This is a genomic window from Streptomyces sp. MB09-02B (assembly GCF_033794485.1).
Lineage (GTDB): Bacteria > Actinomycetota > Actinomycetes > Streptomycetales > Streptomycetaceae > Streptomyces.
Genome location: NZ_JARGEE010000019.1, coordinates 1 through 45,045 on the forward strand (window position 1 = coordinate 1; position 45,045 = coordinate 45,045).

33 protein-coding genes and 2 pseudogenes are annotated in these 45,045 nt (G+C 70.5%); 14 read left to right on the plus strand and 21 right to left on the minus strand.

The window, feature by feature from the left end; translation table 11 throughout:
* A partial coding sequence (locus tag P1P70_RS05065; RefSeq protein ID WP_319234967.1) for a hypothetical protein occupies nucleotides 1-235 on the minus strand: 235 nt, incomplete at its 3' end.
* On the opposite strand from P1P70_RS05065, the gene P1P70_RS05070 reads away from it, so the two are divergent.
* Complete coding sequence (locus tag P1P70_RS05070) at nucleotides 122-784, plus strand: hypothetical protein (RefSeq protein WP_319234963.1); 663 nt, start codon at nucleotides 122-124, stop codon at nucleotides 782-784. The two genes, P1P70_RS05065 and P1P70_RS05070, sit on opposite strands and share 114 nt — an antisense overlap.
* A gap of 283 nt (nucleotides 785-1,067) precedes the next feature.
* Here P1P70_RS05070 and P1P70_RS05075 read toward each other — a convergent pair whose 3' ends face one another.
* The 4 genes from P1P70_RS05075 to aspS form a co-directional block, all read right to left on the minus strand.
* Complete coding sequence (locus P1P70_RS05075) at nucleotides 1,068-1,766, minus strand: GOLPH3/VPS74 family protein (protein WP_319234935.1); 699 nt, start codon at nucleotides 1,764-1,766, stop codon at nucleotides 1,068-1,070.
* Nucleotides 1,669-2,292 carry a hypothetical protein gene (locus tag P1P70_RS05080; RefSeq protein ID WP_319234936.1) on the minus strand — a complete coding sequence of 208 codons (624 nt, stop codon included), beginning with the start codon at nucleotides 2,290-2,292 and terminating at the stop codon, nucleotides 1,669-1,671. Before P1P70_RS05080 ends, P1P70_RS05075 begins: the two co-directional genes overlap by 98 nt.
* Before the next feature lie 267 nt (nucleotides 2,293-2,559).
* A complete protein-coding gene (locus P1P70_RS05085; protein ID WP_319234937.1) occupies nucleotides 2,560-3,609 on the minus strand; it encodes an intradiol ring-cleavage dioxygenase in 1,050 nt (349 codons plus the stop codon).
* A 358-nt stretch (nucleotides 3,610-3,967) separates the two neighbouring features.
* A complete protein-coding gene (gene aspS, locus P1P70_RS05090; protein WP_319234938.1) occupies nucleotides 3,968-5,731 on the minus strand; it encodes an aspartate--tRNA ligase in 1,764 nt (587 codons plus the stop codon).
* 457 nt (nucleotides 5,732-6,188) lie between these two features.
* Here aspS and P1P70_RS05095 point away from each other — a divergent pair, with 457 nt between their 5' ends.
* Nucleotides 6,189-8,552: a SpoIIE family protein phosphatase gene (locus P1P70_RS05095; RefSeq protein WP_319234939.1), complete on the plus strand. Its 2,364-nt coding sequence runs from the start codon at nucleotides 6,189-6,191 to the stop codon at nucleotides 8,550-8,552.
* 292 nt (nucleotides 8,553-8,844) lie between these two features.
* Here the strand turns inward: P1P70_RS05095 and P1P70_RS05100 are convergent, their stop codons facing one another.
* The 3 genes from P1P70_RS05100 to P1P70_RS05110 form a co-directional block, all read right to left on the minus strand.
* Nucleotides 8,845-10,278 (minus strand): hypothetical protein, encoded by a 1,434-nt coding sequence (locus P1P70_RS05100; protein WP_319234964.1) that lies wholly within the window; start codon nucleotides 10,276-10,278, stop codon nucleotides 8,845-8,847.
* A 410-nt stretch (nucleotides 10,279-10,688) separates the two neighbouring features.
* On the minus strand, nucleotides 10,689-11,660 hold the full coding sequence (locus P1P70_RS05105) for a pirin family protein (protein WP_319234940.1): 972 nt from the start codon (nucleotides 11,658-11,660) through the stop codon (nucleotides 10,689-10,691).
* Between the two features lie 351 nt (nucleotides 11,661-12,011).
* Nucleotides 12,012-12,506 carry an SseB family protein gene (locus tag P1P70_RS05110; protein WP_184906245.1) on the minus strand — a complete coding sequence of 165 codons (495 nt, stop codon included), beginning with the start codon at nucleotides 12,504-12,506 and terminating at the stop codon, nucleotides 12,012-12,014.
* A gap of 149 nt (nucleotides 12,507-12,655) precedes the next feature.
* Here P1P70_RS05110 and P1P70_RS05115 point away from each other — a divergent pair, with 149 nt between their 5' ends.
* The 3 genes from P1P70_RS05115 (at nucleotide 12,656) to P1P70_RS05125 (ending at nucleotide 16,294) form a co-directional block, all read left to right on the plus strand.
* On the plus strand, nucleotides 12,656-14,482 hold the full coding sequence (locus P1P70_RS05115; RefSeq protein ID WP_319234941.1) for an acyl-CoA dehydrogenase: 1,827 nt from the start codon (nucleotides 12,656-12,658) through the stop codon (nucleotides 14,480-14,482).
* Between the two features lie 144 nt (nucleotides 14,483-14,626).
* Nucleotides 14,627-15,925, plus strand: a complete 1,299-nt coding sequence (locus P1P70_RS05120) for a M18 family aminopeptidase (RefSeq protein WP_319234942.1) — start codon at nucleotides 14,627-14,629, stop codon at nucleotides 15,923-15,925.
* 132 nt (nucleotides 15,926-16,057) lie between these two features.
* Entirely contained in the window at nucleotides 16,058-16,294 is a 237-nt protein-coding gene (locus tag P1P70_RS05125; protein ID WP_319234943.1) for a DUF6458 family protein, read from the plus strand.
* A gap of 27 nt (nucleotides 16,295-16,321) precedes the next feature.
* On the opposite strand, the gene P1P70_RS05130 is transcribed toward P1P70_RS05125, so the two are convergent.
* Nucleotides 16,322-18,166: a thioredoxin-like domain-containing protein gene (locus tag P1P70_RS05130; protein ID WP_319234944.1), complete on the minus strand. Its 1,845-nt coding sequence runs from the start codon at nucleotides 18,164-18,166 to the stop codon at nucleotides 16,322-16,324.
* Nucleotides 18,167-18,307: 141 nt separating this feature from the next.
* Here P1P70_RS05130 and P1P70_RS05135 point away from each other — a divergent pair, with 141 nt between their 5' ends.
* On the plus strand, nucleotides 18,308-18,802 hold the full coding sequence (locus tag P1P70_RS05135; RefSeq protein ID WP_319234945.1) for an LURP-one-related/scramblase family protein: 495 nt from the start codon (nucleotides 18,308-18,310) through the stop codon (nucleotides 18,800-18,802).
* A 63-nt stretch (nucleotides 18,803-18,865) separates the two neighbouring features.
* Here the strand turns inward: P1P70_RS05135 and P1P70_RS05140 are convergent, their stop codons facing one another.
* Nucleotides 18,866-19,660, minus strand: coding sequence for a carbon-nitrogen family hydrolase (locus P1P70_RS05140; RefSeq protein ID WP_319234946.1), 795 nt, complete (start codon nucleotides 19,658-19,660; stop codon nucleotides 18,866-18,868).
* A gap of 233 nt (nucleotides 19,661-19,893) precedes the next feature.
* On the opposite strand from P1P70_RS05140, the gene P1P70_RS05145 reads away from it, so the two are divergent.
* Complete coding sequence (locus P1P70_RS05145) at nucleotides 19,894-20,718, plus strand: maleylpyruvate isomerase family mycothiol-dependent enzyme (protein WP_319234947.1); 825 nt, start codon at nucleotides 19,894-19,896, stop codon at nucleotides 20,716-20,718.
* Nucleotides 20,719-20,834: 116 nt separating this feature from the next.
* On the opposite strand, the gene P1P70_RS05150 is transcribed toward P1P70_RS05145, so the two are convergent.
* Together P1P70_RS05150 and P1P70_RS05155 are read right to left on the minus strand one after the other, a co-directional pair.
* Complete coding sequence (locus P1P70_RS05150) at nucleotides 20,835-22,151, minus strand: MFS transporter (protein ID WP_319234948.1); 1,317 nt, start codon at nucleotides 22,149-22,151, stop codon at nucleotides 20,835-20,837.
* A complete protein-coding gene (locus P1P70_RS05155; protein ID WP_319234949.1) occupies nucleotides 22,148-22,822 on the minus strand; it encodes a GntR family transcriptional regulator in 675 nt (224 codons plus the stop codon). The genes P1P70_RS05150 and P1P70_RS05155 overlap by 4 nt, the downstream gene beginning before the upstream one ends.
* 320 nt (nucleotides 22,823-23,142) lie before the next feature.
* On the opposite strand from P1P70_RS05155, the gene P1P70_RS05160 reads away from it, so the two are divergent.
* The gene (locus tag P1P70_RS05160; protein WP_319234965.1) at nucleotides 23,143-23,988 is read left to right on the plus strand and encodes a D-alanyl-D-alanine carboxypeptidase family protein; all 846 of its coding nucleotides are present in this window, start codon (nucleotides 23,143-23,145) and stop codon (nucleotides 23,986-23,988) included.
* Nucleotides 23,989-24,160: 172 nt separating this feature from the next.
* Nucleotides 24,161-25,147 (plus strand): Bro-N domain-containing protein, encoded by a 987-nt coding sequence (locus P1P70_RS05165; RefSeq protein WP_319234950.1) that lies wholly within the window; start codon nucleotides 24,161-24,163, stop codon nucleotides 25,145-25,147.
* Between the two features lie 91 nt (nucleotides 25,148-25,238).
* Here P1P70_RS05165 and P1P70_RS05170 read toward each other — a convergent pair whose 3' ends face one another.
* The 3 genes from P1P70_RS05170 to pdhA are packed head-to-tail and all read right to left on the minus strand — an operon-like array spanning nucleotide 25,239 to nucleotide 28,974.
* Entirely contained in the window at nucleotides 25,239-26,714 is a 1,476-nt protein-coding gene (locus P1P70_RS05170; RefSeq protein WP_319234951.1) for a dihydrolipoamide acetyltransferase family protein, read from the minus strand.
* Between the two features lie 11 nt (nucleotides 26,715-26,725).
* Entirely contained in the window at nucleotides 26,726-27,754 is a 1,029-nt protein-coding gene (locus P1P70_RS05175) for an alpha-ketoacid dehydrogenase subunit beta (RefSeq protein WP_413471418.1), read from the minus strand.
* A gap of 2 nt (nucleotides 27,755-27,756) precedes the next feature.
* On the minus strand, nucleotides 27,757-28,974 hold the full coding sequence (gene pdhA, locus P1P70_RS05180; RefSeq protein ID WP_319234952.1) for a pyruvate dehydrogenase (acetyl-transferring) E1 component subunit alpha: 1,218 nt from the start codon (nucleotides 28,972-28,974) through the stop codon (nucleotides 27,757-27,759).
* A gap of 586 nt (nucleotides 28,975-29,560) precedes the next feature.
* Here pdhA and P1P70_RS05185 point away from each other — a divergent pair.
* Nucleotides 29,561-30,440, plus strand: a pseudogene (locus P1P70_RS05185) (phosphotransferase).
* A 75-nt stretch (nucleotides 30,441-30,515) separates the two neighbouring features.
* On the opposite strand, the gene P1P70_RS05190 reads toward P1P70_RS05185, so the two are convergent.
* Nucleotides 30,516-32,099, minus strand: a complete 1,584-nt coding sequence (locus tag P1P70_RS05190) for a protein kinase domain-containing protein (RefSeq protein WP_319234954.1) — start codon at nucleotides 32,097-32,099, stop codon at nucleotides 30,516-30,518.
* 390 nt (nucleotides 32,100-32,489) lie between these two features.
* Here P1P70_RS05190 and P1P70_RS05195 point away from each other — a divergent pair, with 390 nt between their 5' ends.
* Complete coding sequence (locus P1P70_RS05195; RefSeq protein WP_319234955.1) at nucleotides 32,490-34,139, plus strand: protein kinase domain-containing protein; 1,650 nt, start codon at nucleotides 32,490-32,492, stop codon at nucleotides 34,137-34,139.
* 108 nt (nucleotides 34,140-34,247) lie between these two features.
* On the opposite strand, the gene P1P70_RS05200 is transcribed toward P1P70_RS05195, so the two are convergent.
* Nucleotides 34,248-34,793 (minus strand): bacterial proteasome activator family protein, encoded by a 546-nt coding sequence (locus P1P70_RS05200; protein WP_319234956.1) that lies wholly within the window; start codon nucleotides 34,791-34,793, stop codon nucleotides 34,248-34,250.
* A 393-nt stretch (nucleotides 34,794-35,186) separates the two neighbouring features.
* Between P1P70_RS05200 and P1P70_RS05205 the strand changes: the two genes are divergently transcribed.
* Nucleotides 35,187-35,618: a hypothetical protein gene (locus P1P70_RS05205; RefSeq protein WP_319234957.1), complete on the plus strand. Its 432-nt coding sequence runs from the start codon at nucleotides 35,187-35,189 to the stop codon at nucleotides 35,616-35,618.
* A 129-nt stretch (nucleotides 35,619-35,747) separates the two neighbouring features.
* Here the strand turns inward: P1P70_RS05205 and P1P70_RS05210 are convergent, their stop codons facing one another.
* From P1P70_RS05210 to P1P70_RS05225, 4 genes and pseudogenes are all read right to left on the minus strand, one after another.
* Nucleotides 35,748-36,728 (minus strand): NAD(P)H-quinone oxidoreductase, encoded by a 981-nt coding sequence (locus P1P70_RS05210; protein WP_319234958.1) that lies wholly within the window; start codon nucleotides 36,726-36,728, stop codon nucleotides 35,748-35,750.
* Nucleotides 36,729-37,099: 371 nt separating this feature from the next.
* Nucleotides 37,100-37,606, minus strand: a pseudogene (locus tag P1P70_RS05215) (DinB family protein); the annotation flags it as partial.
* A gap of 162 nt (nucleotides 37,607-37,768) precedes the next feature.
* Nucleotides 37,769-40,045 (minus strand): MMPL family transporter, encoded by a 2,277-nt coding sequence (locus tag P1P70_RS05220; protein ID WP_319234959.1) that lies wholly within the window; start codon nucleotides 40,043-40,045, stop codon nucleotides 37,769-37,771.
* A gap of 170 nt (nucleotides 40,046-40,215) precedes the next feature.
* Nucleotides 40,216-40,821 carry a TetR/AcrR family transcriptional regulator gene (locus P1P70_RS05225; RefSeq protein WP_319234960.1) on the minus strand — a complete coding sequence of 202 codons (606 nt, stop codon included), beginning with the start codon at nucleotides 40,819-40,821 and terminating at the stop codon, nucleotides 40,216-40,218.
* A 221-nt stretch (nucleotides 40,822-41,042) separates the two neighbouring features.
* Here P1P70_RS05225 and P1P70_RS05230 point away from each other — a divergent pair, with 221 nt between their 5' ends.
* Together P1P70_RS05230 and P1P70_RS05235 are read left to right on the plus strand one after the other, a co-directional pair.
* A complete protein-coding gene (locus P1P70_RS05230; protein WP_319234961.1) occupies nucleotides 41,043-44,390 on the plus strand; it encodes a S41 family peptidase in 3,348 nt (1,115 codons plus the stop codon).
* A 139-nt stretch (nucleotides 44,391-44,529) separates the two neighbouring features.
* Nucleotides 44,530-45,000, plus strand: coding sequence for a hypothetical protein (locus tag P1P70_RS05235; protein ID WP_319234962.1), 471 nt, complete (start codon nucleotides 44,530-44,532; stop codon nucleotides 44,998-45,000).
* Nucleotides 45,001-45,045: the final 45 nt, after the last annotated feature.

Consider the following 45,045-nt stretch of genomic DNA (forward strand, 5'->3'; position numbering starts at 1 on the left):
CCGCCGCCCCCGAGGCCCACGCGTGAACGACCATTCCCCGGGGCCGCACCCGGACACCGACCCCTCGGAACCGGGCGAGGGCGACCTCCCCGACCAGCTCCGGCATCTCCTTGACGACGTGCTGGCCGTCGGCGCCCCGTACGGGCTCGCTCTCACCGGCGACCACGCGGCGCAGGCGCACGGTCTGGTAGAGCCGCGGCCGCCCGGTCGGGACCTGGAGGCTGCGACGGAACACTCGGCGGCGATGGAGGAGATCGCGGCCACGGTCCACGGGGGCCTGGCGGAACGCGGCTGGCTGGTGCGCACGGTGGCGACGGCCCCGCTCTCCGCCCGTCTCCTCGTCACCGACCCCACCACGGACGAGGAACGCACCCTGGACCTCCTGAAGGAGACCCTCTGGCACCCGGCGGTGCGGACACCGCTCGGCCTCACGCTCTCCCTGGAGGACGTGGTCGGCACGAAGGTCCGGGCCGTGGCCGACCGGGGCACGGCCCGCGACCTGATCGCCGTGCACGCGGCCACCGCCCACTGGACCGTCGTCGAGCTGGAGGAACTGGCCCGCCGCCACACCTCCGCCACATCCACCGCGTTCGACCTCGCCGACCTCCAGTCCCGACTGGAGGGCACCGAGTGGCTCGACGACCGGGAATTCGTTCGCCACGGCCTCGACGCGGACGCCATCCGGGGACTCCGCCGCTGGGCCCAGAGCTGGGCCGACGACATCGCCGAACGCCTCCTGGAAGAGGAGGCCCTGACGTCCCCACCGGAGGAGGAAACCGAGTGAGCAGGAGACGGTACGTCGCCGGGGGCGTCCCCGGCGGCTACCGCGAAGCACCAACGAAGATGAAGCGCTGGCGCAGGGCGCGCGGGGACTGCGTGAGCAGCCACGACGGCCTTCCAGGGGCGCGGGGAACCGCGCGAAGAGCCACGACGGACGCGTGGCCGCCCACTCACCAGCACCCCCCGAGCCACGAGGCGCCCCGGGGGGCAAGGGGCACAGCCCCTCCCAGCTGGGGGGGCGAAGGGGCGCGGCGAAGCCGACCGCGTCGCACGCGTGCACGTCGCCGTCAGGTCACCGCCGCGATCACCACCACCGTCGTCACCATCGCCGCCGCCGTGATGGCCGCCGCCGTGGCCGCCGCGGTCTCGGCCATCCTGCGGAGTGTGGGGTCGGCCCAGTGCCGCTCGGCGATCTCGGTCATGCGCCGCCGGGCCGGGGAGTCGTCGGAGTCGGCGTCCGGGAAGGCGAGGGTGTGCAGGTCGCCGTGGTGCAGGAGGCTGATCAGGGCGGCGGTGCGGGGGTCGGGCTCGGCGCCCTTCAGCACCACCTCCGCCAGACGCCCGCGCAGGGCGGACTCCACCGTGCCGTCCGCCTCCGGATAACGGGTGGTGCGGAAGACGAGCAGGACCCGGCGCTTCTCCTTCCGGATCAGGCCCTTGTCGAGGACACCCCGCAGAGCGGTCTCGTACTCCTCCGTGCTGTGCTCGTGGATCCACTTCCCGACGTCGTCCGGCTCGGTCACCTCGCCCGAACCACCGACCCCGTCGGACCCATCAACCCCGTTGGCCCCGCCGACCCCGTTGGCCCCCTCGGCCGCGCCGGACAGCACCCGTTCCAGCAGGGCCGCCGCTGCGATCGCGTAGGGCGTCCGCAGGGGAAGCCTGGCCTCACCCGTGGTGTCGTCGAGCGAGAGGAGGAGAATCTCCTCCCCGAGGGTCGTGGGGGCCGGCGCCGGTGCGGGAGTGGAGTCGATCGACATGGTCATGATCGGTACGACGCGGACGGGCGACCGGAAGTTCCGAACAATCGAGTCGAGGTCCGCCCCGTCGCCCGTGAGCAGTTACCGGAGCCCGGTTGGCCGACCCCTGACCACCGCCACCCGACCCCCCGCCCGGCTCCGACCCCGACCCTGACGCCGACCCCGCGATCGAACCCGCGTCCATCCCCAGCGCGGCACGGGCCTCGCGCACATGGCGCAGCCCCTCGACCGCCGTCCGCGTGACCCGCGCGTACTCGTCGGGCGTGCGGGCGGTGGTCAGCTGGGCGCGGGCGGTGCGGAGGCGTTCGGTGGCGTCGGTCAGGGACTCGGCCGCGCCGCCACCCGCCCGGGCCTGGGCGCGTACGTCGATACCGGCCAGGCTGCCGCCCAGCCGTACGACCCAGCGGTTGGCCTCGGCCTCCGCGTCCAGGTCGGAGGCCCGACTCGGATCGTCCACGGACCGCCGCCGCGCGACGGTCGCGACCACCGCCCCGACGATCAGCAACACTGCCACCAGCACGGCCAGCTTCATGGCCTCCTCCAGCAATCCGACGTTCCGTCCCGTACAGGGCCTACGTCCCGTACGGGTTCCTCACCCTGTACGTCCATCACACCCCCTCCCGCTGTGATCGTCCGTCGAGAAACCTGTGCGTCCCCTGATGACTTCCCCAACGGAACCCCGTCGCGCGGACGCGGGCACGGCGAAGACCCGAAACCCAGGTGGAGGGGGTTCCGGGCCTGCACCGCGCGCCGGCCGTACCCCCGTCGGCCGCTCGGCGACGGCGTACGCGGAACGGGGTCAGCTCGCCGAGACGGACTCCGAGGCGGACCCCGAGACGAACTCCGATGCGGCCGCCGACACGCCCGGCTGGACGGAGTCGTCCGTGCCGGTGTTCGTGGCCTCCGGGTCGACGCCGACCGTGAGGGTTCCGACGACACCCTTGGCGATGTCGTTCTTCCTGTACGTCAGCTTGAGCAGCCCGCCCTGGGTGCCGCTGCCGTCGTAGATCGTGTCGTCGTCGAGGGTGGTGCGCTCGGTCGTGGAGGTCGAATACGGCTCGACCTCGGCGGACGCGAGGACGGACTCCTCGTCGAAGAAGAACTGGCCGGTGTGACAGGTGGTGCCGCCCTCGTAACCGGCGTCCGTCCACTCGCCGTTGACGTGCACCTTGGTGTGGATGTGCACGCACCGGCCCCGGTACCAGCCCGGGAAGATCGTCATGAAGGTGACACGGCCCTGCTTGTCGGTCTTCCAGGTGCCGCGCAGATAGCGGGTGTCACTGGTCGGCTCCTCGTGCCCACCTCCCCCGCCGCCACCACCGGCCGGGGGCTCACCGGTCGGGGCGCCGGACGGTACGTCCGTCGGGGTTCCCGAGGGCGCGTCCGTGGGGGCGGTGCCGCCGCCCTCGGAGAAGCTCTCGTAGCCCGAGTAGAGCCCCAGCGCGTCGCAGTGCCAGATGTCGACGGCGGCATCGCGGATCGGCTCGCAGGTCTCGGAGTCGATCACCTTGAGGCGCAGGGTGAGGGGGATGCCCTCCTTGTCCTCGGTGATGTCCCGGCGGAGCTTGTCCGCGTCGATGTAGTACGGGCCCTCGGTGGTCTCCGAGGTGAGCCTGTAGCACTCCTCCCCGGCGCTCGCGCCGGCGGAAGCGAGGGGCTTCCCGCTTCCCTTGCTCGTGCTCGCGGTGGTGCCCTCGGTCGTGCCGGCGCTCGCGGTCGCGACGAGCACTCCGCCCACGCCCACGGCGGCCACGGCGCCCGCACCCGCCACGACGACCTTGCGGCGCGTCAGATCTCGCTTGTGCCTCGGCCCCTGGGCCTTCTCGTTTCCGGTCTGGTTTCCCGTCATGGCCAGGAAATTAGGGAGCCGGTCTGTCAGAGAGATAGGAAGGGGCTGTGGTTTGCCCCGCATTTCCGAGCGAAGAGAGAAGGGTCTCGAAATATCCGTCCCTTTCAGGCCCCTTCACGGCGGAGAATCCGCCATAGCGCCGCCGAGGCCCACCGCAGCACCCGCACACCCGCACACCCGCACCCACACCCACACCCACACCCGCCACAACAACACCTCGCGCCGCATCACATCCCGCGATCGCTGATCCTGTCTCTCAGAGACCTGAGAAAAGGCCCCCCTCCCCCACGCGAAAGGGGCCTGAAATCGACGAACGACTTCAGGCCCCTCTCCGGGAAAGCACCGATAAAGGCTTGCCTTACTTCGGCTGCGGCTTCCGCACCGACAGGTGCAGCTCGCGCAGCCGCGCCTCCTCCAGCTCCGTCGGCGCGCCCATCATCAGGTCCTGGGCGTTGCCGTTGAGCGGGAAGGCGATGGTCTCGCGGATGTTGGGCTCGTCCGCGAGCAGCATGACGATGCGGTCGACACCCGGCGCGATACCGCCGTGCGGCGGTGCGCCGAAGCGGAACGCGCGCAGCATGCCGGCGAACTGCTCCTCGACGGTGTCACGGTCGTAGCCCGCGATCTCGAAGGCCTTGAGCATGATGTCGGGCTCGTGGTTCCGGATGGCGCCGGAGGACAGCTCGACGCCGTTGCAGACGATGTCGTACTGCCAGCCGAGGATGTCCAGCGGGTCCTGGGTCTCCAGGGCCTCCAGACCGCCCTGCGGCATGGAGAACGGGTTGTGCGAGAAGTCGATCTTTCCGGTCTCCTCGTCCTTCTCGTACATCGGGAAGTCGACGATCCAGCAGAACCGGAAGACGCCCTCCTCGAAGTGCCCGGCACGCTTGGCGGCCTCGACCCGCACCGCGCCCATGATCTTCGAGACTTCCTCGAACTCGCCCGCGCCGAAGAAGACCGCGTGGCCGGCGGCCAGCGACAGCCGCTTGGTCAGCTCGGCGACGTTCTCCTCGGTGAGGAACTTGGCGATCGGGCCGGAAAGCGAACCGTCCTCGGCGACCCGCACCCAGGCCAGACCCTTGGCGCCCTGCTCGATCGCGTACTCGCCGAGCTGGTCGAAGAACTTGCGCGGCTGGGCCGCGACGTCCGGCACGGCGAGCGCGCGCACGTGCTTGCCGGCGAACGCCTTGAACTCCGAGCCCTCGAAGACATCGGTGATGTCGACCAGCTCCAGCTGGGCCCGCAGGTCCGGCTTGTCGGAGCCGTACTTGAGCATCGACTCGCGGAACGGGATGCGCGGGAAGGGCGAGGTGACGTGCCGACCGCCGCCGAACTCCTCGAAGAGCTCGGTCATGAGCTTCTCGATGGGCTGGAAGACGTCCTCCTGCTCGACGAAGCTCATCTCCACGTCGAGCTGGTAGAACTCGCCCGGCGAACGGTCCGCGCGCGCGTCCTCGTCACGGAAGCAGGGCGCGATCTGGAAGTAGCGGTCGAAGCCCGAGATCATCAGCAGCTGCTTGAACTGCTGCGGGGCCTGGGGGAGCGCGTAGAACTTGCCCGGGTTCAGGCGCGACGGCACGACGAAGTCGCGGGCGCCCTCGGGGGAGGTGGCGGACAGGATCGGCGTCGCCATCTCGTTGAAGCCGAGGGCCGTCATCTTGTGACGGATGGCGCTGATCACGGCCGTACGCAGCATGATGTTGCGGTGCATGCGCTCGCGGCGCAGGTCGAGGAAGCGGTACTCCAGGCGCCGCTCCTCGTTGACCCCGTCCTCGGTGTTGATGGTGAAGGGGAGCGGGGCGGCCGCACCGAGCAGCTCGACCTCGCCGACCTCGACCTCGATCTCGCCGGAGGGCAGGTCCGGGTTGATGTTCTCGGCGCCGCGCGAGACGACCTTGCCGTCGACGCGGACGGTCGACTCCTTGGAGATCTTGTCCAGCGCCTCGTAGGCCGGGGTGCCCGGACGGGCCACCAGCTGCGTGATGCCGTAGTGATCGCGGAGATCGATGAAGAGGATGCCGCCCAGGTCGCGCCGATTGTGCAGCCAGCCGCTCAGCCGGACGTCGGTGCCGACGTCAGAGGCGCGGAGCTCGCCGCAGGTGTGGGACCTGTACCGATGCATCGTCGTTCATCCAGCCTTCGCTGATCGGGGATCTGGCGGGTGTCTCACGGCCGGTGTTTCCTAGGGCCGCTGTTTCACGTGAAACAACGCCAAGGGTACCGGCCACCCCGAGATCGCCTCCCCACCATTTCCACCGAGGGCCAGGACCTCCCGCTCCCCAGGGGGCCAAGGACCTCCAGCGCTTACCGTCGGGCAGGGCCGTAGGGGAGGGCGCCACGACGACGCGACAGCCATTCCCCTGACCGGATACGCACCGTCATAGCCATGGGCAGGACCGCAAGCGGTTACTGTCGCTAGCGTCGATTGCCGTCACCTCCGTCGCCGCCGGTCGTGGTTTCTCGTCATGGCCTCCGTCATGGTCCTCATCGGCTCATGGTTCCGTCATGGCTCCCGGGCCCCTCGGTGCCCGGGACAGCTTCGGTGGCACGGTCCGATCAGCTGTTCTTAGAGTGGGTCAATGCGCACTGGTGAGCCCCCGCCCACCGTGGGGGACGTCCTGTCCGCCCTCGCGACGGGACTGTGGACCTGGGACAGCGCCGCCGGAACCGTCACGCTGGACGCCGAGGCCGCCCGGCTCATGGGTCTGCCCGCAGAGCCGACGACCCTCACCCAGGCCGGGGCGCGCTCGCGGCTGCACCCCGTCGACTGGAACGAGATCGTCTCCGTCGTGCAGCTCGCCGTCGCCGAGGACACCCTCGCCGAGGTGCGGATCCGGGTCATGGACGAACGGGGCCAGGTGGTCCGTACGATCCGCAGCCGTTCCAAGCCGACCTTCGATTCGGTGCGCAAGTCCTTCGAGCTGATCGGCACCATCCAGGAGGTCACCGAACCCTCCCCGGCGACCGCCGTGCGGGCTCCGTCCGTCACCGGCGACTGGCGGCGTTCGCGCGAGGCGTTCCTGCTGGACGCGGGCCGGGCGCTGGCCGAGGCGCGGTCCACGGCCGAGGTGCTGCGGGTCGCGGCGGGCCTCGCGATGCCCGGCTTCTCCCCGGACGGACTCGCGGTCTTCGGCGTCGAGGCCGACCGCCTCACCGTCATCGGCCACCACGGGCACAACCAGGGCGACGAGGGCCCCTTCACCCACATGCCGCTGGAGACGGACTACCCGGCCGCCGAGGTGGTCCGCACCGGCCGCGCCGTCTATCTCTCCTCCCCCGAGGACTACAAGGCGCGCTACCCCACGGCCTGGCCGCTCGCCGAGCAGTTCGGCCGCCAGTCCTGGGCGTTCCTGCCGCTGACCGTCGCCGGCCGCACGATGGGCGCGTGGATGGCGGGCTTCACGCACCCCGTCACCTTCACCCCCGACGAGCGCTCGGTCCTGACCACCGTCGCGCGCATGCTCGCCCAGGCCCTCTCCCGGGCCGGCGCGGCCGAGACCGAGCGCGAGCTGACCGACGGCCTGCAGCGCACGATGCTGCCCACACTGGGCCCCGAGATACCGGGCATGAGCGTCGCCGCGCGGTACGTCCCCACCGGCGGCGGACTCCAGGTCGGCGGCGACTGGTACGACATGATCGCCCTGCCGAGCGGCCGGTTCGCCCTGGTCATCGGCGATGTCCAGGGCCATGACGTACGCGCCGCCGGTCTCATGGGCCAGCTCCGCATAGCCCTGCGCGCCTACGCCTCCGAGGGCCACCGCCCCGACGCCGTCCTCTCCCGCGCCTCGCGCTTCCTGCACGGCATCACCGACTCCGCCGCCGACGCGTACCCCGACCTGCGCTTCGCGACCTGCCTCTACGTCGAGGTCGACCCGGCGTCCGGCGTCCTCGACATCGCCCGTGCCGGGCACCCCGACCCGGTCGTCCGCATGGCCGACGGAACGGTCCTCGTCCGGCCCACCCCGGGCGGCCTCCCCCTCGGCATCGACCCCGACGCCGACTACCCCACCACTCGGCTGGTGCTGGAGCCGGGCGAGACCATGCTCCTGTGCACCGACGGCCTCATCGAAACCGGCGGCCACGACCTCGACACGGGCTGGCGCCGCATCCGCACGATCCTGGAGTCCTTCGACGCGGGCCCGGCCGAGGCCGAGGGGGCCTTGGACCCCGGGGGTGCCCTGGAAGCCGGAGGTGTCCCTGGGGTCGGGGGTGCCCTGGAGGTCAGGGGTGCGCTGCAAGCCGAAGGCGCCCTGGAAGCCGGGGGACGCGGAGGGGCGGCGGCGGAGGAGCCCGGCGCCCTCGCCCCGACCGCCGCGCTCGTGGCCGTCCGGCCGGAGTCGGTGGGGCTCGGGCCTGGGCGGCTGGAGGCGTTGGCCGACGCGCTCGTGCAAGGGGTGCACGGTCCCTCCTCGCACCACACGCCCGGCCCGCTCGCCGACCGGCGCGAGGACGACATAGCGATGCTGCTGCTGTGCCGGGAGAGCGAGGGACGCGGCGGCACCACCGCCGTACCGGCGCCCACCCGCCGCACCGCCCTGACCATCGCCCAGGCGGAGCCAGAGCGCATCGCCGGTGCCCGCCAGCAGGTACGCGAACTCCTCCACGACTGGACCTGCGGCGACCAGGTCGACTCCGCCGTCCTCCTCGTCTCCGAGATGCTCACCAACGTCCTTGTCCACACCGACGCCGACGCCCTCCTCGTCGCCGAGATGACCGGCGACGGCGGCAGGCGCAGGATGCGCGTCGAGGTCACCGACGCCAGCGACGACCTCCCCCACAAGCGCCACCCCGGCGAACTCGCCTCTTCCGGCCGCGGCCTCGTCCTCATGGACATGCTCGCCGACGCCTGGGGCGTGGACCCCCGCGGCGACGGCAAGAGCATCTGGTTCGAGCTGTACGAGACACTCCCGCCGGACGCCTCGCAGGGACCGTCCCTGAACTGACTCTGCATCCCTCAACAACTGGCTGTGCGTCCCCGGCTGACAGCACAGCACAGCACCGGAACGGACGGTGCAGCCCTGGAACCGACGAACCCGCTCACGGCCACGTAGGTGAGCCCCGCCGCCACCGACCGGTGCACCCGCCGCCGCACGCCCATGTACCCGACCCCGACCACGGCCACGCAGGTGAGCCCCCCGCCGCCACACACGCCGCACCACCGAGCCACCCCGAAGCTCCGACCCCCCGAGCCGCCGACCCGCTCGGAGCCGGCACCCGCTCGGAGCCGGCACCCGATCACACCCGCTCGTACACGATCACCCGTCGCCCCCGCACCGACTCGTCCGCCACCACGGTGAAGTACTCCTCCAGCACCGCGTCCTTCATCCGGTCCCGTCCCCCCGACGGCGGCCGGGCCACCCCGGGCGCGTCGGTGACCAGCAGGATCCGTCGCTGCGCCAGCATCGCGTCCCGTATCCGGGCCGGGTCGGCCTCCACGCCCTTGAGCGTCCCGGACGCCACGGGGCTCCGGGCCAAAGCGATGTCCCGCAGGCCCGCGAACTCGTCGGGGGAGACGAGCGCGGTGTCGCGCCGGGCCGACGGGGCGAAGAGGACCGCGTCGCCGGGCTGCTTCAGCTGCCGTACGTGCACGGCCGCGGCCAGGACGTCGTCGACCCGGCTCGCGGGGGACCGTTTGGCCAGCGCATGCGGCAACAGCGCCACCGTCGCGACGGCTACCAGCACCGGTACGAGCCACGACGCCGTTCTGGGGAACCCCGGCCGGACGGCCCGTACCGCCGCGCTCAGGGCCACCCCGATCAGCAGCGCCAGGCCCAGCATGCTGAACAGGATGTAGCGGTCCAGGAACAGGGGGCGGATCAGACACAGGCCGAGCAGCCCGAGGTGCGGCACCGCCAGCAGCGGCAGCGCGACGGCCGCCACCGACAGCCGCCCCGCCCGCGGCCGGTCCAGCAGCGCCCCCAGACCGCCGATCGTCAGCAGGACCGCCGGGCCGATCAGCATGTGCCAGGTCAGCGGCGGTATCCAGGACACCTGGTCGGACTGCCGCCGACTGAACAGGATCAGCGGCAGGACCCCCGCCACGGCGACCGCCGAGGCCGCCGCCCAGCGCGTCCAGGTCGCGCGCGGCACCCGTGCCCACACCAGGGTCGCCGCATGCGCGGGCACGATCAGCAGGGACAGCCAGTTCAGCAGCCCGCACACCAGGATCACGCCCCCGTACGCCACCCAGAGCGCACCCGAGCCGACCCGCCCCCGCTGCAGCACGGTCACCAGCAGCAGCGTCGAGAGTCCCGCGCCGGCCGCTGTCAGCGCGTACGGGCGGCCCTCCTGGAGATGGAACTGCACGGCCGGCAGCAGCCCGAACACGAGCCCGCCGCCGAGCCCGGCCCAGAGCCCGGCCAGTCGGCGGCCGATGACCGTGACACAGGCCGCCGCCACCGCCACCGCCAGCACCGAAGGCAGCCGCAGGGTCGTCGTACCGGGGCCGAAACAGGTGAAGAGACCGTGCATCAGCAGGTAGTAGGCCCCGTGCACGACGTCGACGTGCCCCAGCATGTGGAGGATGTCGGCGGTCGACCGCCGCGCCACCTGCCAGGTCGCGGCCTCGTCCCGCCACACGCTGTGCTGCCGGGACAGCCCCCACAGACCGAGCGCGATCGTCCACAGCACCGGAGCCGACCAGACCGGCAGCCGCCGCACGGCCGCCACGGTCTTCGAACGGACCGCCGTGACGGTCGCGCACCCTCTCAGGAACGACAGCGCGGGCGCGCTCAAGTGGCCGGAGAATGGTGGGCCGGACGTCGGGCTCCATCGTCGTGGAACGGCCTGCGCATGGTGTCTCTCCCCGTTTCCCTGCGTGTGCGGCGGGGAGCGGGCAGGACTGAGCCCGCCCCGGCCGACGGCCGGGGCGGGATCCGAGTGGTGCGCTCTCCCCCGTGAGAACCACCCGCTCCGGAGGTCAGCCGAAGAGGTGGACACGCCAGAACCTACGCGGCGGGGAGAGTGCTTATCCAGGCGTCGACCGGGTGTGCATGATCACCCGACGCAGAGTGAACCCGGACGACGCTGGTGGCCCGATTGGCGAGGGCGAGCCGCTTTTGCCCCGCCATGAGCCCTTGCTACGGCCCCTCGGGAGTCATCCCGTGAACCGCCGGGATCGTCCCCAGCCGCCCCTTCTGGAAGTCCTCGAACGCCTGCTGCAGTTCCTCGCGGGTGTTCATCACGAACGGGCCGTAGTGGGCCATCGGCTCACGGATCGGCTGCCCGCCGAGGAGGACGACCTCCAGGTCCGGCGTATGGGAGTCCTGCTTCTCGTCCGCACGGACGGTCAACGAACCGCCGGCGCCGAAGACCGCAGTCTGGCCCAGCTGGATCGGACGACGCTCGGCACCAACCGAGCCCTTGCCCGCCAGCACGTACGCCAGCCCGTTGAAGTCCTCCCGCCACGGCAGGGTCACCTCCGCACCCGACGCCACCGTCGCGTGGATCATCGTGATCGGCGTGTGCGTGATGCCGGGACCAGCGTGCCCGTCCAGCTCACCGGCGATCACGCGCAGCAGCGCGCCGCCGTCGGGCGTGGTCAGCAGCTGGACGTTGCCGCCGCGGATGTCCTGGTAGCGCGGAGGCATCATCTTGTCCTTGGCAGGCAGGTTCACCCACAGCTGGAGCCCGTGGAAGAGACCGCCGGACATGACCAGGTGCTCCGGCGGCGCCTCGATGTGCAGCAGGCCCGCGCCCGCCGTCATCCACTGCGTGTCGCCGTTGGTGATGGTGCCGCCACCACCGTTCGAGTCCTGGTGGTCGAAGATCCCGTCGATGATGTACGTGACGGTCTCGAAGCCCCGGTGGGGGTGCCAGGGGGTGCCCTTCGGCTCTCCGGGTGCGTAGTCCACCTCGCCCATCTGGTCCATCATGATGAACGGGTCGAGGTGCTGGTAGTTGATCCCGGCGAACGCCCGGCGGACCGGGAAGCCCTCGCCCTCGAAGCCACTGGGCGCGGTCGTCACGGCGAGCACCGGGCGGGCCACCGCGTCGGTCGGTGCGGCGACACGGGGCAGGATCAGCGGGTTCTCGACGGTCACTGCGGGCATGTCGGTACCTCCTTGTGCGCTCAGTTTAGTTGATTGTTGAACTTCCTGCCAGGCCCAACAGCACACGGACCCCGTCGCATTCCCGCGCGGCCCCGGGCAGCAGAACGCCGCTGGCCCCAGAGGACCAACGGCGAGATGACGATCCGGGTCACCGGCGAACAGTAGAGGAGCCAGAGGACCGGAAGAAACGATTCAGCAAACCACTGCGCCCAAGCCCCAGCCCACCCAAGAGGCGCGGGGAACTGCGCGATCAACCCCCACAGCCCGCGCCCCGCAACGAACCGCACCCACCACCCCGACCCCGGAACCCGGCCCAACCGGCGGAGCTACCCGTCTGCGAAGCAATGGCGTCTAGCCGTACATCCGCCGCATCGCGAACTCCACCATCTGCTCCACGGCCTTCGCGTCGAACACCATCCGGTGCTCCCCCTCCATGTCGAGGACGAAGCCGTACCCGGTCGGCAGCAGATCGATCACCTCCGCACCGGTGATCACGAAGTACTTGGACTCCTTGCCGGCGTACCGGCGCAGCTCCTTCAGCGAGGTGAACATCGGGATCACCGGCTGCTGGGTGTTGTGCAGCGCCAGGAACCCGGGGTTGTCGCCACGCGGGCAGTACACCTTCGACGACGCGAAGACCTGCTGGAAGTCCTCCGCCGCCATCTGCCCGGTGGTGAAGGCCCGCACCGCGTCCGCGAGGGAGGGCGGGGACGGCTCCGGGTACAGGGGTGGCTGCTGCCCGTAGCCGCCCCCCATCTGGCCGCCGGGCATCTGCCCGGGCATCTGCTGCTGCGGCGGCGGGGCGTACTGCTGCTGGGGGCCGGCGCTCTGGTCGTAGCCGTACATGCGGCAAAGCGTAACGAGTCACAGATGACCCGATCGGGGTTGCTTCTTATTACTGATGGGTAGCATCATCGACATACAAGCTACTAGTTGGTACGTGAAACGGTGCGAGGATCCAGTGCCTCGCCGATCTCTCTAACGGAGCCGTCGCCATGGGGCACTACAAGTCGAATCTCCGCGACATCGAGTTCAACCTCTTCGAGGTCCTCGGGCGCGACAAGCTGTACGGCACCGGCCCGTTCGCGGAGATGGACACGGACACCGCCAAGAGCATCCTGGAGGAGCTGGCCCGTCTCGCGGAGAACGAGCTGGCGGAGTCCTTCGTTGATGCCGACCGCAACCCCCCGGTCTTCGACCCGGAGACCAACACCGCCCCGGTACCGGCGTCCTTCAAGAAGAGCTACAAGGCCTTCATAAACTCCGAGTACTGGCGGCTCGGCCTCCCCGAGGAGATCGGCGGCACCACCGCTCCGCGCTCCCTGATCTGGTCCTACGCGGAGCTGCTGCTCGGCGCGAACCCGGCCGTGTGGATGTACGCCTCCGGCCCGGCGTTCGCCGGCATCCTCTACGACGAGGGCAACGACGTCCAGAAGAAGATCGCCCAGATCGCGGTCGACCGGACCTGGGGCTCCACCATGGTCCTCACCGAGCCGGACGCGGGCTCGGACGTCGGCGCCGGCCGCACCAAGGCGGTCCAGCAGGAGGACGGCTCCTGGCACATCGAGGGCGTCAAGCGCTTCATCACCTCCGGTGAGCACGACATGGAGGAGAACATCCTCCACTACGTCCTCGCCCGCCCCGAGGGCCACGGCCCCGGCACCAAGGGCCTGTCCCTCTTCCTCGTCCCGAAGTACCTCTTCGACTTCGAGACCGGCGAGCTGGGCGAGCGCAACGGCGTCTACGCCACCAACGTCGAGCACAAGATGGGCCTCAAGGCCTCCAACACCTGCGAGATGACCTTCGGCGACCGCCACCCGGCCAAGGGCTGGCTGATCGGCGACAAGCACGACGGCATCCGCCAGATGTTCCGCATCATCGAGTTCGCGCGCATGATGGTCGGCACGAAGGCGATCTCCACGCTCTCCACGGGCTACCTGAACGCGCTGGAGTACGCCAAGGAGCGAGTCCAGGGTCCCGACCTGGCGAACTTCATGGACAAGACGGCGCCCAAGGTCACCATCACCCACCACCCCGACGTCCGCCGCTCGCTGATGACGCAGAAGGCGTACGCGGAGGGCATGCGCGCCCTCGTCCTCTACACGGCCTCCATCCAGGACGAGATCCAGGTCAAGGAGGCGGCGGGCGAGGACATCTCCGCCCTGGAGGCCCTGAACGACCTGCTCCTGCCCATCGTCAAGGGCTACGGCTCCGAGAAGGGCTACGAGCAGCTCGCCCAGTCCCTGCAGACCTTCGGCGGCTCCGGGTTCCTCCAGGAGTACCCGATCGAGCAGTACATCCGCGACGCCAAGATCGACACCCTCTACGAGGGCACCACCGCGATCCAGGGCCAGGACTTCTTCTTCCGGAAGATCGTCCGCAACCAGGGCGCCGCGCTGAACTCCCTCGCCGAGGAGATCAAGAAGTTCCTGGCGCTCGGGGAGGGCGGCGAGCAGTTGGACGGCGCCCGCGCACACCTCGCCAAGGCCGCCGTCGAGCTGGAGGCCATCGTCGGCCTCCTCCTCACCGACCTCGCCGCCACCGAGCAGGACGTCAAGAACATCTACAAGGTGGGCCTGAACACCACCCGCCTGCTCATGGCCTCCGGTGACGTCGTCGTCGGCTACCTGCTCCTCAAGGGCGCCGCCGTCGCCGCCGAAAAGCTGGAGACCGCCTCCGCCAAGGACAAGCCCTTCTACACGGGCAAGATCGCGGCGGCGAAGTTCTTCGCTGCCAACGTCCTCCCGGGCGTCACCCTCGCCCGCAAGATCTCCGAGGGCGTCGACCTGGACCTGATGGAGCTGGACGAGGCCGCGTTCTAGGCAGCCCCGCCCCGGCCTCACCCCGGTCGTGGCGCCGGACGGGCCCTGCCCGTCCGTCCGGCGCCTCCCCTTCCGCACGCTCACCACGAGGGCCCGCTCCCGTCCCCAGGGAGCGGGCCCTCGTACGTCGTTAAGGTGAACCCCATGCGCACACCCCCACGCTTCGATCGCGGCCACACCGACGACCTCATGACCTTCCTGGCGAGCAGCCCGACCCCGTACCACGCGGTGGCGAGCGCCGCGCAACGGCTGGAGAAGGCAGGCTTCCGGCAGGTCTCGGAGACCGACGCGTGGGACGGCTCGCTGGGCGGCCGGTACGTGCTGCGCGGGGGCGCGATCATCGCCTGGTACGTCCCGAAGGGCGCCCACCCCCACACCCCCTTCCGCATCATCGGTGCTCACACCGACTCCCCCAATCTGCGGGTCAAACCCCGCCCCGACAGCGGCGCCCACGGCTGGCGCCAGGTCGCCGTCGAGATCTACGGCGGCCCGCTGATGAACTCCTGGCTCGACCGCGACCTCGGCATCGCCGGCCGGCTCTCCCTGCGCGACGGCACCAGCCGCCTCGTCAATGTCGACAGACCCCTCCTGCGCGTCCCCCAACTCGCCATCCACCTCGACCGGACGGTCTCCTCCGAGGGCCTCAAGCTCGACAAGCAGCGCCACCTCCAGCCCGTCTGGGGCCTCGGCGACGACGTCCGCGACGGGGATCTGATCGCCTTCCTGGAGGAGGAGGCGGGTCTGCCCGCGGGCGAGGTCACCGGCTGGGACCTGATGACCCACTCCGTCGAACCGCCCGCGTACCTGGGCCGCGACAACGAACTGCTCGCCGGTCCCCGCATGGACAACCTCCTCTCCGTGCACGCCGGTACGGCCGCACTCGCCTCCGTCGCCACCACGGGTGACGACCTCCCCCACATCCCCGTCCTCGCCGCCTTCGACCACGAGGAGAACGGCTCCCAGTCCGACACCGGCGCGGACGGCCCGCTGCTCGGCGGTGTCCTGGAGCGCTCGGTGTTCTCGCGCGGCGGCTCCTACGAGGACCGGGCCCGGGCCTTCGCCGGCACGGTCTGTCTGTCCTCCGACACCGGTCACGCCGTCCACCCCAACTACGCGGAGCGCCACGACCCGACGCACCACCCCCGCGCGGACGCCGGCCCGATCCTGAAGGTCAACGTCAACAACCGCTACGCCACGGACGGTTCGGGCCGGGCCGTCTTCGCCGCCGCCTGCGAGAAGGCCGGTGTGCCGTTCCAGACGTTCGTCTCCAACAACTCCATGCCCTGCGGCACCACCATCGGCCCCATCACCGCCGCCCGGCACGGCATCCGCACCGTCGACATCGGTGTGGCCATCCTCTCGATGCACAGCGTCCGCGAGCTGTGCGGAGCGAAGGACCCCTACCTCCTGGCGAACGCCCTGGCGGCCTTCCTGGAGGACTGACCCGCGGCCGGGCACCCCGTCCCGCCCCCAACGGCTGTTACTGACCGGCCTGTCCGGGTACCCGATGTCAACCGGTAGGACCGAACGACCGGAACGACCGGCCGACCCAACCGGACACAGGGAGGAACACTCATGGGCCTGGGCGGGTGCATCATTCTGATCGCGGTGGGGGCCATCCTCACGTTCGCCACCGACTGGGACATGCAAGGGGTCAACCTCGACCTGGTCGGCGTCATCTTCATGATCGTCGGGCTCATCGGGGTCGCGACGTTCAGCAGCATCGCCAAGCGGAAGCGGGTCGTGGTGCCCCCCACGGCCCCGGTCATCGACGAGGACCACCACCAGCGGGGCGGCTACCAGGGCTACTAGGCCGGACACACCGCCCCTGGGCCAGGCCTACGCCCTGTCGCCCTCGTCCATCCCCGCCAGCACCAGCGGCAGCCGGTCCGTCCCGCCCTCCGTGAGCCGGACCGGCACACCCCAGTCCTGCTGGTGGACGTGGCAGGCCGGGTACGCGTGGGAGGAGTCGTCGTCGCAGGAGGCGGCCATCGCCGAGACGTGGAGCACGCCGTCGGGTATGGACGGGTCGAGTTCGAGTTCGCGGAACAGGGCCGTGTCCGCGCCCTCGCCCCGAAGCAGCAGCTCGGGCGGGGTGGCGGAGACCAGCAACCGGGTCGAGGGCCCGTACCGCTCGTCGAGCTTCTGCCCCGGCGGGGCCTGGAAGACGATGTCCAACCGCAGTCTGCCGGGGGCGACTTCGGTGGCCGCGCGCCGGGTGCGGTGGGCGACGGCCTCCACCTTCACCGTCTCCTCCGGCAACCGCAGCCTGGTCAGCCGGTGCCGGGCGGACTCGACGACCACGATGTCGTCCCCGACGAGCACCGCGTCGCTCGGCTCTCTCAGGTCCGTGGCCAGGGTCGTGACCTCACCCGTCGCCGGGTCGTAGCGGCGCAGCGCGTGGTTGTAGGTGTCGCTGACCGCCACCGACCCGTCGGGCAGGGCCGTGACGCCCAACGGATGCTGCAGCAGCGCCTGTTCGGCCGGTCCGTCCCGGTGCCCGAAGTCGAAGAGCCCCGTGCCGACCGCCGTGTGGACCGCCCCGTCGAGGTCCACCCAGCGCAGCGCGGACGTCTCGGAGTCGGCGAGCCACAGCCGGTCGGCGGTGGCCGCGAGCCCTGAGGGCTGTGCGAACCAGGCCTCGCCGCCCGGCCCGTCCACCAGCCCCTCGTTGGTCGTGCCGGCCGCCACCGCTACGGTGCCGTCGGCGGGGTCGTACGTCCACAGCTGGTGGACACCCGCCATCGCGATCCACACCCTGTCGCCGAACACGGCCACGTCCCACGGGGAGGAGAGGTCGATGTCCCGCGCCGGCCCTGAGGTCGGCGAGCCCTGCCACCATTGGCGGCCGGTGCCCGCGAGCGTCGTGACCTCCCCGGTGGCGGGATCGAGCCGGCGCAGCGCGTGGTTCACCGTGTCGGCGACGACCACCGCACCGCCGTCCAGCAGGGCCAGCCCCTGCGGTTCGCTGAAGCGGGCGTGCTCCGCGCCGCCGTCCACGAACCCGCGCTCGCCGGAGCCGTAGAGCCGTACGACGGTCTCACCGTCGGCCGCCAGCCGGACCAGTCGGTGCCGTGTGGTGTCGCTGACGAGGAAGTCGCCGTCCGGCAGGAGCAGGGCCTTGCCGGGGAAACGCAGCACCGTCGGCTCGGGCGCCGGCGCCACGTACGGCCCGTCGCCGCGCCGCAGCGTGCCCTTCGCCTCGTGTTCGGTCTCCAGCTCGGCGACCAGCCGCTCGATGGCGTGCGCATGCCCCTCGCCCGCGTGCTGGGCGACCACGTATCCCTCCGGATCGACCACCACGAGTGTCGGCCAGGCCCGTACCGCGTACTGCTGCCAGGTGGCGAGCTCCGGGTCGTCGAGCACCGGATGCTCCACCCCGTACCGCTCGACGGCGTCGACCACCGCCTCGTGCTCCGCCTCGTGCGCGAACTTCGGCGAGTGCACCCCGATGACCACCACCGTGTCCCGGTGCTTCTCCTCCAGCTCCCGCAGCTCGTCCAGGACATGCAGGCAGTTGATGCAGCAGAACGTCCAGAAATCCAGCACCACTATCTTTCCCCGCAGGTCGGCAAGGGTGTACTGCTTCCCGCCCGTGTTCAGCCAGCCGCCCTTCCCGATCAGTTCGGGGGCGCGGACGCGGACACGGCGGGGTGCCGGGTGCTGAGTCGTGGAATCGCTCATGGATCAAGCGTGCCACTTTTCGGCAACCCGCTTCGGAGCCTGTGGAAAACCGCGTTCCGAGCCTGTGGACAACTGGCCGGACTGGGCTTTTCGGGTCTATCGGCGATGTTTCGCGGTGGCACCCGGGGAACGTCTGCAGGCATGAGATTCCTCGTACGCGACCGGATCCTCGGCATCGGTGACGACTACTGGATCGAGGACGAGCACGGCCGGAAGGCCTTCCTCGTCGACGGCAAGGCCATGCGGCTGCGGGACACCTTCGAGCTGAAGGACACCCGGGGGGAGGTGTTGATCGACATCCGCCGCAAGATGTTCGCGCTGCGCGACACGATGGTCGTCGAACGCGGCGGCGAGCCCCTCGCCACCGTCCGCCGCAAGCGCCTCTCCCTCCTGCGCAACCACTACCGGGTCTCCCTGGCGGACGGCACCGAACTGGACGTCAGCGGCAAGATCCTCGACCGCGAGTTCGCCATCGAGTACGAGGGCGAACTCCTCGCGCACATCTCCCGCAGATGGCTGAGCGTGCGCGAGACCTACGGCCTCGACGTCGTACGCGACGACGCGGACCCGGCGCTGCTGATCGCCGTGGCGGTGTGTGTGATCAACCTGGCGGAGCGGGAGCGGGACGACGACTGACGGAGTGCCCGCCTCGGCAGCGCGCTGCGAATCGCCCGCCGCGAAATTGCCCGCCGCGAACGCTCAGCGGCGCGGTGGTTCCATTCCCAGCAGCCGGTCCTTCAGCGCCGGGAACTGCTCACGCGTGGTCGCGACCCTCGTCGGATCGAGGTCGACCGTGAGGACCTCCTCGCCGGGGCCCGCCTCCGCCAGGACCTCGCCCCAGGGATCGACCACGATCGAGTGACCGGCCTGGGGAACCTCCGCGTGCGTACCGGCCGTTCCACAGGCGAGTACGTAGGCCTGGTTCTCCACGGCCCGGGCCTGCGCCAACAGCGTCCAGTGGGAGCGGCGGCGCTCCGGCCAGCCCGCCGACACCACGAAGGTCTCGGCGCCCGCGTCGACAAGGCCCCGGAAGAGCTCGGGGAACCGCAGGTCGTAGCAGGTGGCGATGCCGATGGTCGTGTCCGGGAGGCGGAGGGTCACCAGCTCCGCCCCCGCACCCATCAGCACGGCCTCGCCCTTGTCGAAGCCGAAGCGGTGGATCTTGCGGTAGGCGGCGGCGAGGTCGCCGGACGGTGAGAAGACGAGGGAGGTGTTGTAGAGGGTTCCGTCAGGGGCAAGCTCCGGGATCGAGCCCGCGTGCAGCCAGACGCCGGTGTCGCTCGCCGCCTTGGCCATCGCCTCGTACGTCGGCCCTTCCAGCGGTTCGGCCGCCGCGGCGAAGGATTCGAACGCGAATGCGCCGGTGGTCCAGAGCTCCGGGAGGACGACGAGATCGGCGCCGGCCTGGTCCCGTACCAGCGAGGCCACCCGCCGCCTGCGCGAATCGACCGATTCATCCTCATCTACGCTGATCTGGATGAGCGAGGCGCGCACAGTACCACCGTCCTGGCATTCGAGCCGTCCACACCGGCCTACGATCGTCACACCAAAGCACTGCCGGGGTGCCTCACAGCAGCGTAACTTAACGTTTCACAGCACCCACTGACAGCCGCCGACGAACTGCTCCACGCCGTCAACGCCGACGCCCCCACTGAAGACCACCACCCACGTAGCCGACACGTACCGACCGTACTGACACGTACCGACCGCCCGAGGGGTCCCGTTCCGTGAGTCTGCATCCCACTCTTCAGCCCTACGCCGACGCCTGGACCCACTCCGTGGACGCGATATCCGAGCTGGTGTCGCCGCTCGTGGAGGGCGAGTGGAACCGCCGGACACCCTGCCCGGGCTGGTCGGTGCGCGATGTGGTCTCCCATGTCATCGGCCTGGACTGCGAGATGCTCGGCGACCCCCGGCCGATCCACACCCTGCCGCGAGACCTGTACCACGTACGGACCGAGCACCAGCGGTACATGGAGATGCAGGTCGACGCCCGTCGTCACCACACCGCACCGGAGATGACCTCCGAGCTGGAGTACACGATCATCCGGCGCAACCGCCAGCTGCGGAACGAGTCACGGGACCCGGGTCACAAGGTGCGGGGCCCGCTGGGCACGGAGCTGACCCTCGAGCAGGCCATGCGGAACCGCGCCTTCGACGTCTGGGTCCACGAGCAGGACCTGCGTGCCGCGCTGGGGCAGCCGGGGAACCTGGACTCGCCGGGCGCGCACGTAGTCCGTGACGAGCTGCTGTCCGTGCTGCCGAAGGTGGTCGCGGAGGACGCGCAGGCGCCGCGCAGTTCGGCCGTCGTCTTCGACGTGCACGGCCCGGTGGAGTTCATCCGTACCGTCCGCGTGGACATCCAGGGCCGCGGCACGCTGGAGACCGCTCCCGCGCTCGGCCCCGCCGCCACCCTCACGCTCGACTGGGAGACCTACGTCCGCCTTGCCTGCGGCCGCGTCACCGCCGACCTCGTCGCCGACCGCATCAAGGCCGAGGGCGACCCCCACCTGATCGCGGCGATCCTGCGCGCGTTCGCGGTGACCGTGTAGCGGCCGGTTCGCGGCGACCATGCGGCGGCCGGTTCGCGAGGGCCGTGTAAGGGCCGTGCAGCGGCCGGTTCGCGAGGGCAGCCGACGCATCTACCCTCGCTCCGATGTCCCGGCCCCTACGCCGGTACGTGCACCGTCTCCACCCGGCTCGCCACCAGGCGTTCCCGCTCGCGGCGGGCCGCGCGGCCGCGCAGGCGGAGGATCTGACTCAGGCCCAGCGCCTGGAGGACGAACACGGCCGAGAAGGCGATGCCGTAGTCGTCGTCGGTCAGGTCCAGAAGGACGCCGACCGCGAAGAGGGTCGTCATGGAGGCGACGAAACCACCCATGTTGGTGATCCCGGAGGCGGTGCCCTGACGCTCCGGCGGGTTCGCCGGGCGGGCGAAGTCGAAGCCGAGCATCGAGGCCGGGCCGCAGGCGCCGAGCACCGCGCAGAGCACGATCAGGAGCCACATCGGGGCGTGCTCACCGGGGTAGAGCAGCGTGGTCGCCCACACCGCTGCCGTCACGAGGACCGTGCCGAGCGCCAGCGGCAGCCGCGCCGCGTGGTGCCGGGCGACGATCTGGCCGTACACCAGTCCGACCACCATGTTGGACAGGACGACGAGGGTGAGCAGTTCACCGGCGGTGCCCCGGCTGAGCCCCTGCGCCTGGACCAGGAACGGCAGCCCCCACAGCAGCAGGAACACCATCGCCGGGAACTGGGTGGTGAAGTGCACCCACATCCCGAGCCGGGTGCCGGGCTCCCGCCAGGACGCCACGATCTGCCGCCGCACGTACGCCGCCCCGTGGTGCGGGAACGGCTCCGGCTCGTGCCCGTCCGGGTGGTCCTTGAGGAACAGCAGGGTGAGGACCAGCACGACCACACCGGCCACCGAGCTGCCCGCGAACGCCGCCGTCCAACCCACCCCGTGCAGCAGCCGGGCCAGCAGCAGCGTCGAGACCAGGTTGCCCGCCATGCCGACCAGGCCCGCCATCTGCGCGATCATCGGTCCACGCCGGGCCGGGAACCACCGGCTGCCCAGCCGCAGCACACTGATGAACGTCATCGCGTCGCCGCAGCCCAGCAGCGCCCGCGACGCCAGCGCCATGCCGTACGACGGCGACAGCGCGAAGCCGATCTGGCCGGCCGTGAACAGCAGGATGCCCAGGGTCAGCACCCGCTTGGTGCCGAGCCGGTCGACCAGCAGGCCGACGGGTATCTGCATGCCCGCGTAGACCAGCAGCTGGAGGATCGAGAACGTGGACAGGGCGGAGGCGCCCACATGGAAGCGGTCCGCGGCGTCGAGGCCGGCCACGCCCAGCGACGTACGGAAGATGACGGCGACGAAGTAGACGGAGACGCCCACACTCCAGACCGCGAGGGCGCGACGGCCGCCGGGCGGGTCCCCGGGCAGGGACCCGGCGGACGACGATATGGCGGGGCGACTCAACGGACTTCCCCCCGCGCCAGGTTGGAGAACCAGCTGACGTGGCGGTGCACGATCTCCACGGCCGCCTCCGCGTCGCCCGTGCGCAGCGCCTGGAGGATCTCCTCGTGCTCGGTGAGCGTCTTGGTGATGCGGTCCGGGTGGGCGTGCATCACGGCGACGCCCATCCGCAGCTGCCGGTCGCGGAGTTGGTCGTAGAGGCGGGAGAGGATCTCGTTCCCCCCGCTGCGGACGATCTCGGCGTGGAAGCAGCGGTCCGTCACCGCGGCGCCCGCCAGGTCACCGGCGGCGGCCTGCGCCTTCTGCTGCTGCAGCAGGCTCTCCAGCCGCTCGATCAGCTGCGGCGAGGCCGGGGCCGTCTTGCGTACGGCGTGCTCCTCGACCAGCTGCCGGGTCTCCACGACATCCGCGATCTCCTGCGCGGAGACGGGCAGCACCAGGGCGCCCTTCTTCGGGTAGAGCTTGATCAGCCCCTCGACCTCCAGCCGCAACAGGGCCTCGCGCACCGGCGTCCGTGACACGCCGACCGCCTCGGCCAGCTCGCCCTCGGTGAGCAGCGTGCCGCCCTCGTAGCGGCGCTCCAGGACACCCTGTTTGACGTGGGCGTAGACACGGTCGGCGGCGGGGGGCTGCTTCACGGCGGGGACGGAGGCGGGAGCTGGGGCGGAGGACATGCCCACAGCATAGATACAACACGTACCCATTGCCGTCCTCGTCCACGATCCGGGACGGCACGCCCACGCCGAAACCGGCCCACAGCCACCACGCGCCCATCGTGAACCCGTCAAAAGACTGTGAGATGGACTCGAATTGACCCCCGCTCCACCCAGGGCACAACCTTTTGTGCTACTCACTTGTCACACGAGAAGCGGCCCTGCTTGCCCGAAACAGGAGCCCAAGTGGCCGCGCTCCACAGACATTTGACGCAATCGGGGTACTTGACTTGATTACCGCCATAAAGGGCGCACGTGTCCGCAGAGCCGCCGCAGTCGCCGTGACCACCGGTGCGATGATCGCGACCGGAGTCGTCACCTCCGCTCCCGCGCAGGCGGCTCCCGTGAAGCCCACGATCACCGCCAAGGGCGGGTTCGTGATGAACGCCGCCAACGGCAAGACGCTCTTCACCAAGGCCGCCGACACCAAGAGGCTCACCGCCTCCACGACAAAGGTCATGACCGCCAAGGTCGTGCTGTCGCAGAAGAACCTGAACCTCGACGCCAAGGTGACGATCAAGAAGGAGTACAGCGACTACATCGTCAAGAACACAGCCTCGTCGGCGGGACTGATCGTCGGCGACAAGGTGACCGTACGTCAGCTGCTGCACGGGATGATGCTGAAGTCCGGCTGCGAGGCCGCCATGGCACTCGCCGACAAGTTCGGCTCCGGCTCCACGGTCTCGGCCCGCACCAAGAACTTCATCGCCAAGATGAACACCACGGCCAAGAACCTCGGCATGACGAACACGAAGTTCGACTCGTTCGACGGCATCAGCAAGGGCGCGAACGCCTCGACTCCGCGCGACCTCACCAAGCTCGCGCGCGACGTCATGAAGAACACGACGTTCAAGAAGATCGTGGCGACGAAGTCGTACACGGCGAAGACCATCACCAAGTCCGGCGGCACTCGCAACACGACGTGGGACAACACCAACAAGCTGCTCGGCTGGAAGGGCACCATCGGTATCAAGACCGGCTCCGGCACTCAGTCCAAGTACTGCCTCGTCTTCGCCGCGACCCGTAACGGCAAGACGATCGTCGGCACCGTCCTCACCTCCACCAACGAGACCACGCGCATGGCGGACGTGAAGAAGCTGATGGACTACGGCTTCGCCACCCTCTAGGTCACCGGCCTCTCGGAGGCAGGCGAAGGGGGCCACCGCTCACCGCGGTGGCCCCCTTCACGTTTCTCGTGCAAGCCGATCAGGCTTCTTTACCTCGCAATAGTGAACATGGCTAACCCAGCTGGCATATTCGATTTCCACCGCCGTACGTTCCGCAGTGGAGGTGGTTCACATGATCGAACCCAGCAAGCACCAACCCGACCCCCGCATGCGGCAGGAGGACGCCCTCGACGCCGGCGACTTCGTGTACGCGGCCACCGGAGCCCGCGTCCGCCGACTCACCATGCCGGACGGGACGCATTGGTTTCCGGCGGTGGACGTCTGCAAGCAGTTGGGGTACACAACACCTCGCAAAGCTCTGATCGACCATGTCCCGGAAGAGCATCGAGAGATTCTCGAGACACTGACTGGAGGTCACGGTCTCAGCATTCCCGCAGGTAGAGAGTGGCGTCGAGACCTGAATCTCATCGATCTCCAGGGTCTGATCCTGCTCGTCAGCGCCTGCACCAAGCCGGAGTGCGCCCCCTTCAAGCAGTGGGTCGCCGAAGTGATCGAGACCGTTCAGCGCGAAGGCTCCTACACCTTGGAAGAGGCCGAGGTGCAACCTTCCGAGCCGGGTGCGCCCATCGCGTACGCCATGCCCGAGCAGGTGGCCGAGGCCATCGTTCGGCTGGAGGAGCGCAACCTGCAGGCGGACGAGCAACTCGCGGTCGCACAACAGAAATCGATCGACCTGCAACACAGGTCAATCGCCCTGCAGGAGCAAATGGTGGAGCTCCAGAGCGCCACCCTCATCGCCCAGCAAACCATCGCCCAAGCCTTGGAACGCATCGCGAACCGGCTCGACGCCCTGGCTCTTGACCGGCCGATGTCGGACACCACCGCGTTCTCGACGCATCCCACCACGGAGACCGTCCTGGCCGACTGGCGCGAGCGGTTGTCCGTGACGGCGGATGTGTGGACGGTTGCCGTGGTGATCGCCCCGGTGCTCGTCGAGGAGGGTGAGTTGCGCCAGCCGCTGGAAGCCATCGCGGCTCGTACGGGGCTGCCGGTGCACCGCGTCAACGAATGCCTGCGGCTGCTGCGCAAGCACGCGTGCATCCATCCCGTGGGTGCGGCGGAGGACGGGGCGCCCGTGTATGTGCTCAGCCGCCGCTGACGGCGCCTGAACACGGCAAACACAGAAGGGGCTGGTCGCAAGACGAAGTTGCGGCCAGCCCCTTCACGTTGAGCCTATCCAGTCGAAAGCCTCACGCCCAAGTGATGAGCCTCTTCGGCTGTTCCAGAATCGCCGCCACGTCCGACAGCACCTTGGAGCCCAGCTCCCCGTCCACCAACCGGTGATCGAAGGAGAGCGCCAGCGTGGTGACCTGGCGGGGCTTCACCTTCCCCTTGTGGACCCACGGCTGGAGCTTGATCGAGCCGACCGCGAGGATCGCCGACTCGCCCGGGTTCAGGATGGGCGTGCCGGTGTCGATGCCGAAGACGCCCACATTGGTGATGGTGACCGTGCCGCCCTGCATGGCTGCCGGGGAGGTCCGGCCCTCCCTGGCCGTCGCGACCAGCTCGCCCAGTGACTCCGCCAGCTGCGGCAGCGTCTTCGCGTGGGCGTCCTTGATGTTCGGGACGATCAGACCGCGCGGGGTGGCGGCCGCGATCCCCAGGTTCACGTAGTGCTTGACCACGATCTCCTGCGCTGCCTCGTCCCAGGACGCGTTGATCTCCGGATTGCGCCTGATCGCCACCAGCAGGGCCTTGGCGATCAACAGCAACGGATTGACCCGCAGCCCCGCCAGCTCCTTGTCCTGCTTCAGCTCCTCGACCAGTTTCATCGTGCGCGTCACGTCGACCGTCACGAACTCGGTGACATGCGGCGCGGTGAACGCCGAGCCGACCATCGCCGCCGCCGTCGCCTTCCGGACACCCTTGATGGGCACACGGGTCTCGCGGGCGCCGTCGTACGAGGCCACCGGCGCCGGGGCCGTGACGGACGCGGCGGGTGCGGCCGTGGTCGCCGTGGCCGCGGGTGCGGCCGCCACCGGCTCGGGAGCCTGCGGCGGAGCCACGGCCGCGTGGACGTCCTCGCGAGTGATGATGCCGTCCGGACCGGACGGGGTGATCGTCGCCAGGTCCACCCCGAGGTCCTTGGCCAGCTTGCGGACGGGCGGCTTCGCCAGGGGACGCGCGACGGTGACCCCGTGTTGTCCGTGTCCGTTCAGCTCGCCCTGCACGCTCTGGAGGGCCGAGGCGCCGTACAGCGTGTCCTCGGCGGGCGCGGCGGCGGCCGGGACTCCCTTGCGGGGGCGGCGCTTCGTGGAGGACTCGGCGACGCCGTAGCCCACGAGGACCGGCTTGCGGCCCTCGGGCTTCTTGGCCGCCGGTGCCGCCGGCTTCGGCGCCGCCGCCGGCTTCGCCGCGGGCTCCGGCTTCGCCGCGGAGGGCTCCGGCTCGGCCGGGGCCGCCCCGCCCGCAACGTCCACCGCGATGATCGACGTGCCGACGTCGACCGTGGTGCCCTCGGGGAAGTGCAGTGCGCGTACGACACCGTCGTACGGGATGGGCAGTTCGACGGCGGCCTTGGCCGTCTCGACCTCGCAGACGATCTGGCCGTCGGTGACGGTGTCACCGGGCTGGACGTACCACTTGAGGATCTCGGCCTCGGTGAGTCCCTCGCCCACGTCGGGCATCTTGAACTCGCGCGGAGACGTGTCTGTCATCGTCGTCACGGACCTCTCCCTCAGTACGCCAGCGAGCGGTCGACGGCGTCGAGCACCCGGTCCAGATTCGGCAGGTACTCCTCCTCCAGCCGAGCCGGCGGATAGGGGGAGTGGTACCCGCCGACACGGAGGACGGGGGCCTCCAGGTGGTAGAAGCACCGCTCGGTGATCCGGGCGGCGATCTCCGCGCCCGAACCGAAGAACACCGGGGCCTCGTGGACCACGATCAGACGGCGCGTCCGCTCCACGGACGCCTGGATGGAGTCGAAGTCCAGCGGAGAGACCGACCTCAGGTCCAGGACCTCCAGGGCCCTGCCCTCCTCGGCGGCGGCGTCGGCGACCTCCTGGCAGAGCTTCACCATCGGGCCGTACGCGGCGAGCGTGAGGTCGGTGCCCTCGCGAACCACCCGGGCCTTGTGCAGCTGGCCGGGGATCGCCTCGGGATTGACCTCGGCCTTGTCCCAGTAGCGCCGCTTGGGCTCGAAGAAGATCACCGGGTCGTCGCTCTGGATGGCCTGCTGCATCATCCAGTAGGCGTCCGACGCGTTCGACGGCGAGACCACCTTCAGGCCCGCCACGTGCGCGAACAGCGCCTCCGGGGACTCGGAGTGGTGCTCGACCGCGCCGATGCCGCCGCCGTAGGGGATGCGGACGACAACGGGGAGCTTGACCTTGCCCAGCGAGCGGGCGTGCATCTTGGCGAGCTGGGTCACGATCTGGTCGTACGCGGGGAAGACGAAACCGTCGAACTGGATCTCCACCACCGGGCGGTAGCCCCTGAGGGCCAGGCCGATGGCGGTGCCGACGATGCCGGACTCGGCGAGCGGGGTGTCGATGACCCGGTCCTCGCCGAAGTCCTTCTGGAGGCCGTCGGTCACCCGGAACACACCGCCGAGCTTGCCGACGTCCTCGCCCATGACGAGGACCTTGGGGTCGGCTTCGAGGGCCCTGCGCAGCGATTCGTTGATCGCCTTGGCGATCGCCATGTTCTTCACGGCGGATTGCCCGGCGCTCTGCCCTGCCGCCTGCGCGGCTGTCTGCGTGGTCATCGCTACTTGCCCTCCTCTTCGTCCACATCGGCGAACGACGCCTGGTAAGCCGCGAACTGGGCGCGCTCCTCGTCCACGAGCGCGTGTCCGTCCGCGTACGCGTTCTCGAAGATGGCGAAGTGGTCAGGGTCGGGCATGGCACGCACCACTTCGCGCACTCGCCTTCCCAACGCCTCGCTCTCCGCTTCGAGTTCCGCGAAGAATCCCTCGTTCGTGTCCGTTTCGGACTCGAGGTAGCTGCGCAGACGCGCGATCGGGTCCTTGGCCTCCCAGGCCACCCGCTCGTCGTCATGGCGGTAGCGGGTCGGGTCGTCGGAGGTGGTGTGGGCGCCCATGCGGTACGTGTACGCCTCGACCAGGGTGGGTCCCTCGCCCCGGCGGGCGCGCTCCAGCGCCCACTTGGTGACGGCGAGGCAGCCGAGGACGTCGTTGCCGTCGACCCGGACGCCCGGGAAGCCGAAGCCCTGGGCGCGCTGGTACAGCGGGACGCGGGTCTGCTTCTCCGTGGGCTCCGAGATGGCCCACTGGTTGTTCTGGCAGAAGAACACGACCGGCGCGTTGTAGACCGCGGAGAAGGTGAAGGCCTCGGCGACGTCGCCCTGGCTGGAGGCGCCGTCCCCGAAGTACGCGATGACCGCCGAGTCGGCGCCGTCCTTGGCGATGCCCATGGCGTAGCCGGTGGCGTGCAGCGTCTGGGAGCCGATGACGATCGTGTAGAGGTGGAAGTTGTTGCTGTTCGGGTCCCAGCCGCCGTTGTTCACGCCGCGGAACATGCCGAGCAGATTGGTCGGGTCGACGCCGCGACACCAGGCGACGCCGTGCTCGCGATAGGTCGGGAAGACGTAGTCGTCCTCGCGGGTGGCCCGTCCGGAGCCGATCTGGGCGGCCTCCTGGCCGAGCAGCGAGGCCCACAGGCCCAGCTCGCCCTGGCGCTGCAGGGAGGTGGCCTCGGCATCGAAGCGACGGGTCAGCACCATGTCGCGGTACAGGCCGCGCAGCTCGTCGACGGTGATGTCCGCGACGAACGGGTCGTACTCGGCGTTCTTGACGCGCTTGCCCTCGGGCGTCAGCAGCTGAACGAGTTCGGGCTGGGCGTCGGTCGGCTTCTTCGCAGCGGCGCGCCTGGTGCCGGTGGTGCCGGCCGCCTTGCTGCCGGTGGTGCCGGTCTTGCCTGCGGCGCTGCGTCGCGGCTTGCGCGCGGCAGTGCTCTCCACGGTCACGTGTGCTCCTCCGTCGGTCCGGCCCCCGGGGTTGCCGAGAACCAGTGCGGCTCGCCTGATCCCGGTGCCCGTGCACGGGGTGGGTGCCCTTGGCCGGGAACAGACGTGACAGGTGCCCCGGCGAGCGCCCTGCACGAGGCACGTTACCCAGTGCTCCACATTCCTGTGAAACCCCTACTGACCTGCGATTTTCCTTGGATTTCCAAGTAATTCGGTACTAGGGGGTCCAAGCAAGTCGCGTCCGTCGGGAACAGCTGCTGGTCACAGCACTGGTAACAGCCTGGCAGGGGGCCGGAACACCGGCACGTTATCCCGGCCACCCCGGCCACGGGAAGAGTTCGCCGGAGCCGGGCCGTGAGATCGGTGGCTCAAGTTGCTCCATCCGTGAAGACGGCGGGAGCGCGTGCTCCGCCTCGGGCGCGGTGGCCGCCCGGGGCGCACGTCTGCGCGTCGAGCCATAGTTCGGATCCATGCACTCTGCGATCGCTAACGACTGTGTGTGACAAGTGCGAGGTCAGCGGCGTGGCGCGTGCCCTAACATCTGTGCCCTAACATCTGGCGCGTGCCGCGCTCATCTGTACCCCCTGTGCTCCACACGCCCCCTCTGGGCCCGCTGCTGGAGCAGTACACCGCGGGCTCCGTGCTGGCCTGTGAACCCGTCGACGAGGGACTTCTCAATCGCGGCTACCGGCTCCGCACCACCCGTGGCCGATACTTCCTCAAGCACCACTTCGACCCCGAAACCGCCCACCCGGCCGCGATCGTGCGCCAGCACCGGGCCACCCAGCGCCTCGCCGCCCTGGGCGTTCCCGTCGCGCCACCGCTGACCGGACGGGACGGGGGCACGGTGCCGGTCGTCGCCGGCCACGCCTACGCCCTGCACCCGTGGATCGAGGGACGCCACCGCCACGGCGCGCCCTCATCGACGATCTGCTCGACCGGGTGCGCCGTCACCGCCCGGCCGACCTCCTTCGACGCGCTCGCCCGGTACCGGCTGCTGGAGCGGCGGCAGCTGCTGGACCGGCACGTGGACCGGCGGCCGCCCGGGGGTGGCCCGGTGGGGTGGGTGCACGGTGACTTCCACCCCTACAGCGTGCTCTACCGGGACGACGTCCCCGAGGTGCCGGCCGCGATCCTCGACTGGGACCGGCTCGGTGTGCAGCCGCGCGCGGAGGAGGCGGTCCGGGCGGCGGTGATCTTCTTCGTGCGTCCCGTCGGCGCCCTGGACCTGGCGAAAGTACGCTCCTACGCGCGCGCGTACCGGCGTTCCGCGGGCGCCGCCCTCCGCCGAGCTCGCGGCGGCCGTGCACCGCGTGTGGTGGGAGCGGCTCAACGACTTCTGGATGCTGCGCTGGCACTACGAGCGCGGCGACACCCGCGCCGACCCGCAGTTCCCCGCGGCTTCGGCGCTGGTGGCGTGGTGGACACGGGAGTACGACGCGGTGCGCGAGGCGTTCATGGAGTGAGCCCACGCGGAGCGCGCTTCACGGTGGAGGGGGCGACCCGGGCGAGGTCCGCCCGGGTCGCCCCCTCCACCGGGGTCACCCCTCTTCGCCGCCGATGCCGCCCGGCAGGCCGCCCGCGTCGCCGCCGCCGCTGCTGTCATCGGGCGACTCTTCTGGCGGGGGCGACTCCTCTCCCTCGTCCGTGGGTGTCGGCTCCTCCGACGTCGGCTCCTCCGTCGTCGGCTCCTCCGACGGCTCACTCTGCGTCGGCGACTGGGTGAAGCTCGGCGTCTGCGGGTACGACGGGGTGAAGCCGCCGCCGTTATCCGGGTCCGTGCTGTCGTCCGTGGTCTCCTCGGTCGCCTCCTCGCTGGGCGACTCGGTGGTGTCCTTGTCCTTCTCCGACTTCGTGGCCGTCGGGGACTTGGTGGTCTCGGTGCCGCCGTCACCGGAGTCACCCTTGTTGTTCAACGCCAGGGCGACGCCCGCCGCGATGGCGATCACCGCGAGGACGGCGAGGATCCACAGCTTGCCGCGACCGCTGCCCCGGTTGCCGTTCCCCTCGAAACCGCCGTCGTCCCGGCCACCGCCGCCGTACCCCGGCAGGATCGGCTGCGGGATCTGCGAGGTGCCCGATTCCCCGTGGGGGTGCGACATGACCGCCGTACCGGACATACCGCCCGGCGGGGTGTGCCGACCCTCGTGCATGGTGACGGGCCCGGTGTTCCAGGTGCCGGTGTGGCCGCCCTGGTCGTAGAGCATCTGCAGGCCGTACTGGACGAGGCCGCGCATCTCCTCGGCCGTCTGGAACCGGTCGTCCGGCTCCTTGGCGAGGGAGCGCATGACCAGGCCGTCGAGCTCCGGGGGCGCCGATCCCTCCGAGCTCTCGGAGGGCGGTACCGGGATGTCCTGGACGTGCTGGTAGACCACCGAGAGCGGTGTCTCGCCGATGAACGGCGGCCTGAGCGCGAGGAGTTCGTAGAGCAGACAGCCGGTGGCGTACAGGTCGGAGCGGTGGTCGACGGCCTTGCCGAGCGCCTGCTCCGGCGAGAGGTACTGGGGCGTGCCCATGACCATGCCGGTCTGCGTCATCGTCGTCGACGCCCCGTGCAGGGCGCGGGCGATGCCGAAGTCCATCACCTTCACCGCGCCGTTGGTGGTGATGATGACGTTCGCCGGCTTGATGTCACGGTGCACGATGCCGTGCTGGTGCGAGTACGCGAGCGCCTCCAGCACACCGGAGACGATGATCAGCGCCTGCTCGGGACCGGGGGCCTCGGCGTTGAGCAGCAGGTCACGGATGGTGCGGCCCTCGACCAGCTCCATGACGATGTACGGCACCGGGGTGCCGTTCACGACGTCCTCACCGGAGTCGTAGACCGCCACGATCGAGTGGTGGTTGAGACCGGCCACGGCCTGGGCCTCACGCGTGAAGCGGGCCTTGGAGATAGGGTCCTCGGCCAGGTCGGAGCGGAGCAGTTTGACCGCGACCGTCCGGCCGAGACGTACGTCCTCGGCCGCGAACACCTCGGCCATGCCGCCCCGGCCCAGTCTGTGGGTCATCCGGTACCGGCCGTCGCCTACCAGCCCGCCGTTGCCCCACAACTCCGGCGCGTCCGACATGCCGCCGCCAGTCGCCTCGGGGTCGGACGGGCCCTGAGAGCGCTGCTGCTGTGCCATCAGTCCTCGCCGTCGTTTCTGCCCGCGGTCCGCGCGGTACTTGTTACGGTCTCCGTCGGCCACGCTACAGCCTTCACGCAAGAGGCCGGTCCGGGTTGGATGCGCGACGGGTTCACGACGGATTCAAGGTGGATTCAAAGGTTGATCGGCCATGAAACCCGCAGCGCGCGCACTCGTGCAAGTTCTGTGTACCGGGCGTACGCCCCCTGTAACGCTTCCGCGACGCTTCTTTCGCGTACGGTCACGGATCGGGCACCGCGCTTGACGTGTCAGTGCCCTGGGGCAGACTTGGCCGGGAATAGCACAAAGGATCACCGGAATCATCAGGGATCACCGATCGCGGGAGCCACGCCAGCTGCTTTCGCGCGCGCCGATGGGGGACGCAGGACGATGAGCCAGGACGCCGCACAGGGCCGGTACGCGGGACGGTCGCTAGCCGGTGGCCGGTACCAACTGCGTGACCTGCTCGGCGAGGGCGGCATGGCCTCCGTCCACCTCGCGTACGACTCGGTGCTCGACCGACAGGTCGCAATCAAGACACTCCACACCGACCTCGGCCGCGAACAGGCCTTCCGGGAGCGCTTCCGCCGTGAGGCGCAGGCCGTGGCGAAGCTCACCCACACCAACATCGTGTCGGTCTTCGACACCGGCGAGGACGATCTCGACGGCATGACGACGCCGTACATCGTCATGGAGTACATCGAGGGCAAGCCGCTCGGTTCGGTGCTCGACGCGGATGTCTCCCAGCTCGGCGCCATGCCCTCCGACAAGGCACTGAAGATCACCGCTGATGTCCTGGCGGCGCTGGAGATCAGCCACGAGATGGGCCTGGTCCACCGGGACATCAAGCCGGGCAACGTGATGATGACCAAGCGCAACGTCGTGAAGGTCATGGACTTCGGCATCGCCCGCGCCATGCAGTCCGGCGTCACGTCGATGACGCAGACCGGCATGGTCGTCGGCACCCCGCAGTACCTCTCGCCCGAGCAGGCCCTCGGCCGCGGCGTGGACGCCCGCTCCGACCTGTACTCGGTCGGCATCATGCTCTTCCAACTGACCACCGGTCGGCTGCCGTTCGAGGCGGACTCGCCGCTGGCCATAGCGTATGCGCACGTCCAGGAGGAGCCGGTCGCTCCCTCCTCGATCAACCGTTCCCTGCCGCCGGCCGTGGACGCCATCATCGCCCGCGCGCTGAAGAAGAACCCGAACGAGCGGTTCCCGAGCGCGGAGGCGATGCGGGACGAGTGCCTGCGGGTCGCCGCGTCCCTCCAGCCCGTCGCGCCGAGCATCGTGCCGGGTGTGCAGACGGCCAGCGGCGCGGGGGTCTCCTCCGCGGTCTTCCCGCCGATCGACCACACGGGCGCCCCGCAGTCGGGCAGCGTCCAGACGCCGTACCAGCCGCCGGCGACGGGCGGCTACGGTCCGCCGACGCCGACTCCGACGCCCGCCCCGTCCTACGGCTACCCGCAGCAGGGCGGCTACCAGACGCCGCCGCAGACCGCCGCGTACTCGCCGCAGCAGGGCTCGGTCACCCCGCCGCCGTACAACGTCACACCCCAGCAGTCCTCGATGTCGGCGGGGCGTTCCGGGGGCGGGAAGAGCAACAAGGGCGTCATCGTGGGCGCGATCGCCGTGTCGGTCCTCGCGGTCGGCGGTCTGATCGTGGCGCTCTCCCTGAGCGCGGGCACCGAGGCCGAGGGCGGCGACGACGGCGCGACCCCGTCCTCCTCGCCGAGCGTGGTCGAGGGGCACAAGGGACCGGACACGTCGAAGGTCATCGAGTCGACCGAGTGCACGGAGCCCGTGGAGTCGTACAACGACCCCGACAAGATCGAGCTGCCGGACTTCACCTTCAAGAACATCGACTCGGTGAAGAAGTGCTTCCAGGCGGCGGGCTGGCAGTACGACGTCCAGAAGGTCGACGAGAACACGTACGGCGAGGGCACGGTCATGGAGCAGTACCCGACGGCCTCCGAGGACGTCGACCCCAAGGACATGCCCTCGATCATCCTCAAGGTCTCGACGGGCAATCCGGCCTGACGCCTCTGATAGGAAGGGCCCGGCACTCGGTGTGCCGGGCCCTTCGCGTACGTGGTGGGGGGTCAGCCGAACGGCTTTCAGAGGCGTCGACCGAAAGCCTGTCGGAGGTTAGAGGTACGGGCCGCCCGAGCGGCCGAGCGTGCGGGGGTCGTCGTCGCCCTCGTGGCCGCCGACGCCGGGCGGCAGCGCGCGGCGCATCTGCTCCAACTGGGCCCGGGCGGCCATCTGCTGGGCGAACAGCGTCGTCTGGATCCCGTGGAAGAGGCCTTCCAGCCAGCCGACCAGCTGGGCCTGGGCGATCCGCAGTTCCGCGTCGCTCGGGATCACCTCGTCCGTGAAGGGCAGCGAGAGCCGCTCCAGTTCCTCCACCAGCTCGGGCGCCAGACCGTCCTCCAGTTCCTTGACCGAGCTGGCGTGGATCTCCTTCAGCCGGGCCCGACTGGCCTCGTCGAGGGGGGCGACCCGTACCTCTTCGAGCAGTTGCTTGATCATGCTGCCGATGCGCATGACCTTGGCCGGCTGTTCCACCATCTCCGTCACCGGGACCTCGCGGGAGTCCTCGTCGCCTCCGCCGCCGCCCACGGCCATGCCGTCCTGGCCCACGACCAGGATCTGGGGCTGTTCGGGCGACCGTTCGTTCCTCGGCATCTCCATGCCGCCATTCTCTCGCACACGTACACCTCACCACCCTGGTGCCCCCCACACAGGGTGATCCACCGTTTACGTAGCCGCTGTTCGCGTTTTGGCCAGGGGTTGCTGTCACGTGGTCACGTGGGGCTTCCGGACGCGCCGGCCAGAACACGGGGCGGACGGCGCGCGGGGCACCTCGAGTGCGCCGCATCGGCATCGTTCGGCTTGGGACAGCCCTCGGTCTGCCGCGACGGTGTTCGCGGCCTGCGGTTTCGTACCGGAGTGGTCGTCTCTCCGTGAGCAGCGGCGGGCCCGCACAGCTGCCGCTCGGCTCCGGCGAGCGGGCCGACACGTCGGGATGCCGGGATGCCGCAACGCCGGGATGCCGGGATGCCGGTGCCGTGTGACGCTGAGGGCGTGGCTACCTGGCTTCGTTCGGTGCGCGTGACGGGACCGGTTCTCGTCGCGGGGCTCCTCGTCGTTCTGGTGACGGGGCCCGTGCCCACGGCGTACGCGGCCGATCCCGACCCCGCGACCTCCTGGGCCGGCAGCCGCGCGGGCGAGGGCCGCGAACGCCCGGGGCGGGCGGACGCAGCCCCCGTGGAGCCGGAGGACGACACTTCCACGCCCCCGGTAGAGCCCGTCCCCGAACCGGACGGCCCGGACTCCTCCCTCGCCCCCGACCCGTCCCGGAACGCCGCCCTGCCCGTCCCCGGCGTGCCACCGGGCCCCGGCACCGCGACCGCCGAGGAGCCCGTCCTGCAGGCCCTCGCCCTCGGCAGCGGCCTCATCCTCCTGGGCATGGGCCTCGGACTGGCCTTCGTGGGGCTGCGCATACGGCGGTACTGAACCGGAGCCATGGCACTGAACCGGAGCCATGACACTGAGCAGGGCCGACGCACAGCTGGACAGGGCCGCCGGGAAGGGCAGGGTCGACACCGCTCCCCGGGACGACGGCCCGCGGCTCACCGACCCCTCCTACGGCACCACCAGCAACACCTTGCCCACGTGGCCGCTCTCCTCCAGTACCCGGTGCGCCGTCGCCGCGTCGTCCATGGGGATCTCGCGGTCGACGACCGGGCGCACATGGCCACCGGCGATCAGAGGCCACACATGTTCGCGTACGGCGGCGACGATGGCCGTCTTCTCCTCGCGGGGCCGGGCCCGCAGCGAGGCCGCGCTGATCGCGGCCCGCTTGGCGAGCAGCGCGCCGATGTTCAGCTCGCCCTTGATGCCGCCCTGCATGCCGATGATCGCGAGCCGGCCGTTGACGGCGAGGACCCGGACATTGCGGTCCAGGTACTTGGCGCCCATGTTGTCGAGGACGACGTCCGCGCCCTTGCCGTCCGTGGCCGCCCGGACCTCCTCGACGAAGTCCTGCTCGCGGTAGTTGATCAGGATGTCGGCGCCCAGGGCGGCGCACTGCTCCAGCTTCTCCTTGGTACCGGCCGTCACGGCGACCTTGGCGCCGACAGCCTTGGCGAGCTGGATGGCCATCGTGCCGATGCCGCTGGAGCCGCCGTGCACGAGGAGCGTCTCACCGGGACGCAGGTGGGCGATCATGAAGACGTTCGACCAGACCGTACAGGTCACCTCGGGCAACGCTGCGGCCTGCCGGAGGTCGAGGCCGGAGGGGACCGGCAGCAGCTGACCGGCCGGAACGGCGACCTTCTCCGCGTATCCGCCGCCCGAGAGCAGCGCGCACACTTCGTCGCCGACGCTCCACCCGGCCACACCGGGCCCGATCTCCGCCACTCGGCCGGAACACTCCAGGCCGGGATAGGGGGAGGCGCCGGGCGGTGGGTCGTAGAAGCCCTGCCGCTGCAGCAGGTCGGCGCGGTTCACGGCGCTCGCCGCCACCTCGATGAGCACTTCGCCCTCGCCGGGCACCGGGTCGGGGACCTCGTCCCACACCAGGGCCTCGGGTCCACCGGGTTCGGGAATCGTGATCGCATGCATGAGAGGGACGCTACCGTTCCTTTGGACTGAGCATGAGTGCACATGTCCAGCCGCACGCCCCGAACGGTCTTGAGCGCACTGGTCCCCGGCGTACTCGACCCCTGGGCGGCGACACGCATCGCGTGCGTGGTCCGAGCCAGGGAGGCCAGTTCCCTCACGATCTGGCCTGGTGGGTACGGACAAAGGGCGACGGAGAGGCCCCAAACCTTCTCTCCGGAGGAGAGGGGGCTCCGCACGCTGGCTCCGTTCCCGGCGTCCCAGATCGCCCGAGCACGTCAACCCGATCAGCCCAGGACACCGCAAGCCAGCGAACTGACCATCACACGATCGAGCCAACTCGACCTCGTACGGACTCCCCGGCGAGCAGTTACCACCCCTTCCCGCAGGAAGTCCGCGTGGCCGTTGTGGCGGCCGTACTCCAGCAGGACGTGCACCATGACCATGCGGAGCGAGACCTCCTCGTCCCAGCGCGGCTGGTGGCCGACGAGGTCCAGTGACTCCGCCTCCCGTTCGATACGCCGCGAGGTCTCCACCTCCGCCTCCCACGCCCCGAACGCCTCCGCCCGCGTCGAGGCGCTCGCGTCGTACGCCGCCTGGAAGTCGATCTCCTCCGACCACACCATCGGCGCGTCGTGATCCTCGAACACCCGCCGGAACCAGGCGCGTTCCACCTCCGCCATGTGCCGTACGAGGCCCAGCAGGGACAGCGTGGACGGGGGCATCGACGGCCGACGGAGCTCCTCGTCCGTGAGCCCCGCGCACTTCATGGCGAGCGTGGCTCGGTGGTAGTCGAGGAAGGCGCGGAGCGTCTCGCGTTCGGTGCCGCGGTGGGGCGGGCTCACACGGTCGTCACGACTTCTCCGGGGCCCGCCGCTGATCTCTTCGGTGTGTCCCGTCTCCGCGGTCTGACCCGTCCCTGCCGTCAGTTCCGTCTCGTCGGTCTGTTCCGTCTCGTCGCTCACCCGTCATGCCTACCCCGGCACGCGAGAGCCGGTGAGGGCCCGTCCCCACGGGCCCTCACCGGCGGTCCTCCCCGCGCGTCAGACGTGGGCCAGTGACCTGTCCTCGTCGTCCTTGTCGCCGTCGGCCGGCTTCCTCGTCGCGTCGTCGTGCGCCCGCAGGCCCTCGCCCTCGACGTCGACGTCGGGCAGCGCGCGGTCGAGCCACTTCGGCAGCCACCAGGCCTTGTCGCCCAGGAGGGCGAGGACGGCCGGGACTATGGCCATGCGGACGACGAACGCGTCGAAGAAGACGGCGATGGCGAGGCCGAAGCCGATCATCTTGATCATCGACTCGCCGGAGCCGATGAAGCCGGCGAAGACGGCCATCATGATCGCCGCGGCGGCCGCGACCACCCGGGCGCTGTACCTGAAGCCGGTCACCACGGCCTGGTTCGCGTTCTCACCGTGGACGTACGCCTCGCGCATCCGGGTCACGAGGAACACCTCGTAGTCCATCGCCAGGCCGAAGACCACACCCACCATGAAGATCGGCATCATCGACATGATCGGGCCGGTCTCCTCGACCCCGATGAGCCCCGCGAGCCAGCCCCACTGGAAGACCGCGACCACGGCGCCGAGCGCGGCCAGCACGCTGAGCAGGAAGCCGAGGGCCGCCTTCAGCGGCACCAGGATCGACCGGAAGATCGCGATCAGCAGGAGGAACGCGAGCCCCACCACCAGCGCCAGATACGGGATCAGCGCGTCGGTGAGCTTCTGCGAGAAGTCGATGTTCATCGCGGTGGCGCCGGTGACCAGCACCCTCGCGTCGGTGTCGGCCGCCACGCCGGCGCCCGCGTCACGGATGGCGTGCACCAGGTCCTCGGTCTGCGTCGAGGACGGCTTGGACTCCGGGATCACCGTGATCATCGCGGTGTCACCGGCCTTGTTGAACGTCGCCGGGGTCACCGTCACGACGTCCTCGAGCCCCTTGATCCCGTCGGTCACCGCGGTGGCGGCCTCCTTCGGGGACGCGCTGCCCTCGGCGTCGACGACGACCATCAGCGGGCCGTTGAAGCCGGGCCCGAAGCCCTCGGAGAGCAGGTCGTACGCCCGGCGCTGCGTGGTGGACGTCGGCTGCGAACCGTCGTCGGGCAGGCCCAGTTCGAGCTGGGTGGCCGGCAGCGCGATCGTTCCCAGGCCGACCACGCCGAGCAGCAGCACGGCGACGGGGCGGCGGACGACGAAGGTCGCCCAGCGGGTGCCCAGGCTGGGCTCGACCGCGGAGGAGCCCTCGCCCGAACCCTCGCCCGAGCCCTCGGCGGACCCCTTCGCCTTGCGGCGCCCCAGCAGCCCGCCCTTCTCGTCGGCCGGCCGGACCTTGCGGCCCGCGTAGCCGAGCAGGGCCGGGATCATGGTGAGGGCGATGAGGACCGCGACGACGACCGTGCCCGCCGCGGCGAGACCCATCTTGGTCAGCATCGGGACGTTGACGACCGCGAGGCCGGCCAGCGCGATCACGACCGTGAGTCCCGCGAAGACCACCGCCGAGCCGGCGGTGCCCACGGCCCGGCCGACCGCTTCCTCGCGCTCCCGGCCCTCGGCCAGTTCGGAGCGGTAGCGGGAGACGATGAACAGCGCGTAGTCGATCCCGACCGCGAGGCCGATCATCAGGGCGAGGGTGGAGGTGGTGTCGCCGAGGTCGAGCGCGCTCGCAAGGGCGGTGATGGTGCAGACACCGATACCGACGCCGATGACCGCCGTCAGCAGCGGCAGCCCGGCCGCGACGAGCGAGCCCAGGGTGATGACGAGGACGACGGCGGCGATGGCCAGGCCGATGATCTCGCCGGCGACGGCCGTCTCGGGCTCGGCCTGCAGGGCGTCACCGCCCATCTCGACGGTCAGCCCGGCGTCCTGCGCCTGGTGCGCGGTGGACTCCAGAGCCTCCTTGGAGGCGTCCTCCAGCTCCATGGCCGGGACCTTGTACGTCACCGAGGCGTAGGCGATCGTCCCGTCCCGGCTGACCGCGTTGGTGGTGAACGGGTCGCTGACGGCGGCGACTTCGGAGCCGTCGCGCAGTTCTCCGACGGTCTTCTCGACTATCGCCTTGTTGGCGGCGTCGGCCATCTTCTCGCCCTCGGGCGCCTTGAAGACGACTCGGGCGGTGGCGCCGTCGGCGCTCATCCCGGGGTAGCGCTGTTCCAGCAGGTCGAAGGCCTTCTGGGCCTCGGTGCCGGGGATGGAGAAGGAGGTCGAGCCCGCGGCGGGCGCGGAGGCGGCGCCGACGCCCGCGAGCGTCAGCAGTGCCACCCAGATCAGGACGGCGAAGTGTCGTCGCCGGAAGGCGAGTCGACCCAGTTTGTAGAGGAATGTGGCCACGGGGGCGGTACTCCCGTTCAGGTCGTGGACGTGCGGAGGGCAGGACGGATCAGCCCGCGCCGTGGGGGAGGAAGGCGGCAGGGCAGGGCAAGGCATGGCGGGGCAGGGGCGATCAGCCCGACGACATGAGCGGTGGGGTCAGAGGGGGGAGTCGTGCCGGACTTCGGTGGCTACCGGGCGGGTGACGCTCCGAGAGCGGGGAGGACCACGGCGTCGAGGTACGAACGGAGGAAGCTCTGCGTGGGCGGCTGGTCCTCGATCATGCCCCGCGCGACGAAGGCGCCGACGAACATGTGCACCACGTAGTCGATGGCGGGGTTGTCCGGACGGACCTCACCCCGGTCGACGGCACGCTGCACCAGACGGCGGATCTCCACCATCTCCGGCTCGATGATCACTTCACGGAAGGCCTTCAGCAGGTCGGGGTTTCCGTGCACGGCCATGGCCAGACCCCGCATCAGCGCGTTGTTCTGTTCCATTTCGCAGTCATCGGTACTCAGCACCAGGGCGTGCAGGTCGCCCTGCAGGGACCCGGTGTCGACCGAGCCGATGTCGGAGTGCGGCTTGTTGTGCCGGATCGCCCGCGCGACCAGCTCGGCCTTTCCGCCCCACTGGCGGTAGAGGGTGGCCTTGCTGGACCGGGTGCGGCCCGCCACGGCGTCCATGGTGAGGGCGTCGTAGCCGACCTCCCGGAGCAGGTCGAGGACGGCCGCGTAGAGCTCGGCCTCGCGCTCGGGCGTGATGCGACTGCGGCGCGCCGTCGCGGTCTCAGTCATCCCACTCCCCTTGCTGTGGTCGCGCGTTCGAGACGACAAGGCTACCGGCCGGGCGGCATCTCACGGATGACACCGGAACGGACACCCCGCCTCCCGAACGAAACGGTTTCGTACGCTTACGAAGATACCCCGCGGGTCGAAGAAAACGAAACCGTTTCGTTCGTGTTGTGGGTCACCCGGTTGAAGTTGCCGGTGTGCCCCGACCGGAAAAGCATGGGTGGGTGAGTGACAGCCAGGAACAAGGAACGGGCCGGGGCTCCGGCTACCTCCGCCACCCCCACCTCAGCGGCGACCGTCTCTGCTTCGTCGCCGAGGACGACCTGTGGCTGGCCCCGCTGGACGGCTCGGACCGCGCCTGGCGGCTCACCGTCGACCGGACGAAGGTCGCCACACCGCGCTTCTCGCCCGACGGCCGGCACATCGCGTACACGAGCTGGCGGAGCATCCTCCCGGAGATCCATCTGGCCCCGGTGGACGGCGGCGCCCCCGCGCGGCGGCTCACCCACTGGGGCAGCCCCGACACCGAGGTCCGCGGCTGGACGCCCCCGGACCGGGAGGGCCGCTCGGACATCCTGGCGGTCGCCTCCCACGGCGAGCCGTTCTCGTACTTCACCTGGGCCTACAAAGTGCGCCCGGACGGTGACCCCGGCCGCAAACTGCCCTGGGGCCCGGTCTCTGACATCCAGTCCGCCGAGATCGACGGCGAGCGCCGCACCCTGCTGCTCACCGGCACGCCCCCGCACGAACCGGCCTCCTGGAAGCGCTACCGGGGCGGGGCCACGGGCCGCCTCTGGCTGCACGGGGAGCGACTGCTGGCCGACCTCGACGGGCATCTGCACTCGCCCATGTTCGTCGGCGGCAGGATCGCCTTCCTCTCCGACCACGAGGGCGTCGGCAACCTCTACTCCTGCGCGTACGACGGCTCCGACCTGCGCCGCCACACCGACCACGACGCGTTCTACGCCCGGCACGCGGCCAGCGACGGCACCCGGGTCGTGTACCAGTGCGCGGGCGAGGTGTGGCTCGTCGACGACCTCGCCGCCGACGCCGTCCCGCGCCGCCTCGACGTACGGCTCGGCGGCGCGCGCACCGGGCGGCGGCCGTACCAGGTGCCGGCCGCCCAGCACGTCGACGGCATCTCCGTGGACGACACGGGCCGGGCGAGCGCGGTCGTCGTGCGCGGCAGCCTCTACTGGCTGACCCACCGCGACGGCCCGGCCCGGACCATCGCCGACACCCCGGGCGTCCGCGTCCGGCTGCCCGAGATGCTGGGCTCCGGCGGCCAGGTGGCGTACGTGACGGACGCGGACGGCGAGGACGCGATCGAGATCGTCCACCTCCCCGGGGCCACCGGCGCCCGCGAGCCCCGCCGCCTCGCCTCCGGCGAGCTGGGCCGCGTCCTGGAACTGGTGTCCGACCCGCGCGGCGAACGCCTCGCCGTCGCCTCGCACGACGGCCGTGTCCTCCTGCTGACCGTGCCCGACGAGGCGGCCGCCGCCGCGGGGACCGAGGAGTCGGACGGTGAGGTCACCGAACTCATCACCTCCCTCAACGGCCCCGTCCGCGACCTCGCCTTCTCCCCCGACGGCGCCTGGCTGACCTGGTCCCACCCGGGCATCGGCCGCACCCTGCGCCAGATCAAGATGGCCCGTATGAAGGACCGGACCGTCGTGGACGTCACCAGCGGTCGCTTCGAGGACGAGAACCCGGTGTTCACCAGCGACGGCCGCTACCTCGCCTTCCTGTCCTGGCGCGGGTTCGACCCGGTGTACGACGTGCACACCGGCGACCTGTCCTTCCCGCTCGGCTGCCGCCCCTACCTGGTCCCGCTCTCCTCCGCCACGCCCTCCCCCTTCGCCCTGAACCCCGACGGCCGCCCGGTCGCCGGGGGCATGGACCCCACCGAGGACGAGCACACCGACGGCACGGTGACCGTGGAGACCGAGGGCCTGGAGAACCGTGTCACGCCGTTCCCGGTCACCGCCTCCAAGTACTCGGCCCTGCACCCGGTCGCGGGCGGCGGCCTGGTGTGGTTGCGCTGGCCGATCTCCGGCGCCCTGGGGGAGACCTTCGCCAACCCGGACGACATGACCGGCCGCCCGACGCTCGAGTACTTCGACATCAGCAGGGCGAAGAAGTCCGAACTCGTCGCTCACCTGGACTGGTTCGCGGTCAGCGGCGACGGCTCACGGCTCGTCGTCGTGGACGAGGGCGACCTGCGGGCCGTCCCCTCCACCGAGTCCGGCGACAGCGACTCGACCGTCTGGATCGACCTGCGGCGCATCCTGCACGAGGTCGACCCGGGCGCCGAGTGGCGCCAGGCGTACGAGGAGGCCGGCCGGCTGATCCGCGCGTACTTCTGGGACCCCAGGATGAGCGGCATCGACTGGGACGGGGTCCTCGCCCAGTACCGCCCGCTGGTCGAACGGGTCGCGTCCCCCGACGAGTTCGCGGACCTGCTGAGGGAGGTGCTGGGCGAACTCGGTACCTCCCACGCCTATGTCTCCGCCGCGCGTCGCAACGAGGGTCCGCCCCACTACCAGCGCCGCCAGGGCTTCCTGGGCGCCAACTTCGTCCGCCGGGACGGCGAGTGGGCGATCCGCCGCATCCTGCCCGGTGACTCCTCCGACTCCAAGGCACGCTCGCCGCTGGCCGGCACCGGCATCCGCGAGGGCGCGGCCCTCACCCACGTCGACGGCCGCCCGGTCGACCCGACGACGGGCCCGTACCCCCTGCTGGTGGGCGCGGGCGGCACGACGGTCGAGCTGACCTTCGCCCAACCCCCTTCCGGAGAAGGCCCTTCGGACCTCTCCGACACCGAGGGGGCGGGCCGCTCCCGCCGCGTCGCCGTGGTCCCCCTCGTCGACGAACGGCCTCTGCGCTACCAGGACTGGGTCGCCAAACGCCGTGCGGTCGTACGGGAGCTGAGCGGTGGCCACTGCGGCTACCTGCACATCCCGGACATGGGCGGCTCCGGCTGGGCCCAGTTCAACCGCGACCTGCGCATGGAGGTCTCCCGGCCCGCCCTGATCGTCGACGTGCGCGGCAACGCGGGCGGCCACATCAGCGAACTGGTGGTGGAGAAGCTGACCCGCACGATCCTGGGGTGGGACCTGACGCGGAACGCCCAGCCGGTGTCGTACGCGTCGAGCGCCCCGCGCGGCCCCGTGGTCGCCCTGGCCGACGAGGCGACCTCCTCCGACGGCGACATGATCACCGCCGCGTTCAAACTCCTGAACCTCGGCCCCGTGGTGGGCCTGCGCACCTGGGGCGGCGTCGTCGGCATGACCGGCCGCCACCAGCTCGGCGACGGCACGGTCATCACGGTCCCGATGAACGCCGCGTGGTTCGACGCGTACGGCTGGACCGTCGAGAACCGGGGCGTCACCCCGGACCTGGAGACCCTCCGCACCCCCCTGGACTGGGCCGAGGGCCGCAACACCCAGCTGGAAGCAGCGGTGAACCTGGCCCTGGACCTCCTCAAGTCCCACCCCCCGGCAACTCCCCCGGACTACACCAACGTCCCGAACAGGGCCCGCCCCCCACTGCCGCCGAGAGCGATCCCGTGAGGGCACTGATTCCGTGAGGGCACTGCCCCCTGGCCGGCCGACCAGCCGACCAGGGGGCAGTGCCCTCACGGAAAGTCGGCCCGGCCTCCGGCGGAACGCACGAACGCGGGGCACCCTCCGCTCAAGGAGAGTGCCCCGCGTGTCACACGGCCGGGGCCGGGTGCGGGAGTTACACGTCGAAGTCCTGGCGGACGCGGTCTCCCTCGTCCCGCAACAGCCTCTCGGACTCCTCGTCACGGCGTCGCGCACCGCGCTCCGGCTGCCCGTGCTCACGCTGGGGCCTGCCCTGCTCACGCTCCGGCTGCCCCTGCTCACGCTGGGGCCTGCCCTGCTCACGCTGCGGCTGCCCCTGCTCGCGCTGGGGCCGGCCGTGCTCGCGCTGACCGTGCTGCGGCTGACCCTGCTGCGGCTGACGCTCGGACGCGCGCTCACCAGGCCGCTGAGCCCGCTGCCGCTCCTCCGGCGACTGCCCGGCCTTCCGCTTCAGCTGCTCAGCCTTGTCCTGGAACTGGTCCTTCATGCCCATGTGGATTCACTCCCGTTGTGGGTGAGGGGATCGGGCCTCGACCAGACAAACACGCACGGACATCCCACGCATTTCGATCAGTGACGCTCGGTGACGCAGGGCTATCGCGGCCCCTCGGCCCCCACACCC

Coding starts and splice junctions, on each gene's coding strand:
- P1P70_RS05210 (WP_319234958.1), bottom strand. CDS start 36,728: ATGCATGCGATCACGATTCCCGAACCCGGTGGACCCGAGGCCCTGGTG.
- P1P70_RS05190 (WP_319234954.1), bottom strand. CDS start 32,099: ATGGCACAGCAGCAGCGCTCTCAGGGCCCGTCCGACCCCGAGGCGACT.
- P1P70_RS05080 (WP_319234936.1), bottom strand. CDS start 2,292: ATGAAGCTGGCCGTGCTGGTGGCAGTGTTGCTGATCGTCGGGGCGGTG.
- P1P70_RS05105 (WP_319234940.1), bottom strand. CDS start 11,660: ATGCCCGCAGTGACCGTCGAGAACCCGCTGATCCTGCCCCGTGTCGCC.
- P1P70_RS05120 (WP_319234942.1), top strand. CDS start 14,627: ATGCGCACACCCCCACGCTTCGATCGCGGCCACACCGACGACCTCATG.
- P1P70_RS05200 (WP_319234956.1), bottom strand. CDS start 34,793: ATGGAGATGCCGAGGAACGAACGGTCGCCCGAACAGCCCCAGATCCTG.
- P1P70_RS05125 (WP_319234943.1), top strand. CDS start 16,058: ATGGGCCTGGGCGGGTGCATCATTCTGATCGCGGTGGGGGCCATCCTC.
- P1P70_RS05135 (WP_319234945.1), top strand. CDS start 18,308: ATGAGATTCCTCGTACGCGACCGGATCCTCGGCATCGGTGACGACTAC.
- P1P70_RS05095 (WP_319234939.1), top strand. CDS start 6,189: ATGCGCACTGGTGAGCCCCCGCCCACCGTGGGGGACGTCCTGTCCGCC.
- P1P70_RS05115 (WP_319234941.1), top strand. CDS start 12,656: ATGGGGCACTACAAGTCGAATCTCCGCGACATCGAGTTCAACCTCTTC.
- P1P70_RS05225 (WP_319234960.1), bottom strand. CDS start 40,821: ATGACTGAGACCGCGACGGCGCGCCGCAGTCGCATCACGCCCGAGCGC.
- P1P70_RS05130 (WP_319234944.1), bottom strand. CDS start 18,166: ATGAGCGATTCCACGACTCAGCACCCGGCACCCCGCCGTGTCCGCGTC.
- aspS (WP_319234938.1), bottom strand. CDS start 5,731: ATGCATCGGTACAGGTCCCACACCTGCGGCGAGCTCCGCGCCTCTGAC.
- P1P70_RS05110 (WP_184906245.1), bottom strand. CDS start 12,506: ATGTACGGCTACGACCAGAGCGCCGGCCCCCAGCAGCAGTACGCCCCG.
- P1P70_RS05195 (WP_319234955.1), top strand. CDS start 32,490: ATGAGCCAGGACGCCGCACAGGGCCGGTACGCGGGACGGTCGCTAGCC.
- P1P70_RS05085 (WP_319234937.1), bottom strand. CDS start 3,609: ATGACGGGAAACCAGACCGGAAACGAGAAGGCCCAGGGGCCGAGGCAC.
- P1P70_RS05175 (WP_413471418.1), bottom strand. CDS start 27,754: ATGACCACGCAGACAGCCGCGCAGGCGGCAGGGCAGAGCGCCGGGCAA.
- P1P70_RS05165 (WP_319234950.1), top strand. CDS start 24,161: ATGATCGAACCCAGCAAGCACCAACCCGACCCCCGCATGCGGCAGGAG.
- P1P70_RS05075 (WP_319234935.1), bottom strand. CDS start 1,766: ATGACCATGTCGATCGACTCCACTCCCGCACCGGCGCCGGCCCCCACG.
- P1P70_RS05155 (WP_319234949.1), bottom strand. CDS start 22,822: ATGTCCTCCGCCCCAGCTCCCGCCTCCGTCCCCGCCGTGAAGCAGCCC.